General features: G+C 70.8%; 46 protein-coding genes and 1 tRNA gene (1 of these 47 only partly in view). 25 read left to right on the forward strand and 22 right to left on the reverse strand.

The annotated features are described in order from the left end of the window. Positions 1-1,107, forward strand: the 3' portion of a protein-coding gene (qcrB, locus tag ACZ69M_RS29505) for a cytochrome bc1 complex cytochrome b subunit (protein ID WP_470054497.1). It extends 555 nt beyond the left edge of the window; only the last 1,107 of its 1,662 coding nucleotides appear in the window; the start codon falls outside the window, past its left edge; the stop codon is at positions 1,105-1,107. Here the strand turns inward: qcrB and ACZ69M_RS29510 are convergent. Next, positions 1,082-2,050 (reverse strand): acyl-CoA dehydrogenase family protein, encoded by a 969-nt coding sequence (locus ACZ69M_RS29510; protein WP_470054499.1) that lies wholly within the window; start codon positions 2,048-2,050, stop codon positions 1,082-1,084. The genes qcrB and ACZ69M_RS29510 overlap by 26 nt on opposite strands. Then, positions 2,050-3,195: an acyl-CoA dehydrogenase family protein gene (locus tag ACZ69M_RS29515; protein WP_470054501.1), complete on the reverse strand. Its 1,146-nt coding sequence runs from the start codon at positions 3,193-3,195 to the stop codon at positions 2,050-2,052. Before ACZ69M_RS29515 ends, ACZ69M_RS29510 begins: the two co-directional genes overlap by 1 nt. Before the next feature lie 46 nt (positions 3,196-3,241). On the opposite strand from ACZ69M_RS29515, the gene ACZ69M_RS29520 reads away from it, so the two are divergent. From ACZ69M_RS29520 to ACZ69M_RS29530, 3 genes are read left to right on the forward strand one after another with little or no spacing between them, the layout of a single operon-like run. After that, positions 3,242-4,033 carry an SDR family oxidoreductase gene (locus ACZ69M_RS29520; protein WP_470054503.1) on the forward strand — a complete coding sequence of 264 codons (792 nt, stop codon included), beginning with the start codon at positions 3,242-3,244 and terminating at the stop codon, positions 4,031-4,033. A gap of 39 nt (positions 4,034-4,072) precedes the next feature. Further along, positions 4,073-4,684, forward strand: coding sequence for a TetR/AcrR family transcriptional regulator (locus ACZ69M_RS29525; protein WP_470054505.1), 612 nt, complete (start codon positions 4,073-4,075; stop codon positions 4,682-4,684). Between the two features lie 39 nt (positions 4,685-4,723). Then, on the forward strand, positions 4,724-5,881 hold the full coding sequence (locus ACZ69M_RS29530) for an acetyl-CoA C-acetyltransferase (protein ID WP_470054507.1): 1,158 nt from the start codon (positions 4,724-4,726) through the stop codon (positions 5,879-5,881). 70 nt (positions 5,882-5,951) lie between these two features. Here ACZ69M_RS29530 and ACZ69M_RS29535 read toward each other — a convergent pair whose 3' ends face one another. From ACZ69M_RS29535 to ACZ69M_RS29550, 4 genes are read right to left on the reverse strand one after another with little or no spacing between them, the layout of a single operon-like run. Further along, positions 5,952-7,016 (reverse strand): NAD(P)H-dependent flavin oxidoreductase, encoded by a 1,065-nt coding sequence (locus tag ACZ69M_RS29535; protein WP_470054509.1) that lies wholly within the window; start codon positions 7,014-7,016, stop codon positions 5,952-5,954. After that, positions 7,016-7,786, reverse strand: a complete 771-nt coding sequence (locus ACZ69M_RS29540) for a CoA-transferase subunit beta (protein ID WP_470054510.1) — start codon at positions 7,784-7,786, stop codon at positions 7,016-7,018. The genes ACZ69M_RS29535 and ACZ69M_RS29540 overlap by 1 nt, the downstream gene beginning before the upstream one ends. After that, positions 7,783-8,646 carry a CoA transferase subunit A gene (locus ACZ69M_RS29545; protein WP_470054511.1) on the reverse strand — a complete coding sequence of 288 codons (864 nt, stop codon included), beginning with the start codon at positions 8,644-8,646 and terminating at the stop codon, positions 7,783-7,785. Before ACZ69M_RS29545 ends, ACZ69M_RS29540 begins: the two co-directional genes overlap by 4 nt. Next, positions 8,643-9,407: an enoyl-CoA hydratase family protein gene (locus tag ACZ69M_RS29550; RefSeq protein WP_352046522.1), complete on the reverse strand. Its 765-nt coding sequence runs from the start codon at positions 9,405-9,407 to the stop codon at positions 8,643-8,645. Before ACZ69M_RS29550 ends, ACZ69M_RS29545 begins: the two co-directional genes overlap by 4 nt. 108 nt (positions 9,408-9,515) lie before the next feature. On the opposite strand from ACZ69M_RS29550, the gene ACZ69M_RS29555 reads away from it, so the two are divergent. Further along, positions 9,516-10,274 carry an SDR family oxidoreductase gene (locus tag ACZ69M_RS29555; RefSeq protein ID WP_470054979.1) on the forward strand — a complete coding sequence of 253 codons (759 nt, stop codon included), beginning with the start codon at positions 9,516-9,518 and terminating at the stop codon, positions 10,272-10,274. Position 10,275: 1 nt separating this feature from the next. Continuing rightward, on the forward strand, positions 10,276-11,193 hold the full coding sequence (locus tag ACZ69M_RS29560) for an SDR family oxidoreductase (protein WP_470054513.1): 918 nt from the start codon (positions 10,276-10,278) through the stop codon (positions 11,191-11,193). A gap of 97 nt (positions 11,194-11,290) precedes the next feature. Here the strand turns inward: ACZ69M_RS29560 and ACZ69M_RS29565 are convergent, their stop codons facing one another. Together ACZ69M_RS29565 and ACZ69M_RS29570 are read right to left on the reverse strand one after the other, a co-directional pair. Beyond that, positions 11,291-12,334, reverse strand: coding sequence for an ankyrin repeat domain-containing protein (locus ACZ69M_RS29565; RefSeq protein ID WP_470054515.1), 1,044 nt, complete (start codon positions 12,332-12,334; stop codon positions 11,291-11,293). A gap of 94 nt (positions 12,335-12,428) precedes the next feature. Further along, positions 12,429-13,325, reverse strand: coding sequence for a hypothetical protein (locus tag ACZ69M_RS29570; RefSeq protein WP_470054517.1), 897 nt, complete (start codon positions 13,323-13,325; stop codon positions 12,429-12,431). A 230-nt stretch (positions 13,326-13,555) separates the two neighbouring features. On the opposite strand from ACZ69M_RS29570, the gene ACZ69M_RS29575 reads away from it, so the two are divergent. Beyond that, positions 13,556-14,338 (forward strand): S1 family peptidase, encoded by a 783-nt coding sequence (locus ACZ69M_RS29575; protein ID WP_470054519.1) that lies wholly within the window; start codon positions 13,556-13,558, stop codon positions 14,336-14,338. A gap of 602 nt (positions 14,339-14,940) precedes the next feature. Here ACZ69M_RS29575 and ACZ69M_RS29580 read toward each other — a convergent pair. Then, positions 14,941-16,686 carry a glycoside hydrolase family 35 protein gene (locus ACZ69M_RS29580; RefSeq protein ID WP_470054521.1) on the reverse strand — a complete coding sequence of 582 codons (1,746 nt, stop codon included), beginning with the start codon at positions 16,684-16,686 and terminating at the stop codon, positions 14,941-14,943. A gap of 109 nt (positions 16,687-16,795) precedes the next feature. Here ACZ69M_RS29580 and ACZ69M_RS29585 point away from each other — a divergent pair, with 109 nt between their 5' ends. The 6 genes from ACZ69M_RS29585 (at position 16,796) to ACZ69M_RS29610 (ending at position 24,467) form a co-directional block, all read left to right on the forward strand. Continuing rightward, positions 16,796-17,680, forward strand: coding sequence for a helix-turn-helix transcriptional regulator (locus ACZ69M_RS29585; protein ID WP_470054523.1), 885 nt, complete (start codon positions 16,796-16,798; stop codon positions 17,678-17,680). Positions 17,681-17,691: 11 nt separating this feature from the next. Continuing rightward, on the forward strand, positions 17,692-18,060 hold the full coding sequence (locus ACZ69M_RS29590; RefSeq protein ID WP_470054525.1) for a chorismate mutase: 369 nt from the start codon (positions 17,692-17,694) through the stop codon (positions 18,058-18,060). A 181-nt stretch (positions 18,061-18,241) separates the two neighbouring features. After that, on the forward strand, positions 18,242-18,814 hold the full coding sequence (locus ACZ69M_RS29595; RefSeq protein WP_470054527.1) for a response regulator: 573 nt from the start codon (positions 18,242-18,244) through the stop codon (positions 18,812-18,814). An 82-nt stretch (positions 18,815-18,896) separates the two neighbouring features. Continuing rightward, positions 18,897-21,395, forward strand: a complete 2,499-nt coding sequence (gene pepN / locus ACZ69M_RS29600; RefSeq protein ID WP_470054529.1) for an aminopeptidase N — start codon at positions 18,897-18,899, stop codon at positions 21,393-21,395. A gap of 289 nt (positions 21,396-21,684) precedes the next feature. Beyond that, the gene (locus ACZ69M_RS29605) at positions 21,685-23,049 is read left to right on the forward strand and encodes a pyridoxal phosphate-dependent decarboxylase family protein (protein WP_470054531.1); all 1,365 of its coding nucleotides are present in this window, start codon (positions 21,685-21,687) and stop codon (positions 23,047-23,049) included. Beyond that, a complete protein-coding gene (locus ACZ69M_RS29610; protein ID WP_470054533.1) occupies positions 23,046-24,467 on the forward strand; it encodes a lysine N(6)-hydroxylase/L-ornithine N(5)-oxygenase family protein in 1,422 nt (473 codons plus the stop codon). The genes ACZ69M_RS29605 and ACZ69M_RS29610 overlap by 4 nt, the downstream gene beginning before the upstream one ends. A 59-nt stretch (positions 24,468-24,526) precedes the next feature. Here the strand turns inward: ACZ69M_RS29610 and ACZ69M_RS29615 are convergent, their stop codons facing one another. After that, a complete protein-coding gene (locus tag ACZ69M_RS29615; RefSeq protein ID WP_470054535.1) occupies positions 24,527-26,341 on the reverse strand; it encodes a 5'-nucleotidase C-terminal domain-containing protein in 1,815 nt (604 codons plus the stop codon). 138 nt (positions 26,342-26,479) lie between these two features. On the opposite strand from ACZ69M_RS29615, the gene ACZ69M_RS29620 reads away from it, so the two are divergent. Next, the gene (locus ACZ69M_RS29620; RefSeq protein WP_470054537.1) at positions 26,480-27,193 is read left to right on the forward strand and encodes an SIMPL domain-containing protein; all 714 of its coding nucleotides are present in this window, start codon (positions 26,480-26,482) and stop codon (positions 27,191-27,193) included. Between the two features lie 150 nt (positions 27,194-27,343). Then, positions 27,344-28,780, forward strand: coding sequence for a pyruvate kinase (gene pyk, locus ACZ69M_RS29625; RefSeq protein WP_470054539.1), 1,437 nt, complete (start codon positions 27,344-27,346; stop codon positions 28,778-28,780). Between the two features lie 9 nt (positions 28,781-28,789). Here the strand turns inward: pyk and ACZ69M_RS29630 are convergent, their stop codons facing one another. Further along, the gene (locus tag ACZ69M_RS29630) at positions 28,790-29,566 is read right to left on the reverse strand and encodes a helix-turn-helix domain-containing protein (RefSeq protein ID WP_470054541.1); all 777 of its coding nucleotides are present in this window, start codon (positions 29,564-29,566) and stop codon (positions 28,790-28,792) included. 87 nt (positions 29,567-29,653) lie between these two features. Beyond that, positions 29,654-29,737 (reverse strand) — tRNA-Leu (locus ACZ69M_RS29635). 105 nt (positions 29,738-29,842) lie between these two features. On the opposite strand from ACZ69M_RS29635, the gene ACZ69M_RS29640 reads away from it, so the two are divergent. Next, positions 29,843-30,493, forward strand: coding sequence for an ANTAR domain-containing response regulator (locus ACZ69M_RS29640; RefSeq protein ID WP_261686185.1), 651 nt, complete (start codon positions 29,843-29,845; stop codon positions 30,491-30,493). 107 nt (positions 30,494-30,600) lie between these two features. Then, complete coding sequence (locus tag ACZ69M_RS29645) at positions 30,601-30,984, forward strand: DUF2267 domain-containing protein (protein ID WP_470054544.1); 384 nt, start codon at positions 30,601-30,603, stop codon at positions 30,982-30,984. A 122-nt stretch (positions 30,985-31,106) separates the two neighbouring features. Here ACZ69M_RS29645 and ACZ69M_RS29650 read toward each other — a convergent pair whose 3' ends face one another. The 7 genes from ACZ69M_RS29650 to ACZ69M_RS29680 all read right to left on the reverse strand — a co-directional run bounded on the left by ACZ69M_RS29650 (position 31,107) and on the right by ACZ69M_RS29680 (position 40,630). Then, positions 31,107-31,823, reverse strand: a complete 717-nt coding sequence (locus tag ACZ69M_RS29650; protein ID WP_060898117.1) for an ABC transporter ATP-binding protein — start codon at positions 31,821-31,823, stop codon at positions 31,107-31,109. Beyond that, positions 31,820-32,794, reverse strand: a complete 975-nt coding sequence (locus ACZ69M_RS29655) for an ABC transporter ATP-binding protein (protein ID WP_470054546.1) — start codon at positions 32,792-32,794, stop codon at positions 31,820-31,822. The genes ACZ69M_RS29650 and ACZ69M_RS29655 overlap by 4 nt, the downstream gene beginning before the upstream one ends. A gap of 5 nt (positions 32,795-32,799) precedes the next feature. Beyond that, a complete protein-coding gene (locus ACZ69M_RS29660) occupies positions 32,800-34,584 on the reverse strand; it encodes a branched-chain amino acid ABC transporter permease (protein WP_470054981.1) in 1,785 nt (594 codons plus the stop codon). A gap of 5 nt (positions 34,585-34,589) precedes the next feature. Next, positions 34,590-35,522, reverse strand: a complete 933-nt coding sequence (locus ACZ69M_RS29665; protein WP_075026312.1) for a branched-chain amino acid ABC transporter permease — start codon at positions 35,520-35,522, stop codon at positions 34,590-34,592. Between the two features lie 204 nt (positions 35,523-35,726). Further along, positions 35,727-36,947, reverse strand: coding sequence for a branched-chain amino acid ABC transporter substrate-binding protein (locus tag ACZ69M_RS29670; RefSeq protein ID WP_470054548.1), 1,221 nt, complete (start codon positions 36,945-36,947; stop codon positions 35,727-35,729). Between the two features lie 863 nt (positions 36,948-37,810). Then, positions 37,811-38,296, reverse strand: a complete 486-nt coding sequence (locus ACZ69M_RS29675) for a PaaI family thioesterase (protein WP_470054550.1) — start codon at positions 38,294-38,296, stop codon at positions 37,811-37,813. A 54-nt stretch (positions 38,297-38,350) separates the two neighbouring features. Continuing rightward, positions 38,351-40,630 carry an FdhF/YdeP family oxidoreductase gene (locus tag ACZ69M_RS29680; protein WP_470054552.1) on the reverse strand — a complete coding sequence of 760 codons (2,280 nt, stop codon included), beginning with the start codon at positions 40,628-40,630 and terminating at the stop codon, positions 38,351-38,353. Between the two features lie 122 nt (positions 40,631-40,752). Here ACZ69M_RS29680 and polA point away from each other — a divergent pair, with 122 nt between their 5' ends. Both polA and ACZ69M_RS29690 read left to right on the forward strand, forming a co-directional pair. Then, positions 40,753-43,482 (forward strand): DNA polymerase I, encoded by a 2,730-nt coding sequence (gene polA / locus ACZ69M_RS29685; protein ID WP_470054554.1) that lies wholly within the window; start codon positions 40,753-40,755, stop codon positions 43,480-43,482. A 915-nt stretch (positions 43,483-44,397) separates the two neighbouring features. Next, positions 44,398-45,360 (forward strand): serine hydrolase, encoded by a 963-nt coding sequence (locus ACZ69M_RS29690; protein ID WP_470054556.1) that lies wholly within the window; start codon positions 44,398-44,400, stop codon positions 45,358-45,360. Here the strand turns inward: ACZ69M_RS29690 and ACZ69M_RS29695 are convergent. Further along, positions 45,281-46,135, reverse strand: a complete 855-nt coding sequence (locus ACZ69M_RS29695; RefSeq protein WP_470054558.1) for a DUF4184 family protein — start codon at positions 46,133-46,135, stop codon at positions 45,281-45,283. The genes ACZ69M_RS29690 and ACZ69M_RS29695 overlap by 80 nt on opposite strands. Before the next feature lie 256 nt (positions 46,136-46,391). On the opposite strand from ACZ69M_RS29695, the gene ACZ69M_RS29700 reads away from it, so the two are divergent. The 3 genes from ACZ69M_RS29700 (at position 46,392) to pgfA (ending at position 49,418) form a co-directional block, all read left to right on the forward strand. Further along, entirely contained in the window at positions 46,392-48,098 is a 1,707-nt protein-coding gene (locus ACZ69M_RS29700) for a lytic transglycosylase domain-containing protein (protein WP_470054560.1), read from the forward strand. 153 nt (positions 48,099-48,251) lie between these two features. Then, a complete protein-coding gene (locus ACZ69M_RS29705; protein ID WP_107096558.1) occupies positions 48,252-48,386 on the forward strand; it encodes an SPW_0924 family protein in 135 nt (44 codons plus the stop codon). Positions 48,387-48,425: 39 nt separating this feature from the next. Beyond that, a complete protein-coding gene (gene pgfA / locus ACZ69M_RS29710) occupies positions 48,426-49,418 on the forward strand; it encodes a cell envelope lipid trafficking protein PgfA (RefSeq protein WP_470054562.1) in 993 nt (330 codons plus the stop codon). On the opposite strand, the gene hrpB is transcribed toward pgfA, so the two are convergent. Together hrpB and ACZ69M_RS29720 are read right to left on the reverse strand one after the other, a co-directional pair. After that, a complete protein-coding gene (gene hrpB, locus ACZ69M_RS29715) occupies positions 49,408-51,978 on the reverse strand; it encodes an ATP-dependent helicase HrpB (protein WP_470054564.1) in 2,571 nt (856 codons plus the stop codon). The genes pgfA and hrpB overlap by 11 nt on opposite strands. Positions 51,979-51,982: 4 nt before the next feature. Continuing rightward, positions 51,983-52,864 carry a class I SAM-dependent methyltransferase gene (locus ACZ69M_RS29720; protein ID WP_470054566.1) on the reverse strand — a complete coding sequence of 294 codons (882 nt, stop codon included), beginning with the start codon at positions 52,862-52,864 and terminating at the stop codon, positions 51,983-51,985. A gap of 337 nt (positions 52,865-53,201) precedes the next feature. Here ACZ69M_RS29720 and rpsA point away from each other — a divergent pair, with 337 nt between their 5' ends. The 3 genes from rpsA (at position 53,202) to ACZ69M_RS29735 (ending at position 57,609) form a co-directional block, all read left to right on the forward strand. After that, positions 53,202-54,701: a 30S ribosomal protein S1 gene (gene rpsA, locus ACZ69M_RS29725; protein ID WP_075026303.1), complete on the forward strand. Its 1,500-nt coding sequence runs from the start codon at positions 53,202-53,204 to the stop codon at positions 54,699-54,701. A 295-nt stretch (positions 54,702-54,996) separates the two neighbouring features. Then, positions 54,997-56,523, forward strand: a complete 1,527-nt coding sequence (locus tag ACZ69M_RS29730; RefSeq protein WP_097288882.1) for a flavin monoamine oxidase family protein — start codon at positions 54,997-54,999, stop codon at positions 56,521-56,523. Positions 56,524-56,670: 147 nt separating this feature from the next. Further along, positions 56,671-57,609: a PAC2 family protein gene (locus ACZ69M_RS29735; RefSeq protein ID WP_060898459.1), complete on the forward strand. Its 939-nt coding sequence runs from the start codon at positions 56,671-56,673 to the stop codon at positions 57,607-57,609. The last annotated feature ends 62 nt before the right edge of the window (positions 57,610-57,671 follow it).

The raw sequence follows: 57,671 nt of genomic DNA on the forward strand, positions 1-57,671 counted from the left end.
ACCGGCGTCCGCTTCGCCCAGGGCGCGATCCTGTCGGTCCCGATCGTGGGAACGTACCTCTCCTTCTTCCTCTTCGGAGGCGAGTTCCCGGGCCACGACATCATTCCGCGCTTCTTCCCGATCCACGTCCTCCTGCTGCCGGGCATCATGCTGGGCCTGGTGGTCGCCCATCTGATCCTGGTCTTCTACCACAAGCACACGCAGTACCCGGGGCCCGGACGCGACCAGAAGTCCGTCGTCGGGATGCCGTTCATGCCGGTGTACATGGCCAAGGCGGGCGGGTTCTTCTTCCTCGTCTTCGGGGTGCTGTCGATGATGGGGGCGATCGCGACCATCAACCCCGTCTGGGCCTTCGGCCCCTACCGGCCGGACCTGGTGACGACCGGCGCACAGCCCGACTGGTACCTCGGCTTCTCCGAGGGGCTCATCCGGGTGATGCCGGGATGGGAGATCAACGCCTGGGGCCACACCCTCCAACTGGGTGTGTTCATCCCCTTCTCCCTCTTCCCGCTGATCATGACCGCCATCGCCGTCTACCCGTTCATCGAGGCGTGGATCACCGGGGACAGACGGGAACACCACATCCTGGACCGGCCGCGCAACGTCCCCACCCGCACCGGGCTCGGTGTCGCCTGGCTGACGCTGTACGGAGTACTCCTGGTCGGCGGTGGCAACGACCTGTGGGCCACCCACTTCCACCTCTCCATCAACGCCATCACCTGGTTCGTACGGGTCTCCTTCTTCGTCGCCCCGGCGCTCGCCTTCGTCGTCACGCGCCGGATCTGCATGGGCCTTCAGCGACGGGACCGCGACAAGGTGCTGCACGGAAGGGAGTCCGGGGTCATCCGGATGCTTCCGCACGGCGAGTACGTCGAGGTGCACGAACCGCTCACACCGGCGCAGCGGTTCACGCTCACCCAGCACGAACAGCCCCCGCCGTACGAGGTGGGACCGCTCGTGGACGCAGGCGGCGTCGCCCGCCGGGTCGGCCCCGGCCGCAGGCTGCGCGCCCGGCTCGCCCGTGCCATGTACGGACCCGACACCCAGATCCCGAAGCCGACGCCGGAGGAGTACCGGGAGCTCACCAGCGGCGAGCACCACCACTGAGCACCTCGGCCCGGCACTCGGCCGGGGTGCCCCACGCGGTCCGCAGGGCACGGGCCTTGGCCAGCCACAGGGACAGGTCGTACTCCGCGGTGTAGCCGATCGCGCCGTGCAACTGGAGCGCCGTGCGCGCGGTGGCATAGGCGGCCTCGCAGGCCGTGACCTTGGCCGCGGCCACGTCGGCGGGCGCCATCGTCAGGGCCGCCCCGAACAGCAGCGGCCGCGCGAACTCCAGGGCGATCTTCGCGTCGGCGAGGCGATGCTTCACCGCCTGGAACGAGCCGACGGGGACACCGAACTGGGCGCGCTGCCCGACATACGCGACGGTCCGGTCCAGGAGCGCGAGACCGACGCCGAGCGCCTGGGCGGCGGTGGCGAGCCGGGCCCAGACGAGGGCATGGGCGACGGGAGGGGCGGTGGCGAGCAGTTCACCGCCCGGGGTGAGCGGTGTGAGGCGGCGGGCGGGGTCCAGGGAGGCGCGTACCGGGCCGTGGCCGGGAGCCAGCCGCAGTCCGTCGGCCGCCAGGGCGAGGCGGGTGGTCACCGCGTCGCCGTCCAGCGCGTACGCCCCGTCGAGGGCCAGCGTCGCCGACGCCTCGCCCGAGGCCAGCGACGGGAGCAGCCGCCCGGCGGGCACGGGGTCCGCCAGCTCGGCCAGCAGGGCGGCCGCCGCGACCGTCTCCACCAGCGGGCCGGGCACCGCGTGCCGTCCCAGCTCGACGAAACCCACGGCCAGTTCCACCGGATGCGGGCCCATCCCCTCGTACGCCTCCGGCACCGCGAGCGCGAACACGCCCACCTTGGCGATTCGGGACCACAGCGCACGGCCGCCGCCGTGGTCGCCGCGGCTCCAGTCCCGTACGACCGACGGGGTGTCCGCGGCCGTCAGCATCGCGTCCAGCGAGTCGGCGAACGCCCGCTGCTGCGGGTCGAGGAGGAAGCGCATCAGCGGCGGCCCTTCGGGAGGCCGAGCAGGCGCTCGGCGATGATGTCGCGCTGGATCTCGTTGGTGCCGGCGTAGATCGGGCCGGCGAGCGAGAAGACGTACCCCTCGGACCAGTCAGACTCGGCCGACTCGCCGTCCGGGCCGAGGAGGTCGAGGGCCGTCTCGTGCAGCGCGATGTCGTACTCGGACCAGAAGACCTTGTTCAGACTGGCCTCCGGTCCGATCGTCCCGCCGTCCAGAAAGCGGGAGGCGTTGGCGTAGGTGAAGAGCTGGTAGGCGCGGGCGCCGATCACCGCGTCGGCCACCCGGTCGCGCAGCGCCGTGTCCGAGGGGTCGCCGCGATCGCGCCACAGGGCCTCCAGCCGGTCCGCGGCGGCGAGGAAGCGGCCCGGTGAACGCAGCGTCAGTCCCCGCTCGTTGGCCGCCGTCGACATGGCGACCCGCCAGCCCGCGCCCGGCTCGCCGATCACGTCCTCGTCCGGGACGAAGACCTCGTCGAGAAAGACCTCGGCGAAGGCCGGTCTGCCGTCCAGACGGCCGATGGGGCGCACGGTGACCCCGGGCGCGCGCAGGTCGAACATCAGATAGGTCAGGCCCTGATGAGGCCTCGGTGTGCCCGGCTCGCTGCGGAAGAGACCGAACGCGCGGTCGGCGAAGGCGGCCCGCGACGACCAGGTCTTCTGCCCGCTCAAGCGCCAGCCCCCGGCTGTACGCACCGCACGCGAGGTGAGCGAGGCCAGGTCGGACCCCGCCTCCGGCTCGGACCACGCCTGCGCCCAGACGACCTCCCCGGCGGCCAGGGCGGGCAGGATCCGGGCGCGCTGCTGCTCCGTGCCGTGCTCGAAGAGGGTGGGCGCCAGGAGGTTGATGCCGTTCTGGCCGACCCGGCCCGGTGCGCCCGCCGCGTAGTACTCCTCCTCGAACACCAGCCAGCGCACGATGTCCGCGCCCCGGCCGCCGTACGCCTCCGGCCAGGACACCACCGACCAGCGGTCCGCGGCGAGTTCGGCCTCCCACACGCGGTGCGCCGCGAAACCCTCCTCGGTCTCCAGGGACGGAAGGGGCGTCCGTGGCACATGGGCGGCGAGCCAGGTCCGGGCCTCGGCGCGGAAGGCCTCGTCGGCGGGGGAGAGGGTCAGATCCATCGGCAGCACCTTCCCTAACAAGTGTTTGGTAGGTTAGCGTGGAGGTATGAGCGACGTCGAGAGTCCGGCGTACGTCAGCGGGCACGGGCTGCTGACCGGGCGCACCGCCGTCATCACCGCCGCCGCGGGCGCGGGCATCGGCGGGGCGACGGCGCGCAGGTTCCTGGAGGAGGGGGCGCGGGTGGTCATCAGTGACGCCCATGTCCGCCGCCTCAAGGAGAGCGAAGAGGCCCTCGCCGCGGAGTTCGGCGCGGCGAACGTCGCCTCGCTGCCGTGCGACGTGACGGACGAGCAGCAGGTGGAAGCCCTCTTCGCCCTGGCGGGAGAGCTCCACGACGGCCTGGACATCGTCGTCAACAACGCGGGCCTCGGCGGCACCTGTGCCCTCGTCGACATGACCGACGAGCAGTGGTCGAGAGTGCTGGACGTGACACTGAACGGCACGTTCCGGTGCACCCGGGCCGCCCTGCGCCGTTTCAGGCACCAGGGCCGCGGCGGAGTCGTCGTCAACAACGCCTCCGTCGTCGGCTGGCGCGCCCAGGCCGGCCAGGCGCACTACGCCGCCGCCAAGGCGGGCGTCATGGCACTCACCCGGTGCGCGGCCGTCGAGGCCGCCGAGTACGGGGTGCGTGTCAACGCGGTGTCACCGAGTCTCGCCATGCACCCGCACCTGGTGAAGGTGACCACGCCCGAGCTGCTGGAGGAACTGACGGGCCGCGAGGCCTTCGGCCGCTACGCCGAGCCCTGGGAGGTGGCCAACGTGATGGTGTTCCTGGCGTCCGGCTACTCCTCGTACATGACCGGTGAAGTCGTCTCCGTCAGCAGCCAGCATGCCTAGGGCGCCGTCGGCCGGCACCCCTGGGACCACAATGGAACCGTGCCTACCAAGAAGAAGCCCCAGGTGACCGCCACCCCCGAGCGGCGCCGCGAACTCCTCGACACCGCCGCGGAGGTCTTCGCCGAGCAGGGCTACAACGCCACCACCGTACGCAAGATCGCGGACGAGGCCGGGATGCTCGCGGGCAGCCTCTACTACCACTTCGACTCCAAGGAATCGATGCTGGAGGAGATCCTGCGGACCTTCCTCGACGAACTCTGGCAGGGCTACGACGCCGTCCTGGACGCCGAACTCGGCCCGCGCCAGACACTGGAGGCCCTGGTCACCGAGTCGTTCCGGGAGATCGACCGGCACCGTGCCGCCGTCGCCATCTACCAGAAGGAGTCCCGGCACCTCGCCGCCCAGCAGCGCTTCGCCTTCCTCGCCGACTCGCAGCGCAACTTCGAGAAGGCGTGGCTGAGCACGCTGGAGCGCGGCGTGGCCGCCGAGGTCTTCCGGGCCGACCTCGACATCCGGCTCACCTACCGCTTCGTGCGCGACACCGTGTGGGTCGCCGCGTCCTGGTACCGGCCCGGCGGACAGCACAGTCCCGAGGAGATCGCCCGGCAGTACCTGTCGATGGTGCTGGACGGCATCTCCGTACGCGAATAGCCGATATCCGCGATACCCCATGTCTGCGAGGGAGTTGTCATGGCCGAGGCCTACATCGTCGAAGCGGTCCGTACGCCCGTCGGGCGGCGCGGGGGAGGCCTGAGCGGTGTCCACCCGGCCGACCTCGGCGCGCATGTCCTCAAGGCCCTGGTCGAGCGCTCCGGAGTGGACCCGGCCGCCGTCGAGGACGTCGTCTTCGGCTGTCTGGACACCGTGGGGCCGCAGGCCGGGGACATCGCCCGCACCTGCTGGCTGGCGGCCGGACTTCCCGAGGAGGTGCCGGGCGCCACCGTCGACCGGCAGTGCGGCTCCTCCCAGCAGGCCGTGCACTTCGCCGCCCAGGGCGTCCTGTCCGGCACCCAGGACCTGGTGGTCGCGGGCGGAGTGCAGAACATGAGCCAGATCCCCATCGCCTTCGCCTCCCGCCAGGCCGCCGAACCCCTCGGCCTCACCGAAGGCCCCTTCGCGGGCAGTGAGGGCTGGCGGGCGCGCTACGGCGACCGGCCCGTCAACCAGTTCGCGGGCGCCGAGATGATCGCCGCCAAGTGGGGCATCAGCCGCCGCGACCAGGAGGAGTTCGCCCTCCGCTCGCACCGGCGGGCGATCCGCGCGCTCGACGAGGGCCGCTTCGCCCGCGAGACCGTGGCCTACGGCGAGGTGACCGCCGACGAGGGCCCGCGCCGGGACACCTCACTGGAGAGGATGGCGGGCCTGAAGCCGGTCGTCGAGGGTGGCACCATCACCGCCGCCTGCTCCTCCCAGGTCTCCGACGGCGCCGCCGCGATGCTGCTCGCCTCCGAGCGGGCGGTACGGGAGCACGGGCTGACCCCGCGCGCCCGCGTCCACCACCTCTCCGTACGCGGCGAGGACCCCATCCGCATGCTGTCCGCGCCCATCCCGGCCACCGCGTACGCCCTGAAGAAGACCGGCATGTCCCTCGACGCCATCGACCTCGTCGAGATCAACGAAGCCTTCGCCCCGGTCGTCCTCGCCTGGCTCAAGGAGACCGGCGCCGACCCGGAGAAGGTCAACGTCAACGGCGGCGCCATCGCTCTGGGGCATCCGTTGGGGGCGACGGGCGTGAAGCTGATGACGACGCTCCTGCACGAACTGGAGCGCACCGGCGGCCGGTTCGGCCTCCAGACGATGTGCGAGGGCGGCGGCCAGGCGAACGTGACGATCATCGAAAGGCTCTGAGGCCCGGGGATCGAACGGCTCTGAACCTCGGGGGCGCACACCGGCCCCCGAGGCTGCTTGGCCGACTCGGTCACCCGGGCGTCGAAGCACCCACGACCGCCAGGGCGCCGAGGGTTTCCCGGGCTTCCGCCATCACCCGGTCGACCAGCTCCTTGCACGACGGCAGATCCTCGATCACCCCCGCGACCTGCCCCGACGCCATCACGCCCAGGTCCGTGCGCCCGTCCACCATCGACGACTTCAGGAGCATCGGCGTGTTCGCGGCGAGCAGCACCTGGCTCCAGGTCAGCTCCTTGCCGTGCTTCATGGCGAGTCCGTCGCGGACCATCCGCGACCAGGTCAGGCCGGAGATCCGCCGGAAGCCGGCGGCCCGGCGGACGGCCCGGACGAGGGCGCTCGTCCGGCCGGACCTCTCCAAGGAGTCGACGAAGTCCGTGCGCAGCATGCGATGGGGGAGGCCGTCCACGGCCGTCGTGACCGTGACGTCCCTGACCGTCGCCGCCAGGTACCGCGCCTTCACCGCGGCCGGAACGGTCGAGTCCGAGGTGAGCAGGAAACGGGTGCCCATGGCGATGCCCGCCGCCCCGTACGCCAGCGCCGCGACCAGCCCCCGCCCGTCGTGGAAACCGCCCGCCGCTACCACCGGGATGTCCACCGCGTCCACCACCTGCGGCAGCAGCACCGTCGTCGCGACCTCGCCGGTGTGGCCGCCGCCCTCGCCGCCCTGCACGATCACCGCGTCCGCGCCCCAGGCGGCCACCTTCTCGGCGTGCCGGCGCGCCCCGACGGAGGGGACGACGACCACACCCGCCTCCTTCAGCTCGGTGATCAGCTCGCGGGAGGGCGCGAGGGCGAACGACGCGACCCGTACCCCCTCGTCGACGATGATCCGTACCCGCTCGCCCGCGTCCCCGGCGTCGGCGCGCAGATTCACCCCGAACGGCGCGTCCGTACGGGACCTGACCTCGCGTATGGCCTCTCTCAGATGGTCGAGGGTCATCGTCGCGGAGGCCAGGATGCCCAGCGCCCCCGCGTTCGCCGCCGCCGACACCAGGCGGGGGCCCGCGACCCAGCCCATACCGGTCTGCACGACGGGGTGACGGACACCGACGAGGCGGGTGAGCGCGGTCTCCATCAGCTCCTGACCTCTCGGTCCCGGGCGCCGCCCGGATCGATGACCTCGCGGATCAGCCTCAGCTCCTCGGGAGTCGGTTCGCGGGTGCGGGGCACCTCGTCGGGGACCGACAACCCGAAGCCCGTGGCCTCCCGCACCTGTTCCACGGTGACGCCCGGGTGCAGTGAGGCGAGCCGCATCGAGTGGTCGGGGGTGGCGAAGTCGAAGACACCGAGGTCGCTCACCACGCGCGGGATGCGATGGAAGCGGGTGGCGCTCGGGCCCGCGGCGGCCGCACGGTCGTACCCCACCCCGCACACCATGTCGACCCGCTCGACGAAGACGCGCGGCGAGTGCCTGGGGACCCAGTAACTGGTCGGGTTGTTGAGGGTGTTGACCGGCGCGCCGCGCACGCCGAGCAACTGGCGCGTGGGCCTGGACCAGTCACCGATGCAGGAGATGTTCTGGTTGCCGAAGCGGTCGAGCTGACTCGCGCCCATCATCACGTGCCGGCGTCCGCCGGTGACCATGGTCAGGTGCTGACGGTAGGGCAGCCAGCCCTCCGGGGTGCCGTCGAGGCCGACGAGCATCGCCTCACCGTCGGTCAGCAGCAGATCGGGGGAGAAGGTGCGCTTGGCGAGACGGGCGCCGATGGAGGGGACGGAGCCCATGGGGGCGGCGAGCACCTCGCCGTTGTCCCGCCAGGCCTCGGCGCAGGCGATCACGCAGTACTCGGCCCGGGAGACCTCGGCTGAGGGGGCGCCGGGGGCGGGGGTGGACGCGGGGCTCATCGCTGCTCCTTGTGCCAGGCCCGTACGGCGGACTGGTAGGCCTGTTCGTCGTCGGCGAGGAAGCGCGCGGCGAACTCGGCGTACGGCGTGGTGGCGTACAGCTTCTGGAAGGGCTCGTCGCGTCCGTGGTCGGGGGCGCAGGACGTGAAGTGCGCGCCGTTCGGAGTCTCGACGACGCCCGTCACGCTCGACCGCTTGAGCAGCAGGGTCTGCGGGGCGGCCTCCTTGGTGAGCTCCGCCGTGTCGACCACGCGCTCGCACGAGACGTACGCGGCGTCGGCCGCCTCGCAGAACAGGTCGTCGAAGTACGGGTCCGGGCCCAGATACTGACCGTTGCCCAGGCGGTCGGCGCGGTTCATGTGGACCAGGGCCGCGTCCAGGCGCAGGGCGGGCATGGCGACGAGCTCCTCCCGTACCCCCGAGGAGGCATCGGCGTACGGCGAAGTGACCGTGCGCAGGCCGGGGTTGACCCGCATCACGTCCGAACCGAGCCCGGCCCGGACGGGGAGGAAGGGCAGCCGGTTCGCGGCGGCGTGCAGGCCCCACATGAACATCGCCTCGTCGACCTCCATCAGCTCGAACGCCCCGCGCTCGCGCGCCGCCCGGTAGTGCGGTTCGAGCGGGATCGAGTCGAGGGTGGTGAAGGCGGTGACGAGCCTGCGGATCCGGCCCGCGGCGGCGAGCAGGCCGACGTCCGGGCCGCCGTACGACACCACGGTGAGATCGGTGATCCCGGTGCGCAGCAGTGCTCTCACCAGGGCCATCGGCTTGCGGCGCGAGCCCCAGCCGCCGATGCCCAGGGTCATCCCGCTGTGGAGCCGGGAGACCACCTCGTCGGTGGTCATCGTCTTGTCGCTCACCTGTCGACCCCCTCCTTTCCGAAGGTGTCGCGGACACGGTCGGCGACCCCGCCGAGGTTCGCCTCGAAGGTGAAGCCCTGCTCGAATCGGTAGCTGCGGCGCACGTCCACGGGGTCGATGCCGTTGAGCGCGGCCTTCGCGAGCCGGATCAGCTCGCCGTCCTTGGCGGCGATCTCTCGCGCCAGGTCCAGCGCGGCGCCCAGGAGTTCCCCGCGCGGCACGACCCGCCACACCGAGCCGTGCGCGTGCAGCTCGGCGGCGGTCGCCGTGCGCGAGGTGTAGTACAGCGCGCGCACCAGGTGGCCCGGGACCAGGCGGGCCAGATGCGTGGCCGCGCCGAGGGCGCCACGGTCCAGCTCGGGCAGGCCGAACGTGGCGTCCTCGCTCGCCACGATCGCGTCCGCGTTCCCCACCAGCCCGATCCCGCCGCCCAGACAGAAGCCGTGCACCGCCGCGACGACGGGGACCTCGCACTCGTAGACCGCGGCGAAGGCCTCGAAGCAGCCGCGGTTCGCCCCTATGAGCGCGCGATGGCCCCCGCTGTCCCTGGTCTCGCGCTGCATCTCCTTGATGTCCACGCCCGCGTTGAAACCGCGCCCCACGGCCGTCAGCACGACGCACCGGACGCCGGGGTCGCGGCCCGCCGCGCGCAGGGCGTCGGCCAGGTCGAACCAGCCGCGCACCGGCAGCGCGTTCACCGGTGGGAAGTCGACCGTGACGACGGAAATCCCCTTTTCCGGGGACGAGGTGGAGACACCCATGGACGCATCAGCTACCTTTCCACCTCAGGACCATTCCACCAAACGTTTGTTAGGCGCACTCTCGAAGCTAGCAGTGAATGCATCCGGGCGGGAGGCCCTGTGGACAACCTGGATCTCGGGGGCAGGACCGTCGTCGTCACGGGCGGCACCCGTGGGGTGGGGGCCGGGATCGCCCGGTCGTTCGTCGAGGCGGGCGCGGACGTGGTGGTCTGCGCCCGCAGACCCCCCGACGTACCGCTGGAGGGTGCGGAGTTCGTGTCGGTGGACCTCCGCGACCCGGCCGCCGTGCACGCCTTCTTCGCCGCGCTGCCCCGGCTCGACGTGCTGGTGAACAACGCGGGCGGCGCGCCCTACCGTCCCCTGACGGAGGCGGACGCCGGGCGCCACACGCGCGTGATCGAGCTGAACCTCATCGTGCCGCTGACCGCCTCGCTCGCCGCGTACGAGCACCTCAGACGGGCCCGGGGATCGATCGTGATGATCGGCAGCGTGAGCGGAGCGCGGCCGTCGCCCGGGTCGGCGGCGTACGGGGCGGCCAAGGCGGGCCTCGAGAACCTGGCCCGTTCGATGGCCGTCGAGTGGGCTCCCGACGTCCGGGTCAACACCCTCGTCGTCGGCATGGTCCGCACCGAACTCTCCCATCTGCACTATGGCGGCGAGGACGGCATCGCGGCCGTCTCCCGCACCGTCCCGCTGGGCCGTCTCGCCGACCCGTCCGACATCGGCGGGGCCGCGGTCTTCCTCGCCTCGGAGGCGGCGAAGTACATCAGCGGGGCCTCACTGCTCGTCCACGGCGGCGGCGAGCGGCCCGCCTTCCTGGACGCGGCGACCGCCAACAAGGCCGGCACGTCCGACAAGGGGGACTGAGATGAGTGGACCGCTGCTGTGCGAGGGGCGGGTCGTGATCGTCACGGGCGCCGGGCGCGGACTCGGCCGCGCGCACGCGCTCGCGTACGCCGCCGAGGGAGCGCGGGTCGTCGTGAACGACCTCGGGGTGGGCCTCGACGGCACGCCCGGCCCGGACAGCCCGGCCGCGCTGGTCGTGACGGAGATCCGGGCGGCGGGCGGACAGGCGGTGGCCCACGGCGGCGACATCGCCACCACCGACGGCGCCGCCTCCCTCGTACGCACCGCGCTGGAGACGTACGGACGCCTGGACACCCTCGTCAACAACGCGGGGTTCCTGCGCGACCGGATGCTCGTCAACCTCGACGAGGACGACTGGGACGCCGTGCTGCGCGTCCACCTCAAGGGTCACTTCCTGCCGCTGAAGCACGCGGCGGCGCACTGGCGGGCGGAGGCGAAGGACGGCCGCACGCCCCGGGCCAGGGTCGTCAACACCAGCAGCGGGGCGGGTCTGCTGGGTTCGGTCGGACAGGGCAACTACAGCGCCGCCAAGGCCGGGATCATCGGCCTGACCCTGGTCGCCGCGGCCGAACTGGGCCGCTACGGCGTCCAGGTCAACGCGATCGCCCCCGCGGCCCGCACCCGGATGACCGAACGCACCTTCGCGGACACCATGGCGGCCCCTGGCGCCGACTCCTTCGACGCGATGGCCCCCGAGAACGTCTCCCCCCTCGTCGTCTGGCTCGGCGCGAGCGCGAGCACCGGAGTCACCGGCCGCGTCTTCGAGACCGAGGGCGGCCGCATCACCGTCATGGAGGGCTGGCGGCCGGGCCCCACCGCGGACAAGGGCGCCCGCTGGACCCCGTCCGAGGCCGGCGACACGGCCCTGAAGCTGCTGGCGGAGGCGGAGGTTCCGGGGGCGGTGTACGGGGCGGGGTAGGGGACGCCTCCATCCGTGAGGACGTATCCCTGGGGACGGTCCCTGAGGGCGGTCCCTGAGGTCGTATCCCGAGGACGTGTCCCTGTGGGCGCGTGGTTCAAGGACCGGACGGGCCGGGGGAGTTCAGCCGCGCCAGCGCGCTCGCCGCCCGGTCGCGGATCACGGGGTCGGCCGCGCCGGTGAGGACGCGCAGGATCGGCAGGCCGTGGGGATTGCCCAGGCGGCCCAGTACGTCCGCGCCGAAGGCCTGGCGGAGGGGGTCGGGGGCGGCGCACCACTCGACCGCCGCCCGGAACGTCTCCTCGTCGCCGCGCAGGCCCAGCGCCGTCGCCGCCTCGGTCCAGTCGTCGTTGCCGGGGTCGGCGGGACGCAGGGCGCGGGCGGCCAGTTCGGCGGCGGGCGCGGTGATGCCGAGGGCGGATTCGAGAAGGGTCGCTATCGCGGCATGGCCCGTCTGCTGGTCGTTGCTCGCGACGGGATTCCCGGCCGGGTCGAGGAGTTGGACCTCCACGGTGATGCCGCCGTCCTGCGGGTAGCGGTGGGTGACGGAGGGGTGGCCCGGGCCCCAGGTCTCCTCCAGGCCCGCGCGCACCTCGGTCTCCACATCGGCGGTGAGCCGGCGGTGGGCCTCGGCGAGCGCCGCCGACCGCGCCCGCGCTCCGTGCCGCAGGAGGGCGCGTACACAGCCGGGTGAACCACGGCGGGCGGCCGCGACGAGCGGGGGCTCACCGGTCGGGCCCGGGCGGTCGGGGTCCGCGCCCGCCGCGAGGAGTTCCCCCACCACCGCGACCCGCCCCAGCCGCACCGCCCACGTCAGCGCCGTGAACCCGAACTCCTCCACCGTGTCCGGCGCGGCCCCGGCCGCCAGCAGGGCGCGTACGACCTCCGTGTGCCCACCGCACGCCGCCCCGCACAGCGGCGCGTCCGTGCCCTGGCTGAGCCGGTCGGGCGCGGCCCCGGCCACCAGCAGCAGCCGTACGACGCCGGGCCGGTCGCTGACCGCCGCGAGATACAGCGCCGTCTGGCCGTCCTCGTCCACCGCGTCCGGGCTCACACCGGAGCGCAGCAGCCGTACCACCGCGTCCTCGTCACCCTCGTGCACAGCTGTGAAGAGGTGTGCCGCGGGGTCGTTCGTGCTCATCCTTCGACCCTCGCTCGCGAAGGACGCGAGAGGCAAAGTCTTTGGGGGTGTTGTGTCTCACCTCCCCCACGCACACCCGCGTGCGTCGCGTTTCCTACGTGTCGCACTCCAGCACCGTCCTGCACAGCGTGCAGCGCGCCCGTACCCGGCCCCGGACCGGCACGCGGATCCGCTGGTGACACGTCGGGCAGGGGAAGGAGACGCGCAGGGGCCCGCGGCTGTCGGGGCTGAACGCGTAGGGGACACCCGGGTGCGGGCCCGGTGCGTGCTGGTCCTGGGCGTGCCGTCGGTCCTTCGCGTAGCGGCGGCGGCCCGCCCAGCCGGCCGCGGTCAGCGGGGGCTGCTGCTCGTCACGGCGGGCCTGCGCCATGCCCTGCGTGTACGCCGTGTACGCCTGCGGGCTGGTGAACCAGATCGAGGGGTCCTCGCCGAAGACCAGGGCGCGTTTGGCGAGGACGTAGCCGAACTCCTCCGGGGTGAGGTAGCCGAGTTTCTGCGAGGAGTCCGCGTCCTCCCGGTAGGCGTCGAGAAGCAGCCAGCCCGCGCCGAGGTAGGTCGCCGCGGTGTCCGTGAGGATCTCGTTGTCGCGCGTGCCGGGGAAGTAGAGGTCGAGGCGGTGCAGATAGACGTGCATCACCTCGTGGGCGAGGGCCGCGCCGATGTCCCGGCGGTGGGTGCGGAAGCGGTCGTTCAGTTCGACGAAGTACTCGGGGCCCGCCGTGAGTTCGACGTTGGCCGCCTGGGTCATCTCGCGGAAGCCGATGATCAGCCGGGCGTCCGGGAGGTGGTAGTGGCGCACCATCTCGCGGGCCACGCGCTGCGCGCCCAGATGCAGGTCGTCGATGTCGCCGAAGGCCACGTCGGCGGGGGGCACGCTGGTCGCGAAGGTGTGGATGGTGTCGTACGAGAGCCGCTTGTAGAGCGCGGTGATCGATGCCCGCACCGTGTCCAGATGCGGGAAGCCGTGCTCGACGGGTCCGCCGTTCGCCACGTCCGTACCCCCTGAAGACGCCGGGCCTCCTGCGTTCCACTCTAAGCGCCGTTCCGGTGGGTGGCGGGGCGCGGCTGGCTGAAATGGGGTCCTTGTCGGAGGGCCGCCGTGTCTAAATAATTCGCAAAGGCTTGGCGGGTGCATGTCACTCGATGCGTGCGACGACGGTCGTGTCGCGCGGCCTCGGTGTGACCCCGTCGGGCTTCCAACCCCCCACGAGAGGAAGCACGTTGAAGTCTACGAAGAAGTTCACGGGCCTCAAGAGAGTTCTCGCCCTCGGCGCCGTCACCCTCGCCACCGTCTCGCTCCAGCCCGTCTCCGCGCAGGCCGCGCCCACGCCCGTCGTCGGCGGCACCCGCGCGGCGCAGGGAGAGTTCCCGTTCATGGTCCGGCTCTCCATGGGCTGCGGCGGTGCGCTCTACACCCAGCAGATCGTCCTCACCGCCGCGCACTGTGTGAGCGGCTCCGGCAACAACACCTCCATCACCGCCACCGCCGGCGTCGTCGACCTCCAGAGCAGCGGCGCGACCAAGGTCAAGTCGACCAAGGTGCTCCAGGCGCCCGGCTACAACGGCAAGGGCAAGGACTGGGCGCTGATCAAGCTCGCCTCGCCCGTCAACCAGCCCACACTGAAGATCGCCACCACCACCGCGTACAACAACGGCAACTTCACCATCGCCGGGTGGGGCGCCGCGCGCGAGGGCGGCGCCCAGCAGCGCTACCTCCTCAAGGCCACCGTCCCCTTCGTCAGCGACGCCGCCTGTCAGCAGGCGTACGGCAGCGATCTTGTGCCCGGCGACGAGATCTGTGCCGGGTTCGTGCAGCAGGGTGGGGTCGACACGTGCCAGGGTGACTCCGGTGGACCGATGTTCCGCAAGGACGACTCCGGGGCGTTCATCCAGGTCGGGATCGTCAGTTGGGGGCAGGGCTGTGCGGAGCCGGGGTATCCCGGGGTGTACTCCGAGGTCTCGACCTTCGCCGCCGACATAGCCAGAGCGGCGTCCACCCTGTAGGGGCTGCGCCCCTCCGGTCCCGGGTGGGTTCCTTGGGTGCGGGTGGGCGGTGGCCGGTCGCGCCGTTCCCCGCGCCCCTTGGACGGGGCTGCGCCCCGGATCCCCGTCCGGTTGTCGTCGTTCGGGTGCGGGTGGGTGGTGGCTGGTCGCGCCGTTCCCCGCGCCCCTTGGACGGGGCTGCGCCCCGGATGCCCGTCCGGTTGTCGTCGTTCGGGTGCGGGTGGGTGGTGGCCGGTCGCGCCGTTCCCCGCGCCCCTGAGGGTGGGGCTGCGCCCCACGTCCCCGCGCGGCCGACGTTCTCGGGTGCCGGGCGGTGGGGGCTGGGCGTGCAGTTCCCCGCGCCCCTAAAGCATCGGTCGTCCAGCGCCCGAGGCCACGGCCGGAGGCCGCACCCCACCCACCCCAGCCCGCTTCTTTCAACTCGCCCGGCGGCCGAGGACGAGGGCGGGCGGGGGCCGTTGACCCGCCCACCCCGGCCCGCGTCTTCAGCCCGTCCGGCGTTCGAGGACGAGGCCGTTCAGGCCGATCGGGGGTTTGGGGGCGGAGCCCCCGAGTGAGGAGGGGACGGGTAGGGGCGGCGGGGGCGAGAGAAGGCGGTCGGGTTATGCCGGGGCCCTCAGGACCGGCGCCGTCGGCGACGGCGCCTGGAGCTCCAGGACCCACACCTCGTTGGCACCCTCACGCAGCACCGGCCCGGGAACGTACAACGACCGCTGCGGCCCCACCGACCAGTACCGCCCGAGACAGAACCCGTTGACCCACACGAACCCCCGCGTCCAGCCCGGAAGCTCCAGGAGGGCGTCCCCGACGCCACGCACCTCCACGGTGCCCCGGTACAGCCCGCGACCACCCTCCGCGGGCAGCCCCCCGAACGGCACCCGCCCCACACCCCCACCGTCGAACGCGTCAAGCCGCAGCCCCCGCGCCCGCACCCCGTGCAGATACTGCCGCTCGTGCAGCATCCCCCCGGTGATGCCCTTCGGCTCACCCGAACGCGGACCGTAGTTGACCCTCCCCAGAGACTCCACCCACGCCTCCACTCGCGCGTGCCCCGCGACAGGCTCCTTGAGCCCCGGATCGTCCTCGGTGAGCACACCGGCCGCCACACCGTCGACGTACACCACCGCCAGGTCCCGCAGCCCGCGCAGCAGGAGGGGGTACGGCGCCCGCGGACCGGGGACGGTCACCTCGTACTTCACCAGGCCCCGGTCGACGTCCAGTTCCTCGAAGGTGGGCGGAACGGGGTACTCGGCGTCCGGGCCGCCCAGTGTCTCCAGTACGGCGTCCAGGGCGGCCCACTCCCGAAGATCCACGTCCGCGCCCGCACCGAGCGGCGCGGGCGCCGGCGGCAGCTCCGGCAGCGGCCCGTCCGCGTACGCGCCCAGGATCTCCCTGAAGCGCCAGAACTTCTCGGTGGGACGCCCCAGTTCGTCGATGGGCGCGTCGTAGTCGTAGGAGGTGACGTCGGGCTCCAAGGGGCCCTCGTGCAGCGCGCCCCCGCCCCGGTTCGCCCCCGCCCAGCCCGCGAAGTTGGTACCCCCGTGCGCCATGTACAGGTTGACCGAAGCCCCGCACTCCAGGATCTCGCGCAGCGCCTGTGCCGCGTCCTTCGCATCCCGTACGACATGCTCGCCGCCCCAGTGGTCGAACCAGCCGCACCAGAACTCCATGCACATCAGCGGCCCCTCGGGCCGGTGCCGGCGCAGTACCTCGAAGGCCGCGCGTGCGCGGGAGCCGAAGTTGACGGTCGCGAGGACACCGGGGATCGAACCGCCGGTGAGCATGTGGTCCTCGGGACCGTCCGAGGTGACCAGCGCGGCGCTCACGCCCTTGGCGCGCAGCACGTCCGCCAGGCGCCGCAGATACACCTGGTCGGAGCCGTAACTTCCGTACTCGTTCTCGACCTGCACCATCAGCACCGGTCCGCCGCGGTCGATCTGCCGCGGCACGATCTCGTGCAGCACCTGGTGGAACCAGCGCTCCACGTGCCCCACGTACTCCTCGTCCCTGGTGCGCAGCCGCCCCGTCAGCCAGTGCGGCAGCCCCCCGTTCTCCCACTCCGCGCAGATGTACGGGCCGGGGCGCACGATCGCCCACAGGCCCGCCTCCCGCACGGCGTCCAGGAACCGGCCCAGCGCCTGGACGTCCCGGTACTCGCCCGGACGCGGCTCGTGCAGATTCCACGGGACGTACGTCTCCACACAGTTGAGCCCCATCGCCCGCAGCATCCCCAGCCGATGCCCCCACTGCTCCTCGTGCACCCGGAAGTAGTGCAACGCTCCGGACAGCAGCCGCACCGGCCGCCCGTCCAGCAGAAAATCCGTGTCCCCCACCGTGAACTCGCTCATGAGCTCACCCTCACCTCTGGCGGCGGCCACGTCCATGGACAAAGATCAGCTCTGGTTGGACCAAAGAGTGACGCCGGCGGCAAGGGCGCGAAGGAGGGGAGGCCCGCGGATGCACCACACCTGGATGCGCTATTTCTCCCCCGCTCCCGTCCACCACCGGCTCGGCCTCGCCTGCCTCGGCGTCGGCCTGCAGTACGGCGAACTGCCCACCGTCGGGCCCCGCACCCTCGACCACCACGTGGCCGTCGTCGTCAGCGCGGGCGGCGGCTGGTTCCGGGGCCCCGACGGACACCACCACACCGTCACCGCGCCCGCCCTGCTCTGGCTCACCCCCGGCGTACCCCACCACTACGGACCCGACCCCAGCTGGGACGAGTGCTTCGTCGACTTCACCGGGCCCGCCACCGCCACGTACACCGAACTCGGCTACATCGAACCCGACCGCCCCGTCGTGCCGCTCTCCGACGCCACCGGCGCCCGCGCCACCGTCGGCCGCATCGCCCGCGCCGCCCGCCGCGGCAACCCCCTCCTCGAAGTCGAGACCGGCGCCGCCGTCCACGAACTCCTCGTCGCCCTGCGCCGCGCCCGCGCCGACCTCGCCCCCGACGGCGACCCCGTCCTGCACGCCCTCGCCCGTGACGCGTTCCAGCCGCTGTCCGTCGCCGAGCACGCGGCCCGGCACGGCATGACCCCCGCCGAACTGCGCGCCGCCGTCCGCCGCGGAGCCGGCCGCAGCCCCAAGGACTACCTCCTCGGCATCCGCCTGGGCCGCGCCAAGGAACTCCTCGCCGCCACCGAACTCCCCGTCGCCGCGGTCGCCCGACGCGTCGGCTACGACGACCCCGCCTACTTCTCCCGCCTGTTCACCCGCCGTGTCGGCATGGCCCCCGTCCGCTTCCGCGAACAGCAGGGCCGCACCCTCCCCGGCGGCTGGAGCGACCGCATACCCGACCCCGACGATCCGCCCATGATCGAGCCCCCGCACGCCACGTAAAGTTGCTCCTCATGACCACCAGCGACACCAGCAACACCAACGACGGGGCGGGCGGCGAGGTCGACCCCGCCGTGCGCGCGGAACTCGCCCGGCTGCGCGACAGCATCGACAACATCGACGCCGCCGTCGTCCACATGCTCGCCGAACGCTTCAAATGCACCCAACAGGTCGGCCATCTCAAGGCGGCCCACCAGCTGCCGCCCGCCGACCCGTCCCGCGAGGCCCACCAGATCGCCCGGCTGCGCCGCCTCGCCGAGAACGCCAAGCTGGATCCGGCCTTCGCGGAAAAGTTGCTGAATTTCATCATCGCCGAGGTCATCCGGCACCACGAGAGCATCGCGGACGGTGCCGGGCGGGGCGCGGCGGCCACGGGGGAGTGACACCGGGCGCTCCCAGCGTGCATCCTGCGTGAGCACTCCCTGTCAGGTGTCAGGCCAATGGCACATGCCGGCCGACCGTCCGTACGGGCTCCGGGGCACCCGCCACCCGCCGTCCAAGGCACCCGCCCCCCATCCGTACCGGCCCGGGCCGGCATGTGGCCGATCGAGGGGACGTCGGGCCATGCCGTCGGATGCCAAGATCCTCATCGTCGACGACCACGAGGACACGCTGTACGCGCTCGAAAGCGCCCTCGCCCCGCTGGGCCACCTCGTGACCCGCGCGACCAGTGGCGACGACGCCCTCAAGGAAGTACTGCGCGGCCAGGTCGGACTGCTCCTCCTCGACGTGCGCATGCCCGGCGTCAGCGGCCTCGACGTCGTGCGCTACATGCGCCGCGTGGAACAGACCCAGCACATCCCGGTCATCCTGCTCACCGGCTTCGGACCGGACACCGAACTGTCCGCCACCGCGTTCGCCCTCGGCGTCGCCGACCTCGTCATGAAACCCGTCGACCCCTGGACCCTGCGCACCAAGGTCCGCTACCTGTACGACACCCACCAGCGCCGCCGGGCCCTGGAGGCGGAGGTGCGCGAGTTACGCGCCCGGACCGCGGAACGCGCCTCACCGCCCGCCCCGGGCCGCCTCCACCCCGACACCCGCGTCCCCCCGCAACGCGACGGCCACACCGACGCACGGGACGCACGGGAGTCACGGGACGCGCGGAACGCGCGGGAGCAGGACCGCACCGCCTGAGTGCGCCGATCCCGCCGCGACCGTGCCGAACAAAGGCCGCATACCGGACCAGCCCTGTGTCCTGTCCGAGCCATCAGGCAGCATGTCCCCCATGTCCGTACTGACGCGCGACGAAGCGCAGACCCGTGCCCAGCTCCTCGACGTCCACCACTACGGGATCGCACTCGACGTGACCCACGGGGACGAGACCTTCGACTCCCTGACCGTCATCCGGTTCACCGCCCGCGCCGACGCGGACACCTTCGTCGAGCTGAAGCCCGCCGAACTGCGCTCCGTCACCCTCGACGGACAGCCCCTCGACCCCGAGACCCTCGACGAGAACCGGCTGCCCCTCAAGGGCCTCACCGCGGGCGAGCACGAACTGCGCGTCGACGCGACGATGCGCTACTCCCGCACCGGCGAGGGCATGCACCGCTTCACCGACCCCACCGACGGCGAGACCTACCTCTACACCCAGCTGTTCATGGAGGACGTCCAGCGCGTCTTCGCCGCCTTCGACCAGCCCGACCTGAAGGCCGTCTTCGAACTCTCCGTGACCGCGCCCGACGGCTGGACCGTCCTCGCCAACGGCGTCACCGAACACCTGGGAGAGGGCCGCTGGCAGGTCGCCCCCACCCCGCTGATCTCCACCTACCTCGTCGCCGTCGCCGCCGGCCCCTGGCACTCCGTCCGCACCGAGCACCGTGGCCTGCCCTTCGGCATCCACTGCCGCCGCTCGCTCGCCCCCTACCTCGACGCCGACGCCGACGAGATCCTCGACGTCACCCGCGCCTGCTTCGACCGCTACCACGAGAAGTTCGACGAGCCCTACCCCTTCGACTCCTACGACCAGGCGTTCGTCCCCGAGTTCAACGCCGGCGCCATGGAGAACCCCGGCCTCGTCACCTTCCGCGACGAGTTCGTCTACCGCTCCGCCGTCACCGACACCGAACGCCAGACCCGCGCCATGGTCATCGCCCACGAAATGGCCCACATGTGGTTCGGCGACCTCGTCACCCTGCGCTGGTGGGACGACATCTGGCTGAACGAGTCCTTCGCCGAGTACATGGGCTACCAGACCCTCACCGAGGCCACCCGCTTCACCGACACCTGGACCGACTTCGGCGTCACCCGCAAACCCTGGGGCTACGACGCCGACCAGCGCCCCTCCACCCACCCCGTCGCCCCCGACCCGGACGCCGTCCCCGACACCGCGTCCGCCATGCTCAACTTCGACGGCATCTCCTACGCCAAGGGCGCCTCCGCCCTGCGCCAACTCGTCACCTGGCTCGGCGAGAAGGACTTCCTGGCCGGCATCAACACCCACTTCGCCCGCCACAAGTTCGCCAACGCCACCCTCGCCGACTTCATCGACAACCTCGCCTCCGCCACCGAACGCGACGTCCACGCCTGGGCCGACTCCTGGCTGCGCACCACCGGCGTCGACACCCTCACCCCCACCCTCACCGCCGGACCCGACGGCACCCACACCCTCACCGTCGAACACCACGGCAGCCGCCCGCACCGCATCGCCGTGGGCCTCTACGACCACGACCTCGGCGTCGAAGGCCGCCTCACCCTGCGCGACCGCCTCGAAGCCGACGTCCCGGGGACCGAGCCGACCGTGATCGGCAAGCGCCCCGCCCTGCTCCTCCTCAACGACGGCGACCTCTCCTACGCCAAGGTCCGCTTCGACCCCGAGTCCTTCCAGGCCGTGCGCACCGCCCTCGCCGGACTGCCCGAACCCCTCACCCGAGCGGTCGTCTGGAACGCCCTGCGCGACGCCGTCCGCGACGGCGAACTGCCCGCCATGGCCTACATCGACGCCGCCCGCGCCCACCTTCCGCACGAGAGCGACCTCGCCCTCGTCCAGGGCATCCTGTCGTTCGCCGCCGCCCAGGTCGCCGACCGCTACCTCCCCGCCGAGGACCGCCCCACCGCCCTCGCCACCCTCACCGACCTCTGCCGCGACCTCATCCGCCGCACCGAGGACGGCTCCCACCCCGGCCTGCGCCTCACCGCCGTACGCCACTACATCGACGTCGCCGCCCACCCCGACACCATCAGCGCCTGGTTCTCCGAAGGCACCGTCCCCGGCGGGCCCGAACTCGACCCCGAACTGCGCTGGCGCATCCTCGGCCGGCTCGCCGTCCTCGGCGCCATCGACGACGCCGTCATCGAGGCCGAACTCGTCCAGGACCCCAGCGCCACCGGCCAGGAAGGCGCCGCCCGCTGCCGCGCCGCGCTGCCCGACCCCGAGGCCAAGCGCCGCGCCTGGGAGGAGATGTTCACCTCCGACCACCTCTCCAACTACCTCTTCACCGCCACCGCCCAGGGCTTCTGGCAGCCTGAACAGACCCACCTCGTCAGGGAGTACGTCGAGCGCTACTGGGCCGACGCCGTCGCCGTCTCCGCGCGTCGCGGCCCCGCCATCGCCGATGCCGCCGGGCGCTACGCGTTCCCCGTCCACGCCGTCACCCCCGAAACCCTCGCCCTCGGCGAAGCGTGCCTCCGTGACGCCGACCCCATCCCCGCCCTCCGCCGCAAACTCGTCGACCAACTCGACGACCTGTCACGAGCCTTGAAGGTACGAACCGCGTAGCCATGGCCTTGTCCGCGGGTGTGCGGGGGCTGGGCGCGCAGTTCCCCGCGGCCCTGGGGGCGGGGGCTTCGCCCCGCGCCCCCGAAACCCTTCAGCCCGTCCGGCGTTCGAGGACGAGGAAACGTGGTTCCCGGCCCGGCGTGGCGTCTAGCAGCTTCACCCACCGCCCACATTTCCTCCGCCCACCAGTACCCCCATTCGGGTCGGATCGTTGACCTTTCGGGGCGCGCGGGCCCATCCCCGTACACGCTGGTACTCCCTCTGCCGCGCGCCCACCGGAGGACACCTCATGAGCACGCCGCCCCTCGCCTCAGGCCCCGAAGGTCCCGGCGCGCTGCGGCCGCTGCTCGACACCGTCCTCGACGCACTGCGCGAGGGCGGCGAGGCACGCGGGGGACCGCTGCCCGCCGGCGGACCGGAGAGCGTGGCCCGGCGCGTACGGGACGCGCTCGGCGACGTACTGCCCGAGCAGGGAACCGAGGACGCCCTGCGCGTCGTCGTGCGGGCTCTCGCCGAGGGCGCGGCCGACCCCGCCGACCCCCTGTGCGCCGCCCACCTGCACTGCCCACCCCTCGCCGTCGCCACCGCGGCCGACCTCGCCGCCTCCGCCCTCAACCCCTCCATGGACTCCTGGGACCAGGCCCCGGCCGCCTCGGAACTGGAGGCACTCGTCACCCGGGCCCTCGCCCAGGAGATCGGCGCCGGCGACGCCCTGATCACCACCGGCGGCACCGAGTCCAACCAACTCGCCCTCCTCCTCGCCCGGGAGGCACACGCCGGCGTGCGGCTCATCCACGGCGCCAACGCCCACCACTCCCTGCCCCGCGCCGCCTGGCTCCTCGGCCTGCCCGACCCCGTCGTCGTCCCCGCCCCCGCCGGCACCATGGACCTCGCCGCCCTGGACGAAGCCCTCACCGAACTCCAAGGCCTCCGCGGCTCCCTCCTCGTGGCCGCCACCGCAGGCACCACCGACGCCGGACTCATCGACCCCCTGCCCGACATCGCCGACCTCTGCGAAGCCCACGGCACCCGCCTCCACATCGACGCCGCCTACGGCGGAGGCCTCCTCTTCAGCGACCACCACCGCGGCAAACTCGACGGACTCGACCGCGCCCACACCGTCACCCTCGACCTGCACAAACTCGGCTGGCAGCCCGTCGCCGCAGGCCTCCTCGCCGTCAAGGACCCCCACGACCTCGACGCCCTGAGCCACCGCGCCGACTACCTCAACGCCGACGACGACACCGAAGCGGGCCTCCCCGACCTCCTGGGCCGCTCCCTGCGCACCAGCCGACGCCCCGACATCCTCAAAGTCGCCGTCACCCTCAAAACCCTGGGGCGAGCGGGACTCGGCGCCCTCGTCGACCAGGTCTGCGCCCGTGCCGTCGAGCTGGCGGACCTCGTCGAAGCACACCCCGGCTTCGAGCTCTACGACCCGCCCACCCTCAGCACCGTCCTGTTCCGCCCCGCAGAGGCCTCCGACGAAGCCGTCGCCGCCGTACGCCGCACCCTGCTCCACGAAGGACGCGCCGTCCTCGGCCGAGCCCTGCTCGACGACCGGCTCTGGCTCAAAGCCACCCTCCTCAACCCCCACACCCGGCCGGGCGACCTGGCCGCGCTCCTGAAACTGGTGGAAGGACACACACCCCGATGAGCCCGACGCCCCTCCCCCCACCCCACGAGCCCGACGCGCCCCGCGACCTCGTGGGCATCGGCATCGGCCCGTTCAACCTCTCCCTCGCCGCCCTCGCCCACCCCCTCCCCGAACTCGACAGCGTCTTCTACGAACAGCGCCCCGGCTTCGACTGGCACCCGGGCCTGCTCATCGACGGCGCCACCCTCCAAGTCCCCTTCCTCGCCGACCTGGTCACCCTCGCCGACCCCGCCAGCCCCTGGTCCTTCCTCAACTACCTCAAGGACCGCGACCGCCTCTTCCCGTTCTACTTCGCCGAGCGCTTCCACATGCAGCGCGCCGAGTACGACGCCTACTGCCGCTGGGTCGCCGGCCGCCTCCCCGGACTCCACTTCGGCCACCAGGTCGACGCCGTCCGCTGGAACCCCGAACGCACCCTGTTCGAAGTCGACTTCACCCAGCTCGACAACGAGGGAGAGGCCGAGGCCCTCGGCCGTACGTACACCCGCAACATCGTCCTCGGCGTCGGCACCGCACCCCACATCCCCGAGCCCCTCAAACCCCTCGTCGACGCCCCCGGCGTCCCCGTCATCCACGCCGCGGACTACCTCGCCCACCGCGAACGCTTCCTCACCGCCGAACACATCACCGTCATCGGCGCCGGGCAGTCGGGCGCCGAGGTCTTCCTCGACCTCCTGCGCAACCGGCCCGCCGGCCACGAGAAGATCCACTGGCTCGCCCGCACCGAGGCCTTCGCCCCGATGGAGTACTCCAAGCTCGGCCTCGAACACTTCACCCCCGACTACACCCGCTACTTCCACGCCCTCACCGAGCCCGTACGCGACCGGCTCGTCGCCGCCCAATGGCAGCTCCACAAGGGCATCGACGCCGACACCATCGCCGCCATCCACGACGAGCTCTACCGGCGCACCCTCCACGGCGGCTGGCCCGACGCCGTCCTCACCCCCGCCGTCACCGTCCGCACCGCGGGCCGCGTCGCCACCACCAAGGTCGAACTCCACCTCGAACACGGCCAGCAGGGCGCCCGCACCCGCCTCACCACCGACGCCGTGGTCCTCGCCACCGGCTACCGCGAACGCCCCCTCGGCCAGATCCTCGCCGGACTCGACCCCTACCTGCGCCGCGACAGCGCCGAACGCCCCCGCATCGACGACCAGTTCCGCCTCGCCCTCGACCCCTCCGTCACCGGCCGCGTCTACGTCCAGAACGCCGAACTCCACACCCACGGCGTCGGCGCCCCCGACCTCGGCCTCGCCGCCTGGCGCAGCGCAACCATCCTCAACTCGCTGACGGGCAAGGACCCCTACCCGCTCCCGCGCCGTACGGCCTTCACCACCTTCGGACTCGAACCCCGGTCCCAGGTCCCGCCCGCCCGCCACACCGCCCAGACCCTCACCCCGCTCGTCGACGGACGGTAAGAAGAGGACCCCGGACACACGTCCGGGGTCCAGAAGACAAGCGTGCCGGAACAGAGGCCCTAGAAGACCGGCGTGCCGTCCCGCGTGAGCTTCCAGTCCACCGAAGCGAACTCCTTCGGGTCGAGCACACCCTTCGCGGTCACCCACTCGGCGATCCGCGTACGGATCTCCGTCGACTCCGACCAGACCTCCTTCGCGGACGCCACATGCGGGAAGGCGCCGCCACCGTTCGCCCGGTAGTTGTTCACCGCGAACACGAACTGCTGCGCGTCGTCCAGCGCCGCACCGTTGTACGTCAGGTTCTTGATCCGCGAACCCTCCGCCTGCGCGATGTCGATGTCGTACCGGAGCCCCGACACATAGTCGTAGTTGTAGTCCGGACGGTTGCTCGCGTTCGTCAGCTTCTCCGTGTCGATCACCGCACCGGCCGCCGTCCGCACGAAGTAGTTCGCCGAGTACTCCAGGTACGCCCGCACCTGCGCCCCCGTCAGCACCTTCGCGACCAGCGTGTTGTCGTACACGTACAGGCTCGACAGATCCCGGATCGTCACCTTGCCGGCCGGGATCTCGGAGGTGCGCGAGAACGGCGAGGCCTGCGCGATCACGGGCAGCGACGCGTACTCCGTGCCCACCAGCGCCGCCTTGACCACGTCCTCCTGCACCTTGGTGATCAGGTCGATGATCGGGGCGTCCTTGTAACGCGCCTCGACCGTCGTCAGCGTGTCCGTGGCCGTGCCGACCACCTGGTTGACGTACGCCACCACCAGGTCGTGCTCGTCCTTCAGCAACCGGGTGATCTTCGGGTCGTCGGCGACCGAGTTCGAGTTGCGGACCGTGGCCGCCACCGACTCGACCTGCCACTTCCCCTTCTCGAGGACCAGTTCGAAGTCGAACACCGACAGCCGCTCCGCATACGCCAGCGGCTCCGACAGCACCACCGTCCTGCCGGTCTTGGCGTTGGTGACCTTCAGCTCCGGGATCTCCGCGTGCGCGTGTCCGACGAGAATCGCGTCGATCCCCGGCACCTGCTGGGCGACGAGCGCCGCCGAGTTCTCGACGTACGGCAGCTGGTCACCGTAGGAGGACGTGCCGGACGAACCGGAGTGCGCCGACACGACGACCACGTCCGCACCCATCGACCGCAGCTTCGGCACCCACTTCGCCGCCTGCTCCTCAAGACCCGGGAACGTCAACTTCCCCTGGACGTACGCCTTGTCCCAGATCGCGATACCCGGGTTCGTCAGACCGAGCACCGCCACCTTCACCGACGGCGCGCCCGGCACGTGGAACGTCTTCATGAAGTACGGAGGGAAGGCCGGCTTCAGCGTCTTCGCGTCCAGCGCGTTCGCGCCCAGCAGCGGGAAGCGGCACTGCGACTCGAACTTCCGCAGCGTCTCGATGCCGTAGTTGAACTCGTGGTTGCCCAGCGCCACCGCGTCATAGCCGATCGCGTTCATCGCCTGCGCCATCGGGTGCACCGGACCGCCCTTGGCGGTGATCGGGTCCACCTTCGCGTAGTAGTACGTCAGCGGGGTGCCCTGGATCGTGTCGCCCGCGTCCAGAAGGAGGGTGTTGCAACGCCCCTTCTCCTTGCGGATCTCGTTCACCAGCGTCGAGATCCGCGCCAGACCCTGCGCGTTGCCCGCCGCGTCCGTGTATTCCGCGTCCTTGAAGTAGTCCCAGTTGAAGACATGTCCATGCAGGTCCGTCGTGCCGATGACGGTGAGGGAGTGCCGCTTCACAGGCTTCTTCCTACCCCCTGCCGCCGCCGAGGTCGCCGCCTGCGCGGACGGAGTCGCGACCGCACCGGTCAACGCCACCCCCGCACCCGTCACGGCGGACTTCTTCAGGAACTTCCGGCGGTTCAACGGCATGTCTATGGCTCCTTGGGAATTGGTCAACGACGCGCGTAGATTCTGACCCACGCATGACACTCCAGAACAGGTCCGGGAGGTTTCCATCTGGTGACCACCGGGCACCACGCCCGCCCTTCCGGTGACAGAGTGGGGCGTATGGCCCCCACCGCAGAGGAACCCCGACCCGCAGTCCCCTACGGAACCCCCGCATCACCCCGCATCGCCGTCCGCGGCGAAGCCCACCTCGAAGTCGACCCCGAGATCGCCCGCATCGGCATCACCGTCAGCGCCCGCGGCACCGACCGACGCGAGGCCCTCGCCGACCTCACCCGCCGCAACGCCACCGCCATGGACCTCGTGAAGTCCTACGGAGACGCCGTCGAACGCCTCGAAACCGGCGCTTTCTCCATCAGCCCGGAACTCACGAAACACGGCCGCGGCGAACGCGTCCGCGCCTACCACGGCCGCGTCCACCTCACCGCCGAACTCACCGACTTCACCGCACTCGGCGAGCTGACGACACGCCTCGCGGACCTCGACCTCACCCGGGTCGACGGCCCCTGGTGGGCCCTGCGCCCCGACTCGCCCTCCCACCGACAGGCCCGACAGCAGGCGGTCCGCGAAGCCGTCCAACGCGCCCGCGAATACGCCGAAGCCCTCGGCACCACCCTCGCCGCGCTCGTCGAACTCGCCGACATCGGCGCCGAGAACGCCCAGCCCTACCCGGCGGCCCCCGGCCGCGCCATGCGCTCCATGTCCTTCGCCGGCGGCACACCCGAAGAAGCCGCCCCCCTCGACCTCGAACCCGAGCGCCAACACGTCTACGCCCAGGTCAACGCCCGATTCACGATGGCACCGCCGGAACTCTAAAGCGCGGACCGGTCGCCATAAGGTACCGACGCGCTCATCAGAGCACCCCGGCGCACAATTCAACTGTTGTCAATAAGGCTTCACGTAAAGGTTGTTGAGTAGTCATGCTGGACCAATTCTCTACCGACCGGTAAGGCCTAGGCTCAAACCATGCGCCGAGCAAAAATCGTCTGTACATTGGGTCCCGCCACCGACTCGTACGACCAGCTCAAAGCCCTGGTCGACGCCGGAATGGACGTAGCCCGCTTCAACCTCAGCCACGGCACTTACGCCGAACACGAGGAGCGCTACCACCGCGTGCGAAAGGCCGCCGAGGAGACCGGCCGCAGCATCGGACTGCTCGCCGACCTTCAAGGCCCGAAGATCCGACTCGGCCGTTTCACCGAAGGCCCCGTACTCCTTGAACGCGGAGACTCCTTCACCATCACCGTCGAAGAAGGCGCCGAGGGTGACCGCCTCACCTGCGGCACGACGTACTCCGGCCTCGCGGCCGACGTCACCCCCGGCGAACGCATCCTCGTCGACGACGGCAAGGTCTGCCTCGAAGTCACCGCCGTCGACGGCCCCCGCGTCCACACCACCGTCGTCGAAGGCGGCATGGTCTCCGACCACAAGGGCCTCAACCTTCCCGGCGTCGCCGTCTCCGTCCCCGCCCTCTCCGACAAGGACGAAGCGGACCTCCGCTGGGCCCTGCGCACCGGCTTCGACGTCATCGCCCTCTCCTTCGTCCGCAGCGGCCGCGACATCGACGACGTCCACCGCATCATGGACGAGGAAGGCCGCCGCCTCCCCGTCATCGCCAAGGTCGAGAAGCCCCAGGCGGTCGACGCGATCGACGACATCGTCGCCGCGTTCGACGGCATCATGGTCGCCCGCGGTGACCTGGGCGTCGAAATGCCCCTCGAACAGGTCCCGATCGTCCAGAAGCGCGCCATCAAACTGGCCAAGCGCAACGCCAAGCCGGTCATCGTCGCCACCCAGATGCTCGACTCGATGATCGACAACTCCCGCCCCACGCGAGCCGAGGCGTCCGACGTCGCCAACGCCGTCATCGACGGCACGGACGCCGTGATGCTCTCCGGCGAGACGAGCGTCGGCAAGTACCCCGTGGAAACCGTCCGCACGATGTCCCGCATCGTCGAGGCCGCCGAGGAGGACATCCTCGCCAAGGGCCTGCCGCCCCTGACCGACCGCAACAAGCCCCGCACCCACGGCGGTGCGGTCGCCCGTGCGGCGGCGGAGATGGGCGACTTCCTCGGCGCCAAGTTCCTCGTCGCCTTCACCCAGTCCGGCGACACGGTCCGCCGCCTGTCCCGCTACCGCTCCCCGATCCCCCTGCTGGCCTTCACCCCCGACCCTGCCACCCGCTCCCAGCTGAACCTGACCTGGGGTGTGGAAACGTTCCTGGGGCCGCACGTCGGCTCCACCGACGCGATGGTCGACCAGGTGGACGAGTTGTTGTTGAAGTACGGCCGCTGCGAGAAGGGCGACATCGTCGTCATCACCGCCGGCTCCCCGCCCGGGGTGTCGGGCACCACGAACCTCGTACGCGTCCACCACATCGGAGAGGACGACAGCCCCAAGTAGGCCCGGCTGTCAGTACTTGGGGCCGACGTGGGCGTCCATGAGAGCGACGGAGGCTTTGCGGGCGACGGAGATGTTCCGGGAGTTGGCTTGCTTCCACTGGACGCCGACCTTGTCGAGGGTGTTGGTGTAGAGCTGCCTGATGTCTGAAGAGAGGTTCGTGAAAAAGTACCGCGGATATTCGTAGCGCTTCTTGTCGCCGGCGATCAGGCGCGTGGTCCAGTTGGTCAGGCGGCAGCCGTCAGAGTGCACGAGCCCGCGAATGAACTCCCACGGGTGGGCGTCGACGATCCTTTGTTGCCAGGGTTCAAGAGCGATACGGCGTTCGTGCTTCTTGCCGGGGCCGTGCTGTGGGAACAGGCAGTGGAGGTGATTCGAGCAAAGCTTCACGTCGTGGCAACCAGCCTTGCCGGCACGGCAGACCGAGTTGCCTGGGAAAACGGCGCGCATAGCCCGTTCGCACTCGTCCATGAGGCCAGGCCAGGAGTCATCACAGGTGATTACTAGGCTTGGGCTCCGGTGCCCGGACCACTGGACGATGTAACCGTCGCCCAGATAGAGGCCCAGGAGGTAGGCGTACGCAATCTCGTCCAGTGCGCCGTCGTGGCACTGGGGGCACGTGCGAACTGGTCGGCCGGGGCGCTCCCCACGCTTCGAGCGGTCGAGGTGGAGCCACTTGCCGACTGTGCCTGCGGGGACGTTGAGTTGACGCGCCACGTCCGCGTTCCGCACACCTTCGTGCAGCAACGCGAGCGCCTTTTGTCGCACCGCTGTACCGTGGGAATTCATGCGAGCACTCTGTGTCACTGATCGTGACCATGTGCAGCAAAAAGCGGATGTTCACGAGAACGTGAGCATCCGCTTCTGTGCAAGAAGTGCCCGGTGTGGGATTCGAACCCACACGCCCCGAAGAGCACGGCGGTTTGAGCGCCGCGTGTCTAGCCATTCCACCAACCGGGCCAGCTGCGTAACTGTCGGGAAGTGTACCGGGTCATCGCAGGCCGCTGCCCCTAGGTAGGCTGCATAAGCAGCACTACCTGCCCGGCCCGTGAACGAGGAGCCCCCGTGACCGCCCCCGAGTCGCCCCAGCCCGTCGCCGACGACGACAAGTCGCACGTGCCTCCGCTGACGACCCGTGTCGTCATCGCCGAGGACGAGGCGCTGATCCGCCTCGACCTCAAAGAGATGCTCGAGGAAGAGGGCTATGCCGTCGTGGGCGAGGCGGGGGACGGGGAGCAGGCCGTCGAGCTGGCCCGTGAGCACCGGCCCGACCTTGTGATCCTCGACGTCAAGATGCCCAAGCTGGACGGGATCTCGGCGGCCGAGAAGATCGCCGAGGAGAGCATCGCCCCCGTGCTGATGCTCACCGCGTTCTCGCAGCGCGACCTCGTCGAGCGGGCCCGTGACGCCGGCGCGATGGCGTACCTCGTGAAGCCCTTCAGCAAGAGCGACGTCGTACCCGCGATCGAGATGGCCGTCTCGCGGTTCACGGAGCTGAAGCAGCTGGAACAGGAGGTCGCGGACCTCAGCCAGCGCCTGGAGACCCGCAAGCTGGTCGACCGGGCCAAGTCCGTGCTGCAGACGCAGTACGGGCTGACGGAGCCCGCCGCGTTCCGGTGGATCCAGAAGACCTCCATGGACCGCCGTATGTCCATGCAGCAGGTCGCCGAGGCGGTCATCGCGGACGCCGAGGAGAAGAAGTCCTCCAAGGGTTAGAGGACAGGCCCGCGCGCTGGTGCCCGCGCGAGCCCGGCGAGCGCGTGTCAGGCTGGTTCCGGGGCCGCGTGGCCTTCGGGTCGGCAAGGCAGCAAAGGAGACGGCGCGTGGAAGAGAAGGCGTTCGTCCAAGAGGTGTCGCAACGTACGGGCCTGACTCGGCAGGAGTCGGCCGATCTCACGCGTGCCACGCTCGAAACTCTGGCCCATCGGCTGAGCTCGGGCGAGGCGCGGAACCTGGCGCTGGAGCTCCCGGAGGGTCTGGCGGAGTCCGTTCGGCGGGGTGCCACCGCGGAGATCGAGCGCTTCGACTACGACGAGCTCGTGCGGCGTGTGGCTCAGCGCAACGTGCTCAGGCCGGACGAGGCCGACAGCGGCGTCCGTGCCGTGCTGGTCACGCTCCGTGAAGCGATCAGCGAGAAGGAGTTCGGCCACGCGATGTCGCAACTCGGTGCCGACTTCTCCAGGCCGATCGAGAATTTCGTCGGCTGATTCCCCGGCGAGCGGTACGGGTGAGCGGTATCGGCGAGTGACGAAGAGGCCCGCGCCCCCCGACTGGGGGCCGCGGGCCTCTTCGTACAGCGGCTGTACGGTCGTACGGCCGGAGCCTGGTCTCAGTCCTCGCCCAGGTAGGCCTTGCGTACCGACTCGTCGTGCAGCAGGTCCTGCCCGGTGCCCGAGAGGACGATGTTGCCGACCTCCATGACGTGTCCCTGATCGGCGAGGGAGAGCGCCGCCTGGGCGTTCTGCTCGACGAGGAGGATGGTCGTACCGTCGGCCTTGAGTTCGGCGATGGTGGCCATGATCTTCTGCATCATGATCGGCGAGAGGCCCATGGAGGGTTCGTCGAGCATGAGCAGCTTGGGCTGGGACATGAGCGCGCGGCCCATGGCCAGCATCTGCTGCTCGCCGCCGGAGAGGGTTCCCGCGGCCTGCTTGCGGCGTTCACCCAGGATGGGGAAGAGGTCGTAGGCGCGCTGGATGTCCTTCTCGATGCCCGCCTTGTCGGTGCGCAGGAACGCGCCGAGCTGGAGGTTCTCGGTGATCGTCAGCCGGGGGAAGATGTGGCGTCCCTCGGGGGAGTGGGCGAGGCCCAGGGAGACGATCTTGTGGGCGGGGATGCCGCTGAGGGGTTTGCCGTCGAAGGTGATGCGGCCCGCGGTGGGCTTGAGGAGCCCGGAGAGGGTGCGCAGGGTGGTCGTCTTGCCGGCGCCGTTGGTGCCGATGAGGGTGACGATCTGGCCTGCTTCGACGGAGAAGGAGATGCCCTTGACGGCTTCGATCTTGCCGTAGGCGACCTTGAGGTCTTCGACCTCGAGCAGTGCGGTCACTGGGCGTTTCCTTCCTTGCTGGTGGTGCCCTCCGCGGCGGCGTCGCTCTCGGCGGCCTCAGGAGTCTCGGTGACCTCGGGAGTCCCGGAGGTTTCCGCGGGCTCGGGGGTGTCCGTGGGCTCGGGGGTGTCCGTGGCCTCCGCCGCCTCGGCGGCTTCGACCTCGGCGAGTTCCTCCGCGCCGGGGGCGCCCTCGAAGGGGGTGCCGAGGTAGGCGGCGATGACGCGTTCGTCGCCCTGGACGACCTCGGAGGTGCCCTCGACGAGCTTCTCGCCCTGGACGAGGCAGGCGACGCGGTCGGACAGGTTGAAGATGAAGCGCATGTCGTGCTCGATGACGAGGACGGCGATGCCCCTGTCGCGGATGGCGAAGACGAGGTCTTCGGTCGCGCGTGTCTCCTGGGGGTTCATGCCGGCCGTGGGCTCGTCCAGGAGCAGCAGTCCCGGTTCGCTCGCCATGGCGCGGGCGATTTCGAGCTTGCGCTGTTCGCCGTAGGGGAGGTTGCGGGAGAGGTGGTCGGCCTTGTGGTCGAGGCCGATGAACTCCAGCAGTTCCATGGCGCGTTCGCGGGAGGCGGCTTCTGCCTTGCGGAAGCCGGGGCCGCGCAGGAGGGCCGACCAGAGGCCTTCCTTGGTCCTGGTGTGGCGGCCGACGAGCACGTTCTCCAGGACGGTCATGTTGGCGAAGAGCCGGATGTTCTGGAAGGTGCGGGCGATGCCGGCGCTGGTGACGAGGTGGGGCTTGGGCGGGAGGACGGTGCCCTTGTAGGAGACCTTGCCCTCGGTCGGCACGTACAGGCCGGTGAGGCAGTTGAAGAAGGTCGTCTTGCCGGCGCCGTTGGGGCCGATGAGGCCGACGATCTCGCCCGAGTTGACGGTGAGGTCGACGCTGCGGACGGCGGTGAGGCCGCCGAAGCGCATGGTGACGCCGCTGGCCTCGAGTACGGGGCTGGTGGCCGTGGTGGTGGTCATGTGGGTCACGCCCCTGCCTTGGTGACGCCGACGGTGGAGTCGGGCAGGCCCTGTTCGGGGATGTCGATGCTGTCGTCGGACTCGTGGAATTCGAGCTGGCGGCGGCGGTTGGCGATGATGCCCTCGGGACGGAAGCGCATGAGGATGACGAGCGCGATGCCGAAGGCGAAGAGCTGGTACTCCTTCAGGAAGCCGAGCTTCTCGGGGAGGAGGTAGAGCAGGGTGGCGCCGAGGATGGGGCCGTTGACCGTGCCCATACCGCCGAGGACGACCGCGGCCAGCAGGAACGCGGAGTTGGGCGGCACGGAGCCGGCGAACTGGTACGGGGCCGGGTTGACGCTGTAGCCGACGTGGGCGCTGACCGTGCCGGCGAGGCCGGCGAGGGAGGCGCCGAGGGCGAAGGCGATGAGCTTGACGCGGAAGCCGTTGATGCCCATGGCGGTCGCGGCGGTCTCGTCCTCGCGGATCGCGATCCAGGAGCGGCCGATACGGGAGTCGGCGGCGCGGTTGAAGACGATCACGACGATGCCGGTGATGATCAGCATCAGCAGGAAGTAGTTCGCGAAGCGGCCGAGGGTGATTGAGCCGATGTCGTGCGAGTTCCCGAGGTTGAACCCGAAGATGTCGAGGTCCGGGATCATCGAGATGCCGTTGGGGCCGTTGGTGAGGTTCGGTCCGGAGGAGCCGTCGAGGTTGTTGACGGAGATGCGGAAGATCTCTCCGAAGCCGAGGGTGACGATGGCGAGGTAGTCGCCGCGCAGTCGCAGGGTGGGGGCGCCGATGAGGACGCCGAAGACGAGCGACGCGGCCATGCCGGTGAGCATGGCGGCCCAGAAGGGGAACTGGACGCCGGAGAAGCGGGAGAACTCGGAGCCGGAGACGAGGGCCGCGGCGTAGGCGCCGACGCCGAGGAAGGCGACGTATCCGAGGTCGAGGAGTCCGGTGAGGCCGACGACGATGTTCAGGCCGAGGGCGACGGTGGCGACGACGAGGATGTTCACGCCGAGGTTGGCGTTGTGCTCGTTGTTCTCGACGAAGGGGAAGACCGCCGCGGCGAGGAACGCCATGGAGGTGGCGAATCCCTTGTGGCGGGCGTTGAGCGTGGCGAACCGGTCGAAGAGTCCGGCGGCCTGGAGTGCCCAGGTGCCGAAGACGACGAGCAGCAGGTAGCCGATGAACGTCTCGCTGGCGTCGGGGTCGACGCCGATGCCGTACGTGAAGACGATCAGGGCGACGGCGGTGGCGCCGGTGATGACGAGGCGCTCGGCCCAGCCGGGGAGCTTCTCGGCCGCGGGGATGCGGTCGGGCTTGCTGACCCAGTCCTTGAAGGTGTTGCCGGGGCTCGGGAGAGCGAGGGCGCCGACGAGGGCGATCAGGGAGCCGATGGCGGTGACGTAGCCGCCGGGGTCGAGGGCGACCAGGCCCTTGAGGTCGACCGCGATGGCGATGGCGCTGAACCAGCTGACGGCGAACGCGGAGGCGGCGGCGAGGACGACGGGCGCGGTGGCGCCTGCCGGGTTGAGCCAGCGCAGGCCGCGGACGCCGAAGAGGGTGAGCGCGAAGAGCAGGGTGATCGCGCCGGCGACGAGGTCGAGGATCTGGAGGCCGGCCGGGGAGCCGTAGTAGGTGAGGTCCCCGGGGAAGTCGGCCGTGTAGGTCCACGACATGAAGGTGCTGGCGATGGTGGCGACGGCGCCGACGGCGACGAGGGCGCGCGCGGCGGTCTGGGGGAGTGCGATCAGGCCGCGCGCGGGGGCGGTGATCTCGGTGGTGTTCTCGGTGGTTGCCATGGTGGTCACGCCCTGTCCGCGACGCGTTCGCCGACCAGGCCTTGTGGCCTGAACAGCAGTACGAGGATGAGGAGGACGAAGGCCCAGACGGAGGACCAGCCGCCGCCGCCGAGCTGCTGCATGCCGGGGATGCCGTCGATGTAGGAGGTGGCCATGGTCTCGGCGAGGCCGAGGACGAGGCCGCCGATCATGGCGCCGTAGATGTTGCCGATGCCGCCGAGGACTGCGGCCGTGAAGGCCTTGAGGCCCATCTGGAAGCCCATGTTGTACTGGATCGAGCCGTAGCGCAGGCCGTAGGAGACGGCGGCGACGGCGGCGAAGAAGCCGCCGATGGCGAAGGCGATCACGATGATCTTGTTGGTGTCGATGCCCATGAGCTGGGCGGTGTCAGGGTCCTGGGCGGTGGCCTGCATCGCGCGGCCGGTGCGGGACATGCTGACGAAGAGGGCGAGGGCCGCCATGCAGAGCGGGGCGGCGACGATGACGAAGAGCGAGCCGCTGCTGATGCTGATGGACCCGATGTGCCAGGGTCCGGCGTCGATCTGCGGGAAGTTGCGGTCGGTCTTGGCGTTCGGGTACCAGTTGAAGACGGCCTGCTGGAGCGCGAGGGAGAGGCCGATGGCGGTGATGAGGGGTGCCAGGCGTGGCGCGCCGCGCAGTGGTCGGTAGGCGAACCGTTCCGCCCCGACGGCGATGAGGACGGCGACGAGTCCGCCGCCGATGAGCATCGCTGGGAGGGCTATCCACATGGATGTGCCGTCGGGCAGGACGTAGAGGTAGACCGTGAGTGCGCCGAAGCCTCCGGTCATGAAGATCTCGCCGTGGGCGAAGTTGATGAGCTGGACGATGCCGTACACCATCGTGTAGCCGATGGCGATCAGCCCGTACATCGAGCCGAGAAACAGCCCGTTGGCCAGCTGCTGCGGCAGGGTGTTCACCGCATGGCCTCCATGTGGGTGGGGAGAGTGAACGGGGGGATATGGGGCGGGCCGCGCGGTGACGTGTGGTCTTGGCCGCGCGGCCCTGGGGTGTAGCTAGCGGCGGATCTCGAATCAGCTGGTATCAGCCGGAGTTGGCTGGGCTCAGCTGGACTTGGCTGATTTCAGCTGGAGTCAGCTGAAATCAGCTGGGATCGGATCGGATCAGCCGTTGAACGTGCCGCTCTTGACGGCCTTCCACTTGCCGCCCACGACCTGGTAGACGGTGAGCTGCTTGTTGGTGGTGTCGCCGTACTCGTCGAAGGAGACGGGGCCGGCGATGCCCTCGAACTTCGTCTTCTGGACCTCGTCCACGATCTTGGCGCGGGCGCCGTCGGGGACCTTGCCGTCCTTCACGACGTTGGCGATCGCCTTGATGATGGCGGTCGCGGCGTCGTAGGAGTAGCCGCCGTAGGTGCCGTAGTCGCCCTTGAGGCCGGAAGCCTTGTACTTCTTGATGAAGTCCGCGGCGGAGGGCAGGGAGTCGACGGGCTGGCCGACGGAGGTGGCCAGGTCACCCTCGGAGGTCTTGCCGGCGGTCTGGATGTAGGTGTCGCTGAACATGCCGTCACCACCGAACAGCGGGATCTTCACTCCGCCGTCCTTGAGCTGCTTGGTGAGCTTCTCCGACTCGTCGTACTGGCCACCGTAGTAGACCAGGTCGGCCTTGGAGTTCTTGATCTTGGTGACGAGGGCCGAGAAGTCGGTGTCGCCGGTGTTGACGTGGTCCTCGCCGGCGACCTTGCCGCCGTTCCCTGTGAAGCCGGCCTTGAACAGCTTGGCCAGGCCCGCGCCGTAGGTCTGCTTGTCGTCGACGACGAAGACGTTCTTCTTCTTGAGCGTGCTGGACGCGTACTCGGCCGCGAAGCCGCCCTGGAGGGCGTCGGTGGTGGCCGTGCGGAAGTACGTCTTGAACGGGCGCGACTTCGAGGTCTGCCAGTTCTTGCCCTGGGTGAGCTCGGGCGCCGTGTTGGAGGGCGAGATCTCGACCAGGTTGGCGGTCGCGAAGACCTGCTGCATCTGCGTGGCGACACCGGAGTTCAGCGGGCCGACGACGCCGAGGACCTTCTCGTTGTTGACGAGGGCGGTGGCGTTCTGCTGGCCGCTGGCCGGGATCGCCTTGTCGTCGAGCGCCTGGACCTTGAAGGTCACGCCGGGGACGGTGTTGTTCTTGTTGGCGTCGTCGACGGCGATCTGCACGCCGCCCTGGATGCCGAGGCCGGTTGCGGAGTTCTGACCGGTCAGCGGAGCGTCAACGCCGATGATGATCTCGGTCTTGCTGCTGCTGCTCTTGTCCCCGCTGTTGTCACGCGAACCGCAGGCGGTCAGCGTGAGTGCTCCGGTGGTGAGCACGGAGGTGAGTATGACCAAAGAACGCTGTCGCACGTTGAATCCTCTCCCTGGCGCAGCAGCCCTGCTGAGCTGCCGTGTGTCTCGCCGGGCCGTACTGGGTGATACCGAGCCGTGCTGCAGACGCGCCCGGCGGCGCGGTGACTGGCCGTGACTCTAAGCCTGTCTGTGGGCCCGGGCATCGCCGTGGGCTGGCTTGTGACTTTCTTGTTATGACGTGCCGGTTGGTGGGCTTCAGGGACGGGTATTCTCGGCCGATTTGGCGGAAATTCTTCTCGTTCCACATGTTGAGAATCCGCACTTCCGGTTGCGCGTGGGCGAAGGTCGCGGTCGGGCGGCGTCGCAGGTCGAGTGGAGTCGCCGGGAGGGGGCGCGGGAGTGCGGGCCGTCGAAGACGGAACTCTGATGCCGTATTGCGTGCGTGTTACGCAGCGTTACGTCGAGAAAAGGGAACTCGGAGTTCGGTCGGCGTGCACGGTATTTGGGCGCATGGGGTGCGGTCCGGGAGTGCGGGTCTCGTGAAGGCGCGTGAAGTCGCCTGAAAAAGTTGCGAGTTGCCGCTGATTTCCGATAACTCCGGCGTATTGGAGTGCGGTTGCGGCGGGTGGGTGCGCGCGGGGGCGGGGCGGAGGCCGGGGCGTGCGGAAGGGGCGTGCGGAAGGGGCGTGCGGAAGGGGTGTGCGGGGGGTCGGGGCCGGGGCGGAGGTATCCGTCCTCGGTCAGGCGCGGAATCGGTCGGTCCCAGAAGGGGCCGGTGTTGACGCGCCGGCCGCTGCGGGCGGACACCTCCGCCCCGTCCCCTGCCCGCCGTACCCGACTGCCGGTGAGTCCCGACTGCCGGTGAGCAGGCGGTAGTTGTGTCCCCGCCGTACTCGGCTGGTGGTGGGTGGGGGTGGGGGTCAGGGGTGGCTTGTGCGGGCGGTGTCGGCGGGGGTGACGTCGCGCAGGAGGCAGGTGAGGCGGGCGGTGCAGACGCGCTTGTCGTTCTCGTCGGTGATGACGATCTCGTACGTCGCTGTCGTGCGCCCCCGGTGTACGGGAGTGGCCACGCCGGTGACGAGGCCGGAGCGGGCGCCGCGGTGGTGGGTGCAGTTCAGGTCGACGCCCACGGCGATCTTGGAGCTGCCGCCGTGGAGCATGGAGCCGACCGAGCCGAGGGTCTCCGCGAGGACGGCGGAGGCGCCGCCGTGCAGGAGGCCGTACGGCTGGGTGTTGCCCTCCACCGGCATGGTGCCGACGACCCGGTCCGCGGAGGCCTCGATGATCTGTACGCCCATGCGGGTGCCGAGGTGACCTGCCGAGAAGAGGGCGGGCAGGTCGACGCCGAGCGCGGCGTACTCGTCGATGACCTCTTGCGGGAACTTCACTTGGCTCTGCTCGCCCATGGGGGCCGGCTCCGATCGTCGTCGATCTCTCTGGCTGACTGCCTGAGCGAACGCTCAGTCGGTGGCCGATTGTTCCAGACGGACCACGACGGACTTGCTGGCCGGGGTGTTACTGGTGTCCGCGGTGGCGTCGAGCGGGATGAGGACGTTGGTCTCCGGGTAGTACGCGGCGGCGCACCCGCGGGCGGTCGGGTAGTGCACGACGCGGAAGCCGGCGGCGCGCCGCTCCATGCCGTCGCGCCATTCGCTGACGAGGTCGACGTACGAGCCGTCGGTGACGTTCAGTGCGCGGGCGTCCTCGGGGTTGACGAGGACCACTCGGCGGCCGTTCTTGATGCCCCTGTAGCGGTCGTCGAGGCCGTAGATGGTGGTGTTGTACTGGTCGTGCGAGCGAAGGGTCTGGAGGAGGAGGCGGCCTTCGGGGAGCTTCGGGTACTCGACGGGCGCGGCGGTGAAGTTGGCCTTGCCGGTCGCGGTGGGGAAGCGGCGTTCGTCGCGGGGGGCGTGGGGGAGGGCGAAGCCTGCGGGGTCGGCGACGCGCGCGTTGAAGTCGTCGAAGCCGGGGATCACGCGCGCGATGCGGTCGCGGATCGTGGTGTAGTCCTTCTCGAACTCCTCCCAGGGGGTGCGGGAGGCCTCGCCGAGCACGCGGCGGGCGAGGCGGCAGACGATGGCCGGCTCGGACAGGAGGTGCTCGCCCGCGGGTTTCAGACGGCCGCGTGAGGCGTGGACCATGCCCATGGAGTCCTCGACGGTCACGAACTGCTCGCCGCTGCCCTGGAGGTCGCGCTCGGTCCGTCCGAGGGTGGGCAGGATCAGGGCGCGGGCGCCGGTGACGACGTGGGAGCGGTTGAGCTTGGTCGAGACGTGCACCGTGAGGCGGGCGCGGCGCATGGCGGCCTCGGTGACGTCCGTGTCGGGGGAGGCGGAGACGAAGTTGCCGCCCATGGCGAAGAAGACCTTCGCGTCGCCGTCGCGCAGGGCGCGGATGGCCCGTACGACGTCGTAGCCGTGCTCGCGGGGCGGGGCGAAGCCGAACTCCTTCTCCAGGGCGTCCAGGAAGGCCGGGGCGGGGCGCTCGAATATGCCCATGGTGCGGTCGCCCTGCACGTTCGAGTGGCCGCGGACCGGGCAGACACCCGCGCCGGGACGGCCGATGTTGCCGCGCAGCAGAAGGAAGTTGACCACTTCGCGGATCGTGGGCACCGAGTGCTTGTGCTGGGTGAGGCCCATGGCCCAGCAGACGATGGTGCGCTCGGAGGACAGGACGAGGCGGAGGGTCTCGTCGATCTCCTCGCGGGTGAGGCCCGTCGCGGTGAGGGTCTCGTCCCAGTCGGCGGCGCGGGCGGTGGCCGCGAACTCCTCGTAGCCGTGGGTGTGTTCGGCGATGAAGTCCTCGTCGACCGCGCCCTCGGTCTCCAGGACGAGCTTGTTCAGGAGGCGGAAGAGGGCCTGGTCGCCGCCGAGGCGGATCTGCAGGAACAGGTCGGTGAGGGCGGCGCCCTTGAGCATGCCCTGGGGGGTCTGCGGGTTCTTGAAGCGTGCCAGGCCCGCTTCGGGCAGCGGGTTGACACTGATGATCTTCGCGCCGTTGGCCTTGGCCTTCTCCAGGGCGGAGAGCATGCGCGGGTGGTTGGTGCCGGGGTTCTGCCCGGCGACGATGATCAGGTCCGCCTTGTAGAGGTCCTCGAGCAGGACGCTGCCCTTGCCGATGCCGATGGTCTCGGAGAGCGCGGAGCCCGAGGACTCGTGGCACATGTTCGAACAGTCCGGCAGGTTGTTCGTGCCGAGCTCGCGGGCGAAGAGCTGGTAGAGGAACGCGGCCTCGTTGCTCGTGCGCCCCGAGGTGTAGAAGAGGGCCTCGTCGGGGGAGCCGAGGGCGGCGAGCTCCTCGGCGATGATGTCGAAGGCGCGCTGCCAGGAGACCGGCTCGTAGTGGTCGGCGCCCTCGGGCAGGTACATGGGGTGGGTGAGGCGGCCCTGCTGGCCGAGCCAGTAGCCGCTGCGGCCGTGCAGGTCGGTGACCGGGTGCGCGGCGAAGAAGTCCGGGGTGACCCGGCGCAGGGTGGCCTCCTCGGCGACCGCCTTCGCGCCGTTCTCGCAGAACTCCGCCGCGTGCCGGTGCTCCGGCTCGGGCCAGGCGCAGCCCGGGCAGTCGAAGCCGTCCTTCTGATTGACGCGCAGGAGGGTCAGCGCGGTGCGCTTCACCCCCATCTGCTGCTGGGCGATGCGCAGGGTGTGCCCGATGGCGGGCAGCCCGGCCGCGGCGCGCTTCGGCTCGGTGACCTGTGGCGCGTCCTGGACCGGATCGCTTGCCGGCGGCTTGCTGGCCATCGTTGAACCCCTTCGCCTGTACGTGTGAAGTACATCGAGGATCCTCGCACGGGCCGGTGAGAATGGCGGCGGCCGGTCCCGGGAGGTCCGCACTGTCAGTGGGGCGTGGCAGGATCGGGGGCGTGGCAGAAACAGCATCGAAGAAGACCGAGAAAACCGCAGGTGCGGGCCGTCCGCGGCTGATGCTCATGGATGGGCACTCGCTGGCGTACCGCGCGTTCTTCGCGCTGCCCGCGGAGAATTTCACGACCGCGACGGGTCAGCCGACGAACGCGATCTATGGTTTCGCGTCGATGCTGGCGAACACGCTGCGCGACGAGGCGCCCACGCATTTCGCGGTGGCGTTCGACGTCTCGCGCAAGACGTGGCGCTCCGAGGAGTTCACGGAGTACAAGGCGAACCGTTCGAAGACCCCGGACGAGTTCAAGGGGCAGGTCGAGCTGATCGGCGAGCTGCTGGACGCGATGCACGCGCAGCGGTTCGCGGTCGACGGCTTCGAGGCCGACGACATCATCGCGACGCTCGCCACGCAGGCCGAGGCCGAGGGCTTCGAGGTCCTGATCGTCACCGGTGACCGCGACTCCTTCCAGCTGGTGTCCGAGCACACGACGGTGCTGTACCCGACGAAGGGCGTCTCCGAGCTGACCCGCTTCACTCCGGAGAAGGTCGTCGAGAAGTACGGGCTGACGCCGGCGCAGTACCCCGACTTCGCGGCGCTGCGCGGCGACCCGTCGGACAACCTGCCGGGCATCCCCGGCGTCGGCGAGAAGACGGCCGCGAAGTGGATCAACCAGTTCGGTTCGTTCGCTGACCTCGTCGAGCGCGTCGACGAGGTCAAGGGCAAGGCCGGGCAGAACCTCCGCGACCACCTGGAGGCGGTGAAGCTCAACCGCCGTCTCACGGAGATGGTGAAGGACGTCGAGCTCCCGAAGACGGTCACCGACCTGGAGCGCGCGGCGTACGACCGTACGGCGGTCGTGATGGTCCTGGACACCCTGGAGATCCGCAACCCCTCCCTGCGTGAGCGGCTCTTCGCCGTCGACCCCGGAACGGCGGAGGCCGAGGCGGCCGCTCCGGTCGTCGAGGGGGTCGAGCTGGTCGGGGCCGTGCTGGGGGCCGGCGAGCTGAAGCCGTGGCTCGCCGAGCACGACGGCAAGGCGGTCCTGGGTCTGGCCACCGTCGACACATGGGCGCTGGGTTCGGGGTCGGTGGCCGAGGTCGCGCTGGCCGCGGCGGACGGGGCGGCGGCGTGGTTCGACCCCTCGCGGCTGGACGAGGCCGACGAGAACGCGTTCGCGAAGTGGCTCGCCGACCCCAAGAAGCCCAAGGTGCTGCACAACGCCAAGGGTGCGATGCGGGTCTTCGCCGAGCACGGGTGGACGATCGAGGGCGTGTCCATGGACACCGCGCTCGCCGCGTATCTGGTGAAGCCGGGGCGCCGCTCCTTCGCGCTGGACGCGCTGTCCCTGGAGTACCTGGGCCGGGAGCTGGGGCCCGCCGCGACGGCCGACGGTCAGCTGGCCTTCGGTGCGGACGACCAGGCCGAGGCCGAGGCGCTGATGGTTCAGGCCCGCACGATCCTCGACCTGGGCGAGGCGTTCGGCGAGAAGCTGGCGGAGGTCGGCGCGGCCGAGCTGCTGCGCGACATGGAGCTGCCCACGTCGGCGCTGCTGGCCCGGCTGGAGCGGCACGGCATCGCGGCGGACCGGGCGCACCTGGAAGCCATGGAGCAGATGTTCGCCGGCGCTGTGCAGCAGGCGGTGAAGGAGGCCCACGCCTCCGTCGGGCACGAGTTCAACCTCGGCTCGCCCAAGCAGCTCCAGGAGGTCTTCTTCGGCGAGCTGGACCTGCCCAAGACGAAGAAGACGAAGACCGGTTATACGACGGACGCGGACGCGCTGGCCTGGCTGGCCACTCAGACCGACCACGAACTGCCGGTCGTCATGCTGCGCCACCGTGAGCAGGCCAGGCTGCGGGTGACGGTCGAGGGTCTGATCAAGACGATCGCCGCGGACGGCCGCATCCACACCACGTTCAACCAGACGGTGGCCGCGACGGGCCGGCTCTCGTCGGTGGACCCGAACCTGCAGAACATCCCGGTCCGTACGGAGGAGGGCCGCGCGATCCGTCGCGGCTTCGTGGTCGGCGAGGGCTTCGAGTCCCTCATGACGGCCGACTACAGCCAGATCGAACTGCGCGTGATGGCCCATCTGTCCGAGGACGAGGGCCTGTTGGAGGCGTTCACATCGGGCGAGGACCTGCACACGACGGTGGCGTCGCAGGTGTTCTCGGTCGAGCGTTCGGCGGTCGACGCGGAGATGCGTCGCAAGATCAAGGCGATGTCGTACGGCCTTGCCTACGGGCTGTCGGCGTTCGGCCTCTCCCAGCAGCTGAACATCGACGCGGGTGAGGCGCGTGCGTTGATGGACACGTACTTCGAGCGGTTCGGAGGCGTGCGGGACTATCTGCGCCGGGCGGTCGACGAGGCCCGCGCCACGGGCTACACGGCGACGCTCTTCGGGCGCCGCCGCTATCTGCCCGACCTCAACAGCGACAACCGGCAGCGTCGCGAGGCCGCCGAGCGCATGGCGCTCAACGCCCCCATCCAGGGCACGGCCGCGGACATCGTCAAGATCGCGATGCTGAACGTGGACCGGGCGCTGCGTGAGGCCGGGCTCAAGTCCCGGATGCTTCTCCAGGTCCACGACGAAATCGTCCTGGAGATCGCCCCTGGAGAGCGGGCCAGGACCGAGGAACTCGTCCGCCGCGAGATGGCGTCCGCCGTTCATCTCCGGGCGCCCCTCGACGTCTCCGTCGGCGCGGGCCCCGACTGGGAATCCGCAGCGCACTAGCCCCCGGCGACCGAGCCCCTGAAACCCCGGCCCACTTCTCCGCCCCAGGGTCTCGACGCCGGTCCCGGCGACGACGTCGGCCCCCTGGCCCCGGTTTCCGGTCTCGGTCCCGGCCCCGGTTTCCGGCGTCGGTCCTCGTCCTGGGCCTCCGGCAGCAGGTCTCGGCCTCGGTCCCGACGTCAGTCCCGGTCCTGGGCTCCGGCCGCAGGCCTCGGCGTTGGGTTCCGGCCTCGGGTCCGGCCCCGGGCCCCGGCCCGGCTTAGATCCCGGCCCCGTCCTCGGGTCCGGGCTTCGGGCCCCGGCCTCGGGCCCGGGTTCCGGCGTCGGCCTCGCACCCCTGCCTCGCGCCCCGGTCCCGGGCCCCGGACCAGGCTTCGATCCCGATCCCGGCCTCGGGTCCCGGTCGCGGGGTCCGGCCTCGGGTCTCGGCCCCCGTGCCCGGCCGGGCCGGGCCGGCCCCGGGCGGAGCGGGCGTGGCTGCGCCCGCTCTCGGCATCGGGTGCCCTGCGGGAGGCTTGTGCACCGGTGTGGACAGAGGCCCACCCCGCTGGGAGAAGCCTCCGCCCACGGGGCACCCCCCTCGCAGCCGCTTGGGGCGCAAGCCGCCCCCGCGCTGCGCCGCGCGCGGGGGCGGCTTGCGCGGAGAGTTGTCCCACGCTCCGCCGTGCGGGCCCCGCAGGGAAAGTGGTCCCCCGCTCTGCCGTGCGAGCCGCCCGCGCGGAATGTCGCCCCCCGCCACGCCTTCCAAGCCGCCCGCACGGTGAAGTCCGTGCGTTGGCTGCTCGTAGGGCATGAGCTCTCTCCGGTGGGCCGGAGGCGCAGGGGAGGGGGGTCGCTCAACCCCCGGAGGGAACCGTCACTCGCGTGGCCCTCGCAAAGACGCCCCCCGTGCAAGGGGACCGTAAGGATGCGGGCATGGGTACAAGCATGCTCAACCGTCGCACGGCCATGGCCACAGCAGTCGTCTCGGCGCTGCTCGCGCCGGTACCCGCGGTGGCCGCGAGCGCGAGCACCGCCCAGGTGCCCGCGTCCTGCCGCTCCACCCGCAACCCCGAGCTCGCCGCCCGGATGTCCCGTGACATCGGGGCGGCACTGTCGTCACGCCAGGGCACCGTCGCCGTGGCGGTGCGCGACGACAAAACCGGCCTGACCTGCGCCCTCGCGAGCGAGCGGCAGTACGACTCGGCGAGCGTCGTCAAGCTCACGATCATGGAGGCCACCCTGCGCCGCGCGGACGAGCTGCGCCGCACCCTCACGAGCTGGGAGGTCGCCAACGTACGCCCCATGATCACCATCTCGGACAACACCGCGGCCCAGCATCTGTGGAACGACCTGGGCCACACCTACCTCGGCCGTTTCCTGAACCGTGTCGGAACGCGCCGCACCGAGCTCGGCCGGGCCGGCTACTGGGGCCTGACCCGCACCACGGCCGCCGACCAGATGCGGGTGCTGGGCGTGCTCACAGGCGCCCGTTCCTTCCTGAAGAGCCGCGCCTACGGCATGAAACTGCTCAGCCAGGTCCGCGCCGACCAGCGCTGGGGCGTCCCCGCCGGCATGCCCCGCGGCCTGCAGGCGCACATCAAGAACGGCTGGCTGCCCCGCTCCACCCATGGCTGGCGCGTCCACAGCGTCGGCGCGTTCACCGGCTCCGGCCGCATGTACCGCATCGTCGTCCTGTCGCACGACAACCCGACGATGACGTACGGGGTCCGCACCATCGAGCGCATCGCCCAGGCCGTCCACCGCGGCCTCAACCGTCGGCGCGGTGTCGTCCAGGGATTCACTCCGGAGAACAGGATCAGCGAGGTGTCGGACGGTTCGGCGCCGCGCGGACCGGTGCCGGGCTGGGACGAGCCGGAGCGGGGCGCCACACCCTGACCCCGACGGCGTACAGCGCGAGGCCGAGCACGAGACCCGCCCCCGCGCCGAAACAGAGCGCCGGGATCAACTCCCAGGGCTTCGCGCGGGTGCCCCAGTAGGCCCACCAGCGTGACGCCCGCTGCACGGCGCCCACCAGCCCGCAGCCGCCGATGACGGCGGCCGCCAGCCACCGGTCGGAACGCGAAAGCACCGGCACCCCCACCGGTTCGGCCGAGGGCGCCCGGCGCAGCGCGATGCTCACGAAGGCCACGATCACGACGGCCCCCAGCAGCGAACTGCCGTACTGCGCGTAGGTGAACACCGGCGTGCCGTCGGCGTTCCGCGACAGGACGGGGACCAGCCGAACCCCCCACCGGTCGTGGTGCGTGAACGCGTCCCACACGACGTGTGTCAGCGCGCCGAGCACCGCGGAGGCGTACCACCACACTGCGGCCGAGGAGCGCACCGGCCCGCGCGGTGTCCCGCAGCGCAGCAGAGCCGCGGGACGGCCCTGACGGGCCCGTGGCAGCAGTGCCACCAAGGGTTCGCGCAGTACCAGCCAGGCACCCGCCAACGCGCAGGCGACGAGTACGTCGAAGGTGAGGACGCCGGTGAACGAGTGCGTGAAGTCGCCGAACTCCATCGCTCCGGGGACCACGCTCGCCGCGTAGTAGGTCATGTCGGGGGCGAAGGAGCCGGCCACGAGTGCCGCGGGCGCGAGGCGGCCGCGGCCGCTTCCGTCGCCGCGCAGGGCGGGCAGTACGGCTGCCGCGTGGCTGAGGGTGAAGGGCAAAGCGTCCCCCTGTGGCAGACGTTGGTCTGATATGTCGGCCCCGGTGATCTCCGAAGCCCAGTATGAGGGACGTAGGAAAATGTCCGCTGGCTCCACCTCGCGGTGCGTGTTCTCTTGGACAACCCCACATGGCCAACCGGTGAAAATCGGGCACGAACGGGTGCCCGGGCGACGGAAGTTGTCGTAGGGTCGCCTGGGTCACTGAGCCAGCGAACGCGCGGTGCGCGGGCGGTCGTCCACGGGAGGGGTTCACTCAATGGCGGCGCATTTCGGCAGACTGCGCAAGGGAGCGACGACCACCGCCGTGGCCGCGGTCGCGGTCGCAGCCCTGTCCGCTTCCCAGGCACCCGGAGTGACCACCGACGACCTCGGCAGACAGGCCGCCGGCTCCGCCCAGCCATCGGGGGACGCGAAGACCGGCGGCGAAGGCGGCGGCGCGACCGGCGACTCGCCGTACTACACCGACCTTCCGCCGCTGAAGAGCCCCGACCCGAGCCCGTCGGCGAGTCCGACCACCGGCACGACCGTCTCCGTGGGCGAGGCCGAGGCCGGCATACCCGCGACCGTCCTCGACGCCTACAAGAAGGCCGAGGCCGAGCTGCGCGCCTCCAAGCCGGGCTGCAACCTGCCCTGGCAACTCCTCGCCGCCATCGGCAAGGTCGAGTCCGGCCAGGCCCGCGGCGGCCGGGTCGACGCGAGCGGTACGACGTACTCGCCGATCCTCGGCCCCAAGCTCGACGGCAACGGCTTCGCGCTGATCGCCGACACCGACAACGGCGCGTACGACGGCGACCCCGCCTACGACCGGGCCGTGGGCCCCATGCAGTTCATCCCCTCCACCTGGGAGTGGGCGGGCCGCGACGGCAACGGCGACGGCAAGAAGGACCCCAACAACGTCTACGACGCGGCGCTCGCGGCCGGCCACTACCTGTGCCGGTTCGACCGGGACCTGTCCGTGCAGTCGCAGATGAACGCCGCGATCCTGAACTACAACAACTCGACGGAGTACCTCAACACGGTTCTGTCGTGGCTGGAGTACTACCGCAAGGGCACCCACGAGGTCCCCGACGGCACGGGCACCCTGCCCTCGCACAGCAGCAACAGCGACCCCGGGGCGAGCCCCAGCCCGTCCACGCCCGCGACACCGAGTACGCCGAGCACACCGAGTACGCCGAGTTCCCCCAAGCCGGGCAGTGGCGGCTCGACGAGCCCCACCCCGAAGCCGCCCAAGCCGAGTTCGCCCGCGCCGAGCCCGACGCCTCCCACGCCCACCCAGACGGTGGACCATCTGGAGGACGCGAACACCGGGAAGCTCACGGCGACGGCGGGCAGCGCCTTCGGCGCCAAGGTCGCCGTGCGGGCCGAGTCCAAGGCGAGCAAGGGCGTGGCGAAGGTCCGGGTGCGGTTCACGATCGTCGGCGACACGGACGCCACCTTCACCGGCGGCGAGAGCGTCGCCACGGTCGTCACCGGCAGCGCGGGCACGGCCACCGCGCCCGCACTCGTGGCGGGGGAGAAGGCCGGTGACTTCACCGTCCGCGCCACCGTCGTGGGCCGCGTGCTGGGCGGCCTCGACTACACGGCCACCGTCACCCCGCGCCAGGCCGACACCCTCACCCGCACCAGCGACACCGCGCTGACCTGCGTGCCGGGCGGCGAGTTCGCCGACCAGGTCGAGCTGAAGGCCACCTACAAGGGTGCCGTCGCGGGCAAGGTCGCGGCCACCGCGACGCTCATCAAGTCGGCGGACGACGCGACCGAGAACGACCAGGGCCCGTACTTCAAGGACGCGGACGGCAAGACGATCCGCACCCTCACGGACCTCACGACGGACGCCGACGGCGTGCTCAAGCTCCCCAAGCTGTACGCGGACGATGCGACCGGCACGTTCCTGCTCCGCGTCAACACCACGGGCGGCGCGGTGCTGACGGTCGAGCTGAAGGTCGCCGCGGCCACCTCGTAGGCCGTACGCGCGTCAAGGGCGCCCCTCCGCCGACAGGCGGAGGGGCGTTCTCGTTCGTGCGCGCAAGGTGTTCTCATCTCGCCCCGCCGTTGCTACGGTGCCGGATCTGACGAGGTATCAGTTCTCGATCCGCCGTCCCCCGGGAGGCCCCGCATGCGCGCCCTCATCGCCGCCGCGACCGGTCTCGCCGTGGCGTTCGCCCTGGTGCTCACGATCACGGCCATGGGCTCACCGGCAGGCAAGACCTCGCCCAAGCCGCTGCTGACCACCGTGCCCGCGCACCCGTAGCGCTCAGGGCATCCGCAACTCTCAGGGAGGGACGCCGAGATGCGTCGCAAGGCCAGCCTGATCCTGCTCGCCTTCGCCGTGTTCTTCGCGGCGCTGTCCCCGCTGCTGCGCTGGTACGCCTTCCCGCGGCTGGCGAAGATCCCCGCCAACCAGTACCAGGACATGGTCCTGGAGGCGAAGGACGCGACCCTGCTCGACTACGGCACCATGCAGGCCAAGAAGGTCCCCAAGGTCACCATCGTGCAGACCCTGAAGGGAAACGTCGAGGCCTCCGACCGCATCGAGAAGACGGCGGGCCGTGACGTCGTCGTCTGGGACAGCCTCTCCTATGTGCAGGGCCCCGACGGGAAGATGGTCTCCAAGCTCCCCGAGCGCTACATCTTCGACGCGCACAGCCAGGACCCCGTCCACGCCACCGGCGAGTCCGTCGACGGCGACCCCGTCACGCGCGAGGGCATCGAGTTCAAGTGGCCCTTCCACACGGAGAAGCGGGACTACGAGTACTTCGACGCACAGACCCGCACCTCGGCCCCCATCCACTACAAGGGCACCCAGACCTTCCGCGGCGTCAAGGTGTACTACTTCGAGCAGACCATCCCCTGGACGAAGGTCAAGTTCCCCAAGATCATGCCGGTCCAGGGCATCACTCCGGAGTCGGTCGCCAAGACGGGCACGACACGCTGGTACACGACCGTCCGCAAGTTCTGGGTGGAACCGGTCACCGGGGCGCCGGTCTACGGCGAGGAGCTCCACAAGGAGGAGCTGCGGGGCGGCACCCTCCTCGGGGGCCGCGACAAGGTGACCGCCTTCGCCGGTGACGTGAAGATGCGCGAGGACTACATCAAGAACACCGTCGCCCTGGTCACGTCCAACCGCACCCTGATCCTGCTGCTGACGTCGTATCTGCCGTGGGGCTTCCTGATCCTGGGCGCGGCTCTGCTGTCCCTCTCCCTCTACCTCGAGGCGCGCAGCCGCCGCCCGGGCGACCCGGCCCCCACGGAGGCGGTGGAACCGGAGCCGGTCAACGCCTGAGCCGCGCGTTCGTGTGCCGGGTCGGCTCGGCGGTGGCCGGGTCCTCGGGCCACGGATGTTTGGGATAGCGGCCCCGCAGCTCCGCCCGCACCGCCTTGTACCCGTCCTTCCAGAAGGAGGTGAGGTCGGCGGTGACGGCGGCGGGGCGCCCGGCGGGCGAGAGCAGATGGACGAGCACGGGCACCCCGGCGACGGCCGGTGACTCGTGCAGTCCGAACATCTCCTGCAGCTTGACGGCGAGCACCGGCTGCTCGGGGTTGGCGTAGTCGATCCGGACCCTGGACCCACTGGGCACCTCGATCCGCTCCGGCGCGAGCTCGTCCAGCCGGGCCGCGTCTCCCGTGGCCCAGGGCAGCAGCCGGTTCAGTGCCTGCCCGGCGTCGATCCGCGCCAGATCGGCCCGCCGCCGGGCACGGCCGAGCTCCGGCTCCAGCCACTCGTCCACGCGCGCGTGGAGCGCGTCGTCGGACACGTCGGGCCAGGGGTCGCCCAGGTGCAGCCGCAGAAACCCGAGCCGACGCCGCAGCCCCTCGGCATCCGGGGACCACCGCAACAGCCCGAACCCGTCCTCCCGCAGCCCTTCGAGCAACGCCTCCCGTACGAGCCCGGGGTCGGCGTTCTTCAGCGGACGCACCGCCAGCTCCACGGCCCCGAGCCGCTCGACGCGCCGCGCGACGACGTCGCCGTCGGCCCAGTGGACCTCGTCCCCCTCGGAGTGCAGGGGCGCCGCGGCCCGCCGTGCCGTCTCCTCGTCGACGACGGCGGCAAGGCGCACACGCGCGTGCCCGGCCCCGACGGGCCGATCGGCCACGGCGACCGCCAGCCAGGGCGCGCCGCGCAGAGCCGAGCCGTCGCCGACGTCGGCACGGGTGCCGTTGAGCATGAGGTAGGAGCCGCCCTGCGCCTGCGCGAGCCGCTCGGGGAACGTCAGGGCAGCGACCAGCGCGACCACGCGATCGTCGCCGCCACCGGCCGGCCACGGACCACCTTCGAGCTCCTCACCGCGGGCGCTGTCCTGGGCGGGTGGCCGGGAAAGTCCCGTCGACGCGGAGCGCAGGCGCCGGGATTCGGTGCGCCAGCGGGACGCGTAGGGGTCGCCGCCGCGTCGGGCCAGTCTCCAGGCCCCGGCCAGGTCGTCGCCGTACTCGCGGGGCGGCTCCTCGCTCAGGAGGGCGACCACTTCGGCGGCGCGGTCGGCGCCCACCACGGGGGCCGCGTCCAGCAGCGCCCGGGCGAGCCGGGGGTGCAGGCCCAGCCGCGACATGCGCACACCCCGTTCCGTGGCCCGGCCGGCCGTGTCCACCGCGCCCACCGCCGACAGGACGGACCGCGCTGCCGCCATCGCCCCGCCCGGCGGCGGATCCAGGAGCGCCAGCCCCGTCGCCCCAGGATCGCCCCAGCAGGCCGCCTGCAGGGCGAACGCCGTCAGGTCGGCCACCTTGATCTCCGGAGCGGGAAATCGCGGCAGACGGGCGTCCTCGGCCTCCGTCCAGCACCGGTACACCCGCCCCGGCGCCTCACGCCCGGCCCGCCCCGCCCGCTGCCGTCCGGCCGCCTGCGAGGCCCGTACCGTCGTCAGCGCGCTCAGCCCGCGCGCGTGGTCCACCCGCGGCTCCCGCGCCAGCCCGGAGTCGACGACCACCCGCACCCCCGGAACCGTCAGCGACGACTCCGCCACGGAGGTCGCCAGGACCACCCGCCGCCGGTCCCCGGACCCCGGTGACAGCACCGCGTCCTGCACGGCGGCGGGCGCCCGCCCGTGCACCTGCAGCACGTCGACCCGGCCGCCCAGGTCCCCCAGCCCGCCCGCCACCCGCGCGATCTCCCCGACCCCGGGGAGGAAACAGAGGACGTCCCCCGCGCACTCCGCCAGGGCCCGCCGCACCACCGACGCGACATGCGTCAGCAGCGCCGGGTCGACGCGCATGCCGTGCGGCGGCCTCACCGGACGTACGGGAGGCGCCCACTGCACCTCCACCGGATACGAGACGCCCTCCGCCGCGACGACGGGCGCGTCGCCGAGCAGCCGCGCCCACCCTGCCGCGTCCGTGGTCGCCGACGCCGCCACGAGCCGCAGCTCGGGACGGAGCGCGGCCCGTACGTCCAGGAGGAACGCGGCGACCGTGTCGGCGTCCAGATGGCGTTCGTGGCACTCGTCGAGCACCACCACGTCGACGCCCGCGAGCTCCTGGTCCCGCTGGAGCCGTTGGAGGAGGACTCCCGTCGTGACGACCTCCACACGCGCGCGTGGCCCCACGACCCGCTCCCCGCGCACGGTGAACCCGACGCTCTCGCCGACCTTCTCGCCGAGCAGCCACGCCATCCGCCGCGCCGCGGCCCGGGCGGCGATCCGCCGCGGTTCGGCGACCACGACCCGACGCGCCGGCCGCCCGTCACCCGGGCCGCCGAGGAGTCCGGCGAGCGCCAGCGGCACGAGCGTGGTCTTGCCCGTCCCTGGCGGCGCGACGAGCACGGCGCTGCCGCCTTCCTCCAGGGCGTCGTCCAGGGCGGGCAGGGCGCCGCGTACGGGCAGCGCGTCCAGGGCGTCGTAGCGGATCACCCGTTCAGTCTCGTACGCACACGAAGATCGCCGTACCGGGGATCAGGTTTCCGCGCAGCGGGGACCAGCCGCCCCACTCCTGGGTGTTCCAGGCGGGCCACTGCGGCTCGACCAGGTCGAGCAGCCGGAAGCCCCCGGCCACCACGTCCCGTACCCGGTCGCCGACCGTCCTGTGGTGCTCGACGTACACCGCGCGGCCCTCCTCGTCCTGCTCGACGTAGGGAGTGCGGTCGAAGTAGGAGGAGGAGACGGACAGGCCCTCGGGCCCGGGCTCGTCCGGGAAGGCCCAGCGGATCGGGTGCGTCACGGAGAAGACGAAGCGGCCGCCGGGGCGCAGCACCCGGTGGACCTCCTTCAGGACGCGCACCGGGTCGGCGACGAACGGCAACGCGCCGTACGCCGAGCACGCGAGGTCGAAGGAGCCGTCCGCGAAGGGCAGCGCGCCCGCGTCGGCCTCCACGAGCGGCACCCCGCCGCCTATGCGCAGCGCGTGCTGGAGCTGGCGGTGGGAGAGGTCGAGGGCGACCGGACGGGCCCCCTGGGCGGCCAGCCAGCGCGAGCACTGGGCCGCGCCGGCACCGATTTCCAGGATGTCCTTGCCCTTGAGGTCCTCCGGCGGGCCGAGCAGCTCGGCCTCCACCTCGTCGAGGCCCTCGGGGCCCCATACGAAACGGTCGTCCCCGAGGAACGTGCCGTGTTCTGTCTGGTAGTCGTCCGCGTTCCGGTCCCACCAGCCGCGGTTGGCGCGGGAGCTCTCCGTGACGCCCGCGTCGCGCCGGGTCGCCTCCGGCTCGGCGGGTTCGGGCTCCGAGACCTCGGAGTGTTCCGGTTCGTGGATCTGGGGCTCTTGGATGATCGGCTCCCTCGTATTAGTCTGCGGCTCCAACCGGTCTCGGGAGTGTCACGGCAGGGGCTGCCTTTGGCCCGCGTGGCCTCGTGAGACAGGTTTTGTGCCGGGAATGCGGCGATCCGCCCCGGGTGTGCGCCTTCGCGCATTGACCCTGCCCGGCTGCCCCCGTATGCTACAAGTTGCGCTGCGGGCCTGCGCTCCTCAGACGTAGCAGGCTGCGCTCGCATCTGTATGTATGTCCCCTCGGTTGTCGAGGCGTCACCGGTCACCCGGGTTGGGCGCTTCCTTGGCTGTCCGGCTTCTACAGGGCGAAACGGGCTCCCGGCGTAAGCAGTACCTACGACTCTCTGTCCGTACCGGAGCCCTTTCCCACATGACGAGCAGCACCGAGACCACCGCCACCACTCCGCAGGTTGCGGTCAACGACATCGGTAACGAGGAAGCCTTCCTCGCCGCGATCGACGAGACGATCAAGTACTTCAACGACGGCGACATCGTCGACGGCGTCATCGTGAAGGTCGACCGGGACGAGGTCCTGCTCGACATCGGTTACAAGACCGAAGGTGTCATCCCGAGCCGCGAGCTCTCGATCAAGCACGACGTCGACCCGAACGAGGTCGTCGCCGTCGGTGACGAGATCGAAGCCCTTGTTCTCCAGAAGGAGGACAAGGAAGGCCGCCTGATCCTCTCGAAGAAGCGCGCCCAGTACGAGCGCGCCTGGGGCACCATCGAGAAGATCAAGGAAGAGGACGGCATCGTCACCGGTACCGTCATCGAGGTCGTCAAGGGTGGACTCATCCTCGACATCGGCCTCCGTGGCTTCCTGCCGGCTTCCCTCGTCGAGATGCGCCGTGTCCGCGACCTCCAGCCCTACGTGGGCAAGGAGCTCGAGGCCAAGATCATCGAGCTGGACAAGAACCGCAACAACGTGGTCCTGTCCCGCCGTGCCTGGCTGGAGCAGACCCAGTCCGAGGTTCGCCAGACGTTCCTCACCACCCTCCAGAAGGGTCAGGTCCGCTCCGGCGTCGTCTCCTCGATCGTCAACTTCGGTGCCTTCGTGGACCTGGGTGGCGTCGACGGTCTCGTGCACGTCTCCGAGCTCTCCTGGAAGCACATCGACCACCCCTCCGAGGTTGTCGAGGTCGGCCAGGAAGTCACCGTCGAGGTCCTCGACGTCGACATGGACCGCGAGCGCGTCTCCCTGTCGCTCAAGGCGACGCAGGAAGACCCGTGGCAGCAGTTCGCCCGTACGCACCAGATCGGTCAGGTCGTCCCGGGTAAGGTCACCAAGCTCGTTCCGTTCGGTGCGTTCGTCCGCGTGGACGAGGGCATCGAGGGTCTGGTCCACATCTCCGAGCTGGCCGAGCGCCACGTGGAGATCCCGGAGCAGGTCGTCCAGGTCAACGACGAGATCTTCGTCAAGGTCATCGACATCGACCTCGAGCGCCGCCGCATCAGCCTCTCGCTGAAGCAGGCCAACGAGTCCTTCGGTGCCGACCCGGCCTCGGTCGAGTTCGACCCGACCCTGTACGGCATGGCCGCGTCCTACGACGACCAGGGCAACTACATCTACCCCGAGGGCTTCGACCCCGAGACCAACGACTGGCTCGAGGGCTACGAGACCCAGCGCGAGGCGTGGGAGCACCAGTACGCCGAGGCGCAGTCGCGCTTCGAGCAGCACCAGGCTCAGGTCATCAAGTCCCGCGAGGCCGACGCTCAGGCCGAGGCCGAGGGTGCCACCTCCACGGGTGCGGCTCCGGCTGCCTCCGGTGGCGGTTCCTACTCCTCGGAGTCGGACGACACCTCCGGCGCCCTGGCGTCGGACGAGGCCCTGGCTGCCCTCCGCGAGAAGCTCGCCGGCGGCCAGAGCTGAAAGCTCACCGCTAGCCAGTAGCACGTGACTGCGGGCCCGCACCCTTCGGGGTGCGGGCCCGCAGTGCGTTTACTCCGCTTTCGTCCCCCGGCCGTCCGGCGGGTCGCACGTGTGCGGATGCAGAAACATGCGAGATACACGAGTAACTGATGGGCCGTAACCAGCCATTGGGAGGCTTCCCCGGTCGTTCAAGATCGAAAGGGGAGCCCCCGTCATGGCACAACCTCAGAGCGGTCCTGGCACGAGTCGGCGTTCCTTCCTGCGCAACGTGGGACTCACGGGCGGCGCGGGCACCATGCTCGCCACCATGGGTGCCCTCGGCCTCGCGCCCACGGCCGAAGCCGCCCAGCGCGAACAGCCCTTCCGCGCCCCGCAGCCGGGCGACTTCACCCTCACCGGCCGCGGCGCCGCCAAGGTGGTCGTAGTCGGCGGCGGCATCGCGGGCCTGGCCACCGCGTACGAACTCGGCAAGGCGGGCTACGACTGTACGGTCCTGGAGGCCAGAGGCCGCACCGGCGGCCGCAACTTCACGGTCCGCGGCGGCGATACCACCACCGACCTCCACGGCAACACGCAGACGGCCCGCTTCAGCGACGGCCAGTACATGAACTGCGGCCCCGCCCGCATCCCCCAGTGGATGGTCACCCTCGACTACTGCCGCGAACTCGGCGTCCCCATCGAGGTGTTCACCAACGTCAACGCGGACGCGTACCTCTTCAACGAGTCCACCGGAATGAAGAAGCCCGTGCGGTACCGCACCGCGAAGGCCGATGTGTACGGCTACGTCTCAGAGTTGCTCGCCAAGGCCACCGACAAGGGAGCCCTGGACAAGGAGCTGACCGCCACCGACCAGGAGAAGCTCGTCGAGTTCCTCAAGGACTGGGGCGAACTGGGCGACAAGCTGACGTACGAGGGCGGCGAGCGCCGCGGATACACGACCGTCCCGGCCGCCGCGGGTACCTCCGGAGTGCTCCTCGGTGACGTCCCGTCGGCCTCCGACGTCCTCGCGTCCGGTGTCGGCCGCTACTTCTCCTTCGAGTTCGGCTTCGACCAGGCGATGCTGATGTTCCAGCCGGTGGGCGGCATGGATCAGATACCGCGCGCGCTCACCAGGGCGATAGGCGAGCATCGCATCCGTACCGGGGCCGTGGTCTCCAAAATCACCGACAAGGGGAGTGGGGTTTCGGTCACATACGCCCAGGGAGGCCGTACGAAGGTGATCGACGCCGACTACTGCGTCGGCGCCCTCCCGCCCAACATCCTCGCCAGGATCCCGCACAACCTCGGCTCCGGTGTGCAGAGCGCCCTGGAGGCGATCACTCCCTCGTCGGCGGCGAAGATCGGGCTCGAGTACCGTTCCCGCTGGTGGGAGCTCGATCACCACATCTACGGCGGTATCACCGAGACCGACCAGGACGTCACCCACATCTGGCACCCCTCGTACGGCTTCCACGGCGCGCGCGGCGTGATGATCGGCTACTACAACTACGGCGGCGACGCCGACTCGTACGCCCAGCTCACCCCCAAGGAGCGCGAGAAGCGCGCCGTGGCGGCCGGGGTGAAGATCTATGGCGAGAAGTACCGCACCGAACTCGCGTCCTCCTTCTCGCACCACTGGCGCCAGACGCCGCACCTGGAGGCCGCCTGGCACAACACCCCCGGCGGCCCCGACGACATCCGCTACAAACCGCTGAACGAGCCCACGGGACGCGTCTACTTCGCGGGCGACTGGCTCAGCTACACCGACGCGTGGCAGCACGGCGCGTTCACCTCCGCCCGCAAGGCGGTCACGGCGCTGCACGCGCGCGTGCTGTCGGCGTAGGCCGGCGGGTCGACGAACCCGGCGGGTGAGCCGAAGGGGCGCGCATGCGCGCCCCGGAGGCGAACCGAGCCGTAAAAGGAGCGGTCCGGGGAATGCTCGCGATCCTCACCACGTTGTGGAGTACGAACACGAGGAGGAGCGGTCACAGTGCTTGATCCGCAGGGTTTGTACGCATGGGAGCCGAAGGGCCTGGCCGTGGTGGACATGGCACTCGCCCAGGAGTCGGCCGGTCTGGTCATGCTCTACCACTTCGACGGATACATCGACGCGGGTGAGACGGGCGACCAGATCGTCGACCGTCTGCTCGACTCGCTGCCCCACCAGGTCGTGGCCCGTTTCGACCACGACCGGCTCGTGGACTACCGGGCGCGCCGCCCGCTGCTGACGTTCAAGCGCGACCGCTGGACGGACTACGAGGAGCCCACGCTCGACGTCCGGCTCGTCCAGGACGCCACGGGCGCGCCCTTCCTGCTGCTGTCGGGACCCGAACCGGACGTCGAGTGGGAGCGCTTCGCCGCCGCCGTCCAGCAGATCGTGGAGCGACTCGGCGTCCGGCTGTCCGTGAACTTCCACGGCATCCCCATGGGCGTCCCGCACACCCGCCCCGTGGGCCTCACCCCGCACGGCAACCGCACCGACCTGGTGCCGGGCCACCGCAGCCCCTTCGACGAGGCGCAGGTCCCCGGCAGCGCCGAATCCCTCGTCGAGTACCGCCTCATGGAGGCCGGACACGACGTCCTGGGCGTCGCCGCGCACGTCCCGCACTACATCGCCCGCTCCCCGTACCCGGACGCGGCGCTGACCGTGCTGGAGGCCATCACGGGCGCCACGGGCCTGGTGCTCCCCGCCATAGCGCACTCCCTGCGCACCGAGGCGCACCGCACCCAGACGGAGATCGACCGGCAGATCCAGGAAGGCGACGAGGAGCTCGTGGCCCTCGTCCAGGGTCTCGAGCACCAGTACGACGCCGCCGCGGGCGCCGAGACGCGGGGCAACATGCTCGCGGAGCCGGTGGACATTCCGTCGGCGGACGAGATCGGGTTGGAGTTCGAACGCTTCCTCGCGGAGCGCGAAGGCGACGCGTAGGGCGGGGTGACGCCGTAGGGGACGACGCGGTGGGGCGAGGACGCAGATAGGCCCCTTCATGC

It is taken from the genome of Streptomyces sp. NPDC107454, from assembly GCF_055582885.1.

What these genes read in the sequence shown, in the direction of transcription:
- ACZ69M_RS29510 (WP_470054499.1), bottom strand. Translation starts at nt 2,050, where the DNA reads ATGCGCTTCCTCCTCGACCCGCAGCAGCGGGCGTTCGCCGACTCGCTG.
- ACZ69M_RS29515 (WP_470054501.1), bottom strand. Translation starts at nt 3,195, where the DNA reads ATGGATCTGACCCTCTCCCCCGCCGACGAGGCCTTCCGCGCCGAGGCC.
- ACZ69M_RS29520 (WP_470054503.1), top strand. Translation starts at nt 3,242, where the DNA reads ATGAGCGACGTCGAGAGTCCGGCGTACGTCAGCGGGCACGGGCTGCTG.
- ACZ69M_RS29530 (WP_470054507.1), top strand. Translation starts at nt 4,724, where the DNA reads ATGGCCGAGGCCTACATCGTCGAAGCGGTCCGTACGCCCGTCGGGCGG.
- ACZ69M_RS29535 (WP_470054509.1), bottom strand. Translation starts at nt 7,016, where the DNA reads ATGGAGACCGCGCTCACCCGCCTCGTCGGTGTCCGTCACCCCGTCGTG.
- ACZ69M_RS29540 (WP_470054510.1), bottom strand. Translation starts at nt 7,786, where the DNA reads ATGAGCCCCGCGTCCACCCCCGCCCCCGGCGCCCCCTCAGCCGAGGTC.
- ACZ69M_RS29550 (WP_352046522.1), bottom strand. Translation starts at nt 9,407, where the DNA reads ATGGGTGTCTCCACCTCGTCCCCGGAAAAGGGGATTTCCGTCGTCACG.
- ACZ69M_RS29560 (WP_470054513.1), top strand. Translation starts at nt 10,276, where the DNA reads ATGAGTGGACCGCTGCTGTGCGAGGGGCGGGTCGTGATCGTCACGGGC.
- ACZ69M_RS29565 (WP_470054515.1), bottom strand. Translation starts at nt 12,334, where the DNA reads ATGAGCACGAACGACCCCGCGGCACACCTCTTCACAGCTGTGCACGAG.
- ACZ69M_RS29580 (WP_470054521.1), bottom strand. Translation starts at nt 16,686, where the DNA reads ATGAGCGAGTTCACGGTGGGGGACACGGATTTTCTGCTGGACGGGCGG.
- ACZ69M_RS29585 (WP_470054523.1), top strand. Translation starts at nt 16,796, where the DNA reads ATGCACCACACCTGGATGCGCTATTTCTCCCCCGCTCCCGTCCACCAC.
- ACZ69M_RS29590 (WP_470054525.1), top strand. Translation starts at nt 17,692, where the DNA reads ATGACCACCAGCGACACCAGCAACACCAACGACGGGGCGGGCGGCGAG.
- ACZ69M_RS29595 (WP_470054527.1), top strand. Translation starts at nt 18,242, where the DNA reads ATGCCGTCGGATGCCAAGATCCTCATCGTCGACGACCACGAGGACACG.
- pepN (WP_470054529.1), top strand. Translation starts at nt 18,897, where the DNA reads ATGTCCCCCATGTCCGTACTGACGCGCGACGAAGCGCAGACCCGTGCC.
- ACZ69M_RS29605 (WP_470054531.1), top strand. Translation starts at nt 21,685, where the DNA reads ATGAGCACGCCGCCCCTCGCCTCAGGCCCCGAAGGTCCCGGCGCGCTG.
- ACZ69M_RS29610 (WP_470054533.1), top strand. Translation starts at nt 23,046, where the DNA reads ATGAGCCCGACGCCCCTCCCCCCACCCCACGAGCCCGACGCGCCCCGC.
- ACZ69M_RS29615 (WP_470054535.1), bottom strand. Translation starts at nt 26,341, where the DNA reads ATGCCGTTGAACCGCCGGAAGTTCCTGAAGAAGTCCGCCGTGACGGGT.
- ACZ69M_RS29620 (WP_470054537.1), top strand. Translation starts at nt 26,480, where the DNA reads ATGGCCCCCACCGCAGAGGAACCCCGACCCGCAGTCCCCTACGGAACC.
- pyk (WP_470054539.1), top strand. Translation starts at nt 27,344, where the DNA reads ATGCGCCGAGCAAAAATCGTCTGTACATTGGGTCCCGCCACCGACTCG.
- ACZ69M_RS29630 (WP_470054541.1), bottom strand. Translation starts at nt 29,566, where the DNA reads ATGAATTCCCACGGTACAGCGGTGCGACAAAAGGCGCTCGCGTTGCTG.
- ACZ69M_RS29655 (WP_470054546.1), bottom strand. Translation starts at nt 32,794, where the DNA reads ATGACCACCACCACGGCCACCAGCCCCGTACTCGAGGCCAGCGGCGTC.
- ACZ69M_RS29660 (WP_470054981.1), bottom strand. Translation starts at nt 34,584, where the DNA reads ATGGCAACCACCGAGAACACCACCGAGATCACCGCCCCCGCGCGCGGC.
- ACZ69M_RS29675 (WP_470054550.1), bottom strand. Translation starts at nt 38,296, where the DNA reads ATGGGCGAGCAGAGCCAAGTGAAGTTCCCGCAAGAGGTCATCGACGAG.
- ACZ69M_RS29680 (WP_470054552.1), bottom strand. Translation starts at nt 40,630, where the DNA reads ATGGCCAGCAAGCCGCCGGCAAGCGATCCGGTCCAGGACGCGCCACAG.
- ACZ69M_RS29690 (WP_470054556.1), top strand. Translation starts at nt 44,398, where the DNA reads ATGGGTACAAGCATGCTCAACCGTCGCACGGCCATGGCCACAGCAGTC.
- ACZ69M_RS29700 (WP_470054560.1), top strand. Translation starts at nt 46,392, where the DNA reads ATGGCGGCGCATTTCGGCAGACTGCGCAAGGGAGCGACGACCACCGCC.
- ACZ69M_RS29705 (WP_107096558.1), top strand. Translation starts at nt 48,252, where the DNA reads ATGCGCGCCCTCATCGCCGCCGCGACCGGTCTCGCCGTGGCGTTCGCC.
- pgfA (WP_470054562.1), top strand. Translation starts at nt 48,426, where the DNA reads ATGCGTCGCAAGGCCAGCCTGATCCTGCTCGCCTTCGCCGTGTTCTTC.
- rpsA (WP_075026303.1), top strand. Translation starts at nt 53,202, where the DNA reads ATGACGAGCAGCACCGAGACCACCGCCACCACTCCGCAGGTTGCGGTC.
- ACZ69M_RS29730 (WP_097288882.1), top strand. Translation starts at nt 54,997, where the DNA reads ATGCTCGCCACCATGGGTGCCCTCGGCCTCGCGCCCACGGCCGAAGCC.